At 69.1% G+C, this 56568-nt stretch carries 57 protein-coding genes, 2 tRNA genes and 1 riboswitch (2 of these 60 running past the window's edge); of the genes, 32 read left to right on the forward strand and 27 right to left on the reverse strand.

Annotated features, from left to right (window positions below; translation table 11 throughout):
* From F8178_RS13875 to F8178_RS13900, 6 genes are all read left to right on the forward strand, one after another.
* On the forward strand, positions 1-934 hold the 3' portion of the coding sequence (locus F8178_RS13875; protein ID WP_317495190.1) for a formate--tetrahydrofolate ligase. The gene continues 764 nt to the left of window position 1, outside the view; only the last 934 of its 1698 coding nucleotides appear in the window; its start codon lies beyond the left edge, outside the window; it ends in the stop codon at positions 932-934.
* A gap of 183 nt (positions 935-1117) precedes the next feature.
* Entirely contained in the window at positions 1118-1828 is a 711-nt protein-coding gene (locus F8178_RS13880) for a GntR family transcriptional regulator (protein WP_317495191.1), read from the forward strand.
* An 89-nt stretch (positions 1829-1917) separates the two neighbouring features.
* Positions 1918-4461, forward strand: a complete 2544-nt coding sequence (locus F8178_RS13885) for an FAD-dependent oxidoreductase (RefSeq protein ID WP_317495192.1) — start codon at positions 1918-1920, stop codon at positions 4459-4461.
* 13 nt (positions 4462-4474) lie between these two features.
* Positions 4475-5245, forward strand: a complete 771-nt coding sequence (locus tag F8178_RS13890) for an electron transfer flavoprotein subunit beta/FixA family protein (protein WP_317495193.1) — start codon at positions 4475-4477, stop codon at positions 5243-5245.
* A gap of 3 nt (positions 5246-5248) precedes the next feature.
* Positions 5249-6238 carry an electron transfer flavoprotein subunit alpha/FixB family protein gene (locus F8178_RS13895; protein ID WP_317495194.1) on the forward strand — a complete coding sequence of 330 codons (990 nt, stop codon included), beginning with the start codon at positions 5249-5251 and terminating at the stop codon, positions 6236-6238.
* A 96-nt stretch (positions 6239-6334) separates the two neighbouring features.
* Positions 6335-7165, forward strand: a complete 831-nt coding sequence (locus F8178_RS13900; protein ID WP_317495195.1) for an IclR family transcriptional regulator — start codon at positions 6335-6337, stop codon at positions 7163-7165.
* A gap of 70 nt (positions 7166-7235) precedes the next feature.
* On the opposite strand, the gene F8178_RS13905 is transcribed toward F8178_RS13900, so the two are convergent.
* A complete protein-coding gene (locus tag F8178_RS13905; RefSeq protein WP_317495196.1) occupies positions 7236-8225 on the reverse strand; it encodes a tetratricopeptide repeat protein in 990 nt (329 codons plus the stop codon).
* Between the two features lie 112 nt (positions 8226-8337).
* Between F8178_RS13905 and F8178_RS13910 the strand changes: the two genes are divergently transcribed.
* Positions 8338-8841: a MarR family transcriptional regulator gene (locus F8178_RS13910; RefSeq protein WP_317495197.1), complete on the forward strand. Its 504-nt coding sequence runs from the start codon at positions 8338-8340 to the stop codon at positions 8839-8841.
* Between the two features lie 70 nt (positions 8842-8911).
* On the opposite strand, the gene F8178_RS13915 is transcribed toward F8178_RS13910, so the two are convergent.
* A complete protein-coding gene (locus F8178_RS13915; protein ID WP_317495198.1) occupies positions 8912-10360 on the reverse strand; it encodes a wax ester/triacylglycerol synthase family O-acyltransferase in 1449 nt (482 codons plus the stop codon).
* 373 nt (positions 10361-10733) lie between these two features.
* Positions 10734-11096 (reverse strand): DUF3817 domain-containing protein, encoded by a 363-nt coding sequence (locus F8178_RS13920; protein WP_317495199.1) that lies wholly within the window; start codon positions 11094-11096, stop codon positions 10734-10736.
* Between the two features lie 204 nt (positions 11097-11300).
* Positions 11301-11481: riboswitch (cobalamin riboswitch) on the forward strand.
* Between the two features lie 22 nt (positions 11482-11503).
* On the opposite strand from F8178_RS13920, the gene F8178_RS13925 reads away from it, so the two are divergent.
* From F8178_RS13925 to F8178_RS13945, 5 genes are read left to right on the forward strand one after another with little or no spacing between them, the layout of a single operon-like run.
* Complete coding sequence (locus tag F8178_RS13925; RefSeq protein WP_317495200.1) at positions 11504-12583, forward strand: ABC transporter substrate-binding protein; 1080 nt, start codon at positions 11504-11506, stop codon at positions 12581-12583.
* A gap of 11 nt (positions 12584-12594) precedes the next feature.
* A complete protein-coding gene (locus F8178_RS13930) occupies positions 12595-13626 on the forward strand; it encodes an ABC transporter substrate-binding protein (protein WP_317495201.1) in 1032 nt (343 codons plus the stop codon).
* 7 nt (positions 13627-13633) lie between these two features.
* A complete protein-coding gene (locus tag F8178_RS13935; RefSeq protein WP_317495202.1) occupies positions 13634-14749 on the forward strand; it encodes an iron ABC transporter permease in 1116 nt (371 codons plus the stop codon).
* The gene (locus F8178_RS13940) at positions 14746-15864 is read left to right on the forward strand and encodes an iron chelate uptake ABC transporter family permease subunit (protein WP_317495203.1); all 1119 of its coding nucleotides are present in this window, start codon (positions 14746-14748) and stop codon (positions 15862-15864) included. The genes F8178_RS13935 and F8178_RS13940 overlap by 4 nt, the downstream gene beginning before the upstream one ends.
* Positions 15861-16679 carry an ABC transporter ATP-binding protein gene (locus F8178_RS13945; protein ID WP_317495204.1) on the forward strand — a complete coding sequence of 273 codons (819 nt, stop codon included), beginning with the start codon at positions 15861-15863 and terminating at the stop codon, positions 16677-16679. The genes F8178_RS13940 and F8178_RS13945 overlap by 4 nt, the downstream gene beginning before the upstream one ends.
* A gap of 564 nt (positions 16680-17243) precedes the next feature.
* Here F8178_RS13945 and F8178_RS13950 read toward each other — a convergent pair.
* From F8178_RS13950 to F8178_RS13960, 3 genes are all read right to left on the reverse strand, one after another.
* Positions 17244-18272 carry a methyltransferase gene (locus tag F8178_RS13950; protein ID WP_317495205.1) on the reverse strand — a complete coding sequence of 343 codons (1029 nt, stop codon included), beginning with the start codon at positions 18270-18272 and terminating at the stop codon, positions 17244-17246.
* 119 nt (positions 18273-18391) lie between these two features.
* On the reverse strand, positions 18392-19357 hold the full coding sequence (meaB, locus tag F8178_RS13955; RefSeq protein ID WP_317495206.1) for a methylmalonyl Co-A mutase-associated GTPase MeaB: 966 nt from the start codon (positions 19355-19357) through the stop codon (positions 18392-18394).
* A 10-nt stretch (positions 19358-19367) separates the two neighbouring features.
* A complete protein-coding gene (locus F8178_RS13960) occupies positions 19368-20555 on the reverse strand; it encodes an acetyl-CoA C-acetyltransferase (RefSeq protein WP_317495207.1) in 1188 nt (395 codons plus the stop codon).
* A gap of 265 nt (positions 20556-20820) precedes the next feature.
* Here F8178_RS13960 and mce point away from each other — a divergent pair, with 265 nt between their 5' ends.
* Positions 20821-21261, forward strand: a complete 441-nt coding sequence (mce, locus tag F8178_RS13965) for a methylmalonyl-CoA epimerase (RefSeq protein WP_317495208.1) — start codon at positions 20821-20823, stop codon at positions 21259-21261.
* Positions 21262-21289: 28 nt separating this feature from the next.
* On the opposite strand, the gene F8178_RS13970 is transcribed toward mce, so the two are convergent.
* Positions 21290-22147 (reverse strand): class I SAM-dependent methyltransferase, encoded by an 858-nt coding sequence (locus tag F8178_RS13970; protein WP_317495209.1) that lies wholly within the window; start codon positions 22145-22147, stop codon positions 21290-21292.
* Between the two features lie 178 nt (positions 22148-22325).
* Here F8178_RS13970 and F8178_RS13975 point away from each other — a divergent pair, with 178 nt between their 5' ends.
* Genes F8178_RS13975 through F8178_RS13985 form a run of 3 tightly spaced genes read left to right on the forward strand, consistent with a single transcriptional unit; the run spans position 22326 to position 25936 of the window.
* On the forward strand, positions 22326-23342 hold the full coding sequence (locus F8178_RS13975) for an NAD-dependent epimerase/dehydratase family protein (protein ID WP_317495210.1): 1017 nt from the start codon (positions 22326-22328) through the stop codon (positions 23340-23342).
* A 49-nt stretch (positions 23343-23391) separates the two neighbouring features.
* The gene (locus F8178_RS13980) at positions 23392-24480 is read left to right on the forward strand and encodes a glycosyltransferase (RefSeq protein WP_317495211.1); all 1089 of its coding nucleotides are present in this window, start codon (positions 23392-23394) and stop codon (positions 24478-24480) included.
* Positions 24464-25936 (forward strand): oligosaccharide flippase family protein, encoded by a 1473-nt coding sequence (locus tag F8178_RS13985; protein ID WP_317495212.1) that lies wholly within the window; start codon positions 24464-24466, stop codon positions 25934-25936. The genes F8178_RS13980 and F8178_RS13985 overlap by 17 nt, the downstream gene beginning before the upstream one ends.
* On the opposite strand, the gene F8178_RS13990 is transcribed toward F8178_RS13985, so the two are convergent.
* From F8178_RS13990 to F8178_RS14015, 6 genes are all read right to left on the reverse strand, one after another.
* On the reverse strand, positions 25933-27759 hold the full coding sequence (locus F8178_RS13990) for a PKD domain-containing protein (protein WP_317495213.1): 1827 nt from the start codon (positions 27757-27759) through the stop codon (positions 25933-25935). The two genes, F8178_RS13985 and F8178_RS13990, sit on opposite strands and share 4 nt — an antisense overlap.
* 23 nt (positions 27760-27782) lie before the next feature.
* Positions 27783-28946, reverse strand: coding sequence for a glycosyltransferase (locus F8178_RS13995; protein WP_317495214.1), 1164 nt, complete (start codon positions 28944-28946; stop codon positions 27783-27785).
* Positions 28947-28949: 3 nt separating this feature from the next.
* Positions 28950-30263 (reverse strand): O-antigen ligase family protein, encoded by a 1314-nt coding sequence (locus F8178_RS14000; RefSeq protein WP_317495215.1) that lies wholly within the window; start codon positions 30261-30263, stop codon positions 28950-28952.
* A gap of 83 nt (positions 30264-30346) precedes the next feature.
* On the reverse strand, positions 30347-31744 hold the full coding sequence (locus tag F8178_RS14005) for a Wzz/FepE/Etk N-terminal domain-containing protein (RefSeq protein ID WP_317495216.1): 1398 nt from the start codon (positions 31742-31744) through the stop codon (positions 30347-30349).
* Positions 31741-33495 (reverse strand): WecB/TagA/CpsF family glycosyltransferase, encoded by a 1755-nt coding sequence (locus F8178_RS14010; RefSeq protein ID WP_317495217.1) that lies wholly within the window; start codon positions 33493-33495, stop codon positions 31741-31743. The genes F8178_RS14005 and F8178_RS14010 overlap by 4 nt, the downstream gene beginning before the upstream one ends.
* Positions 33492-34277, reverse strand: coding sequence for a sugar transferase (locus F8178_RS14015; RefSeq protein ID WP_317495218.1), 786 nt, complete (start codon positions 34275-34277; stop codon positions 33492-33494). The genes F8178_RS14010 and F8178_RS14015 overlap by 4 nt, the downstream gene beginning before the upstream one ends.
* Positions 34278-34592: 315 nt before the next feature.
* Between F8178_RS14015 and F8178_RS14020 the strand changes: the two genes are divergently transcribed.
* From F8178_RS14020 to F8178_RS14030, 3 genes are all read left to right on the forward strand, one after another.
* Positions 34593-35831 (forward strand): chromosome segregation protein, encoded by a 1239-nt coding sequence (locus F8178_RS14020; protein WP_317495219.1) that lies wholly within the window; start codon positions 34593-34595, stop codon positions 35829-35831.
* Between the two features lie 142 nt (positions 35832-35973).
* Positions 35974-36423, forward strand: a complete 450-nt coding sequence (locus F8178_RS14025; RefSeq protein WP_317495220.1) for a universal stress protein — start codon at positions 35974-35976, stop codon at positions 36421-36423.
* A 15-nt stretch (positions 36424-36438) separates the two neighbouring features.
* Positions 36439-37452 (forward strand): adenylate/guanylate cyclase domain-containing protein, encoded by a 1014-nt coding sequence (locus F8178_RS14030; protein ID WP_317495221.1) that lies wholly within the window; start codon positions 36439-36441, stop codon positions 37450-37452.
* 79 nt (positions 37453-37531) lie between these two features.
* Here F8178_RS14030 and F8178_RS14035 read toward each other — a convergent pair whose 3' ends face one another.
* From F8178_RS14035 to F8178_RS14045, 3 genes are all read right to left on the reverse strand, one after another.
* Positions 37532-38977 carry an alkaline phosphatase PhoX gene (locus F8178_RS14035; RefSeq protein WP_396345516.1) on the reverse strand — a complete coding sequence of 482 codons (1446 nt, stop codon included), beginning with the start codon at positions 38975-38977 and terminating at the stop codon, positions 37532-37534.
* 206 nt (positions 38978-39183) lie between these two features.
* Positions 39184-40425 (reverse strand): aldehyde dehydrogenase family protein, encoded by a 1242-nt coding sequence (locus tag F8178_RS14040; protein WP_317495223.1) that lies wholly within the window; start codon positions 40423-40425, stop codon positions 39184-39186.
* 22 nt (positions 40426-40447) lie between these two features.
* Positions 40448-41188: a M50 family metallopeptidase gene (locus F8178_RS14045; protein ID WP_396345518.1), complete on the reverse strand. Its 741-nt coding sequence runs from the start codon at positions 41186-41188 to the stop codon at positions 40448-40450.
* A gap of 306 nt (positions 41189-41494) precedes the next feature.
* On the opposite strand from F8178_RS14045, the gene F8178_RS14050 reads away from it, so the two are divergent.
* The gene (locus tag F8178_RS14050) at positions 41495-42373 is read left to right on the forward strand and encodes an rRNA adenine N-6-methyltransferase family protein (protein ID WP_317495224.1); all 879 of its coding nucleotides are present in this window, start codon (positions 41495-41497) and stop codon (positions 42371-42373) included.
* Between the two features lie 67 nt (positions 42374-42440).
* Entirely contained in the window at positions 42441-43241 is an 801-nt protein-coding gene (locus F8178_RS14055) for a methyltransferase domain-containing protein (protein WP_317495225.1), read from the forward strand.
* Here F8178_RS14055 and F8178_RS14060 read toward each other — a convergent pair.
* Positions 43238-43447 (reverse strand): hypothetical protein, encoded by a 210-nt coding sequence (locus F8178_RS14060; RefSeq protein WP_317495226.1) that lies wholly within the window; start codon positions 43445-43447, stop codon positions 43238-43240. The two genes, F8178_RS14055 and F8178_RS14060, sit on opposite strands and share 4 nt — an antisense overlap.
* Positions 43448-43518: 71 nt before the next feature.
* Here F8178_RS14060 and F8178_RS14065 point away from each other — a divergent pair, with 71 nt between their 5' ends.
* The 3 genes from F8178_RS14065 (at position 43519) to F8178_RS14075 (ending at position 45374) form a co-directional block, all read left to right on the forward strand.
* Positions 43519-44592, forward strand: coding sequence for a helix-turn-helix domain-containing protein (locus tag F8178_RS14065; RefSeq protein ID WP_317495227.1), 1074 nt, complete (start codon positions 43519-43521; stop codon positions 44590-44592).
* On the forward strand, positions 44589-45209 hold the full coding sequence (orn, locus tag F8178_RS14070; protein WP_317495228.1) for an oligoribonuclease: 621 nt from the start codon (positions 44589-44591) through the stop codon (positions 45207-45209). Before F8178_RS14065 ends, orn begins: the two co-directional genes overlap by 4 nt.
* A gap of 89 nt (positions 45210-45298) precedes the next feature.
* Positions 45299-45374, forward strand: a tRNA-His gene (locus F8178_RS14075).
* 71 nt (positions 45375-45445) lie between these two features.
* Here F8178_RS14075 and F8178_RS14080 read toward each other — a convergent pair.
* Positions 45446-46630, reverse strand: a complete 1185-nt coding sequence (locus tag F8178_RS14080) for an Ig-like domain-containing protein (RefSeq protein ID WP_317495229.1) — start codon at positions 46628-46630, stop codon at positions 45446-45448.
* A gap of 280 nt (positions 46631-46910) precedes the next feature.
* On the opposite strand from F8178_RS14080, the gene F8178_RS14085 reads away from it, so the two are divergent.
* Positions 46911-46983: transfer RNA gene (locus F8178_RS14085), tRNA-Lys, on the forward strand.
* A gap of 210 nt (positions 46984-47193) precedes the next feature.
* Here the strand turns inward: F8178_RS14085 and F8178_RS14090 are convergent.
* The gene (locus F8178_RS14090; RefSeq protein WP_317495230.1) at positions 47194-47373 is read right to left on the reverse strand and encodes a DUF397 domain-containing protein; all 180 of its coding nucleotides are present in this window, start codon (positions 47371-47373) and stop codon (positions 47194-47196) included.
* The gene (locus F8178_RS14095) at positions 47361-48131 is read right to left on the reverse strand and encodes a helix-turn-helix transcriptional regulator (RefSeq protein ID WP_317495231.1); all 771 of its coding nucleotides are present in this window, start codon (positions 48129-48131) and stop codon (positions 47361-47363) included. The genes F8178_RS14090 and F8178_RS14095 overlap by 13 nt, the downstream gene beginning before the upstream one ends.
* A 42-nt stretch (positions 48132-48173) precedes the next feature.
* Here F8178_RS14095 and F8178_RS14100 point away from each other — a divergent pair, with 42 nt between their 5' ends.
* Positions 48174-48404: a hypothetical protein gene (locus F8178_RS14100; RefSeq protein WP_317495232.1), complete on the forward strand. Its 231-nt coding sequence runs from the start codon at positions 48174-48176 to the stop codon at positions 48402-48404.
* Between the two features lie 53 nt (positions 48405-48457).
* A complete protein-coding gene (locus F8178_RS14105; protein ID WP_317495233.1) occupies positions 48458-48595 on the forward strand; it encodes a hypothetical protein in 138 nt (45 codons plus the stop codon).
* Positions 48596-48728: 133 nt separating this feature from the next.
* On the opposite strand, the gene F8178_RS14110 is transcribed toward F8178_RS14105, so the two are convergent.
* Positions 48729-49289: a small multi-drug export protein gene (locus tag F8178_RS14110; protein ID WP_317495234.1), complete on the reverse strand. Its 561-nt coding sequence runs from the start codon at positions 49287-49289 to the stop codon at positions 48729-48731.
* Positions 49290-49440: 151 nt separating this feature from the next.
* On the opposite strand from F8178_RS14110, the gene F8178_RS14115 reads away from it, so the two are divergent.
* The 3 genes from F8178_RS14115 to F8178_RS14125 all read left to right on the forward strand — a co-directional run bounded on the left by F8178_RS14115 (position 49441) and on the right by F8178_RS14125 (position 51480).
* Positions 49441-49833, forward strand: coding sequence for a DUF2784 domain-containing protein (locus tag F8178_RS14115; RefSeq protein ID WP_317495235.1), 393 nt, complete (start codon positions 49441-49443; stop codon positions 49831-49833).
* Between the two features lie 138 nt (positions 49834-49971).
* Entirely contained in the window at positions 49972-50313 is a 342-nt protein-coding gene (locus F8178_RS14120) for a hypothetical protein (protein WP_317495236.1), read from the forward strand.
* Between the two features lie 159 nt (positions 50314-50472).
* A complete protein-coding gene (locus tag F8178_RS14125) occupies positions 50473-51480 on the forward strand; it encodes a phosphatase PAP2 family protein (RefSeq protein ID WP_317495237.1) in 1008 nt (335 codons plus the stop codon).
* On the opposite strand, the gene F8178_RS14130 is transcribed toward F8178_RS14125, so the two are convergent.
* Genes F8178_RS14130 through F8178_RS14140 form a run of 3 tightly spaced genes read right to left on the reverse strand, consistent with a single transcriptional unit; the run spans position 51453 to position 52919 of the window.
* Positions 51453-52199 carry a Crp/Fnr family transcriptional regulator gene (locus tag F8178_RS14130; RefSeq protein ID WP_317495238.1) on the reverse strand — a complete coding sequence of 249 codons (747 nt, stop codon included), beginning with the start codon at positions 52197-52199 and terminating at the stop codon, positions 51453-51455. The two genes, F8178_RS14125 and F8178_RS14130, sit on opposite strands and share 28 nt — an antisense overlap.
* Positions 52192-52458 carry a thioredoxin family protein gene (locus tag F8178_RS14135; protein ID WP_317495239.1) on the reverse strand — a complete coding sequence of 89 codons (267 nt, stop codon included), beginning with the start codon at positions 52456-52458 and terminating at the stop codon, positions 52192-52194. Before F8178_RS14135 ends, F8178_RS14130 begins: the two co-directional genes overlap by 8 nt.
* Positions 52455-52919, reverse strand: a complete 465-nt coding sequence (locus F8178_RS14140) for a hypothetical protein (RefSeq protein WP_317495240.1) — start codon at positions 52917-52919, stop codon at positions 52455-52457. Before F8178_RS14140 ends, F8178_RS14135 begins: the two co-directional genes overlap by 4 nt.
* A gap of 287 nt (positions 52920-53206) precedes the next feature.
* On the opposite strand from F8178_RS14140, the gene F8178_RS14145 reads away from it, so the two are divergent.
* Together F8178_RS14145 and F8178_RS14150 are read left to right on the forward strand one after the other, a co-directional pair.
* Positions 53207-53770 carry a redoxin domain-containing protein gene (locus tag F8178_RS14145; RefSeq protein WP_317495241.1) on the forward strand — a complete coding sequence of 188 codons (564 nt, stop codon included), beginning with the start codon at positions 53207-53209 and terminating at the stop codon, positions 53768-53770.
* An 18-nt stretch (positions 53771-53788) separates the two neighbouring features.
* Positions 53789-54658, forward strand: a complete 870-nt coding sequence (locus tag F8178_RS14150; RefSeq protein ID WP_317495242.1) for a cytochrome c biogenesis CcdA family protein — start codon at positions 53789-53791, stop codon at positions 54656-54658.
* On the opposite strand, the gene F8178_RS14155 is transcribed toward F8178_RS14150, so the two are convergent.
* The 3 genes from F8178_RS14155 to F8178_RS14165 form a co-directional block, all read right to left on the reverse strand.
* On the reverse strand, positions 54632-55282 hold the full coding sequence (locus tag F8178_RS14155) for a hypothetical protein (RefSeq protein WP_317495243.1): 651 nt from the start codon (positions 55280-55282) through the stop codon (positions 54632-54634). The two genes, F8178_RS14150 and F8178_RS14155, sit on opposite strands and share 27 nt — an antisense overlap.
* Complete coding sequence (locus F8178_RS14160; protein WP_317495244.1) at positions 55279-56286, reverse strand: DUF3179 domain-containing protein; 1008 nt, start codon at positions 56284-56286, stop codon at positions 55279-55281. Before F8178_RS14160 ends, F8178_RS14155 begins: the two co-directional genes overlap by 4 nt.
* Before the next feature lie 146 nt (positions 56287-56432).
* Positions 56433-56568, reverse strand: partial view of a patatin-like phospholipase family protein gene (locus tag F8178_RS14165; protein WP_317495245.1) — the 3' end only. The gene runs 776 nt beyond the window's last position; the window shows 136 of its 912 coding nt (coding positions 777-912); its start codon lies off the right edge, out of view; the stop codon is at positions 56433-56435.

Below are 56568 nucleotides of genomic sequence, written 5' to 3' on the forward strand. Positions count from 1 at the left end.
ACCGAACCTGATGCAGACGATCGAGCACACCCCCGTGCTGGTGCACTGTGGCCCGTTCGGCAACATCGCGCACGGCAACTCCTCGATCGTCGCGGACCGGATCGGCATCCGCGACACCGACTACCTGATCACCGAGGCAGGCTTCGGCGCCGACATGGGTGCCGAGCGGTTCTTCAACATCAAGTGCCGCACCTCCGGCATGGCCCCGGACGCCGCGGTGATCGTGGCGACCGTCCGGGCGTTGAAGGCACACTCGGGCAACTACCGGATCTCCGCGGGTCGCCCGCTGCCCGACGAGTTGCTCGCCGAGAATCCGGACGATGTCCGCGTGGGTGCTGCGAACCTGCGCAAGCAGATCGCCAACATCCGCGCGCACGGAGTGACGCCGGTGGTCGCGATCAACGCTTTCCCCACCGACCACCCCAGCGAGCGGCAGGCCATCATGGACGTCGCAGCCGAGGAGGGGGTCCGGGCGGCCACCAGCACGCACTTCACCGAGGGCGGTAAGGGGGCCGTGGAGCTCGCCGACGCGGTGGCCGAGGCCTGCAACGAGCCCGCGGACTTCCGGCTGCTCTACGAGGACGACCTCCCTCTTGTGGACAAGATCGACCGCATCGCCAGGGACGTGTACGGCGCGGACGGGGTGGACATTTCCCCCGCGGCGCAGCGGCAGCTGGCCACCTACGAGCGGTGTGGCTACGGCATGTTGCCGGTGTGCATCGCCAAGACCCACCTGTCGCTGTCGGCCGATCCTGCGCTGAAGGGGGCACCGACCGGCTGGCGCCTGCCGGTGCGCGAGGTGCGGGCCTCCGTGGGCGCCGGGTTCATCTACGCGATCTGCGGCGAGATGCGGACCATGCCGGGTCTGTCCTCCGCGCCCGCAGCGGAGCAGATCGACATCGACGACGCGGGCCAGATCGTGGGGTTGTCGTAGCGAAGGCCGATCGTCGTGCGTGGACACGATCAGATCGGCACGAGCGTGGTCGCCGGGAATGAGCGGGCCGTCCCCGTGCCAGTGGCCGGTCGCCTCCGGAGCGCGCTCGCCGTGAAGAGATCATGGTAGTTTCTTTATATGCAACCGTTGCGTATTATGCTCTGATATATCTATGATGTATGTATGCGCCCCGTCACACCACAGCAGCCGTCAGGCAGGTACCACCTGCCTGACCTGGTGACCCTTGAACCGGGGGCACGGAGTGTCAGCAGTCTCAGCGAGAAGGCCTACTACCTCCTCCGCGACAAGCTGATCACACTCGACCTGCCGCCAGGGGCCACGATCGACGAGCGTGCACTGCAAGCCGAACTGGGCGTCGGCAGGACCCCTATCAGGGAGGCCTTACGCAGGTTGGCCGATGACCGGTTGGTCCACGTGGCACCGCGCCGCGGCATGTTCGTCAGCCACGTCCACCTCGGGGACCTCAGCGCCATCAGCGAGGTCCGCATCGAGCTCGAATCCTATGCCGGGTACCTGGCCGCTACCCGCATCACCGCTGCCGATCGGGACGCGATGCACAGCATGCTCACGGAGCTCGACGATGATCACGCGGCGAGCGATCATCGGGAGTTGATCCAACTCGACCTGCGCACCCACCGCCTGGTGCACCGGGCTACACAGAACGCCTACCTGGCGGCCACGCTCGAGGAATACTACGTCCACAGTCTACGGATTTGGTTCCTCGCGCTCGACCGACTCCCCCGGCTCGACCGTGCCGTGCACGAGCACCGCGAGCTACTGGAAACCGTGCTGGACGGCAATCCGCGAGCCGCCGAGCAATGCCTTCGCAAACACGTCGCCGGATTCGAAGGCGAGATACGGGCAGTGCTCTAGCCGGCTGGTGCACTGTCACCGACCAGCACCCGACAGCTCCATACCGCTCCGAACCCTTCGCCGTCCCGCGATCGTCGATAGGAGACGCCATGACCACCGCGAAAACGCTGCCCGACCGAGCCGACGTCGTCGTGATCGGCGCGGGGATCGTCGGGAACTCGCTCGTCCACCACCTGGCTCAGCTCGGCTGGCGCAGCATCGTGCTGCTCGACAAGGGGCCGCTGCCCGATCCCGGTGGCTCCACGGGCCACGCCTCCAACTTCTGCTTCCCGGTTGACCACTCCAAGGAGATCACCGCCTTGACGGTGGACTCCATGCACCAGTACGAGAAGCTCGGCACGCTGACCGCCTGCGGGGGGATCGAACTCGCGCGTAACGCCAGCCGGGTGGACGAGCTCCACCGGCGCATGGCCTCGGCCAACGCCTGGGGTGTGCACGCCGAGCTGATCACCCCGGCGAAGGTGGCCGAGCTCGTGCCGTTCATCGACCCGAGCGTGATCCAGCTCGGTTTCTGGGAACCCTCGGCGGCCGTGGTCGACCCGTTACAGTCCGGCGCACTGATGCGGGAACAGGCCAACGCGCTCGGTGCGCTGACCATCTCGGCCAACACCGAAGTGCTCGACATCAGCGTCACCCGGGGGCGGTTCGACCAGGTACGAGCGGTGCACACCGATCGTGGCGACATCGAGACCGACACCGTGGTCGTCGCATGTGGAGTGTGGAGCGCGCGTATCGCCGCCATGGCGGGTGCGCGGCTGCCGCTGACCCCGGCGGTGCACCAGATGATCGACGTCGGGCCGATCCCGGAGTTCGCCGAAACCCACACCGAGGTCGCCTACCCGCTCATCCGTGACATGGACCCGCTGATGTACGAGCGGCAGAGCGGCGCCGACCTCGAGATCGGTTCCTACGCGCACCGCCCGATCCTGCACGACGCCGACGACATCCCGTCGCTCGAAGCCGCACAGCTGTCCCCTACCCAGCTACCGTTCACCAGCGACGACTTCGACCAGCAGATGGAGGACGCGCTGGAGCTGTTCCCCGGCATCCTCAACGCTCCCGGAGCGGGCATCCGGCACGCCATCAACGGCCTGCTGTCGGTCACCCCGGACGGTAGCCCGCTGCTCGGCGAGACGCCCGAGGTGAAAGGGCTGTGGTCGGCGGCAGCTGTGTGGATCAAGGAAGGGCCCGCGGTGGGCAGGATGCTGGCACAGTGGATGACCGACGGTACCACCGAGATCGACCTGCACGGCGCCGACGTCGCCCGCTTCTACCCGAACCAGCGGACCGCCACGCACGTGCGTGCCCGCGCGGAGGAAGGCTACAACAAGATCTACGGGATCGTGCACCCGAACGAGCAGTGGGCCTCCAACCGCGGGCAGCGCCGCTCCCCCTTCTACCCGCGCGAGGTCGAACGCGGGGCGGAGTTCTTCGAGGTCGGCGGTTGGGAACGTCCACACTGGTACGAGTCCAACGCCCCGCTGCTCGACGAGTTCGCCGACCGGATCGCCGAGCGTCCGCACGAGTGGGACTCGCGGTGGTGGTCGCCGATCATCGACGCCGAACACCTCGCCATGCGCGAGCGGGTCGCCGCGATCGACCTGAGTGCTTTCGCCCATTTCGACGTCTCCGGCCCCGGCGCGCTCGCCTACCTGGAGCGGATGGCGATGGCCCAGGTCGACAAGCCCGTCGGCAAGGTCATCTACACGCCGATCCTGGACTACCGGGGCGGCTTCCGCAGCGATCTGACGATCGTGCGGCTCGGCGAGGAATCCTTCCGCGTCATCACCGGCGGCGCCGACGGGGCGCGCGACAGGAAGTGGTTCACCGACCACCTGCCCGCCGACGGTTCGGTCGCCTTCGCCGAGCTGACCTCGGCTGTGTGCACGCTGGGTCTCTGGGGCCCACGTGCGCGCGAGGTGCTGTCCGCGGTCACTGAGGAGGACGTCTCCGCAGAGGCGTTCGGGTTCGGCACCGCGCGGCACATCACGGTGGACGGGGTGCCGGTGCTCGCGCTGAAGATCTCCTACGTCGGCGACCTCGGCTGGGAGCTCCACGCTCCGTTCGATCAGGGCCTGCGGCTGTGGGACGCGATCTTCACGGCAGGTGCCGAGCACGGCATCGTGCCTGCGGGCATCGGCGTGTACGGCACCACCGGCAGGCTCGAGAAAGGCTATCGGCTGATGGGGGCCGAGCTGGAGGCCGAGTACGACCCGGTCGAGGCGGACCTGGCGCTGCCGAAGGTGAAGTCGGCCGACTTCAATGGCAAGGAGGCCTACGTCGCCGCCCGTTCCCACCAACCGGCTGCCCTGCTGTGCACACTGACCGTCGACGACCACACCGGCACCTCGGGCAACGTCGGCACTACCCGCTACCCGCAGCCCCACTCGCCGGTGCTGACCAGCTCGGGTGAGCGGATCGTGGACAGCAAGGGCAGGGGAGCCTACGTCACCAGCGCGGGCTCGGCTCCCTCGCTCGGTACGTACCTGCTGATGAGCTACCTGCCCCCGTTCCACGCCGTTGAGGGAACCAAGCTGCTCGTCGAGTACTTCGGCGAGCACTACCCGGTCACCGTGGCGCGTGTCGGTAGGACGCCGCTGTTCGATCCAGAAGACCGGCGCATGAAGGCATGAAAGGGGCCAGGCCATGGATGTACTGGTATGTGTCAAGCGGGTGCCCGCGCCGGGCGGGAAGCTCCTGCTGACCGAGGACGGCCTGAGCGTGGACACCCGTCACCTCGGGTTCACCATCGGCCCGCACGAGGAATGCGCCGTTGAGGAGGCGATCCGCATCGCGGCCGAGCACGGCGGCAGCGTCACGGTGCTCAGCGCGGGCCCGCCCGAGACCGAGGAGCAGTTGCGCTACGCGCTGTCCATGGGCGCCGATCACGGGGTACTGGCCGAGGTCGGTGCGACGGAACTCGACCCGGAGGCCACCGCCGCGGCACTGGTGGAGACCATCCGCACGCTCGAGTCCGAGAGCAAGCCCTTCGACCTGGTGCTGTTCGGCAACGAGACCGCCGATGCCGGGCACTATCAGGTCGGGGTCAGGGTGGCCTGCGCGCTCGGGCTGCCGATAGTCGGCGGGATCAAGGGAATCGAGCTCGTCGGTGGCCAGGCTCGAGTGCAGCTGAAGCGCGACGTCTCCGACGGGGTGGAGGTCTACGATACCCCGTTGCCTGCGGCGGCCGCTGTGAAGGAAGGCCTGAACCTGCCCCGCTACCCGAGCATCAAGGGCCGTCTCCGGGCCAAGAAGGCACCGCTGCGCACGCTGCGGCCGACCCCGGAGCCCGGCGGGTTGCGGACCGTCCGGCTGCGCCAGCCCCCCGAGAAGGAACACGCGACCGTGGTGCTCGGCCATGGTGCCGAAGCCGCCGAGGCCGTGGTCGACGTGCTGGCCGAGAAAGGATTGGTGTGAGCCATGCTGCTGGTCGTCGTCGAGGAGCAGGCCGGATCCCTCTCCGGCGGGTCGCTGGAAGCCGTCAGCTGCGCCAGGGAACTCGCCGAGGGCAGCGCCGAGGCGCTGCACGCGGTCGCGTTCGCGGAGAACACCGACCATGCCGCCGACCTGGCCGCGCCGCTGTCGAAGTACGGGGTGGCCGCGCTGCACCTGCTGACCGGTGAGGCGATGGCGGAGTACTGCCCCGAACTGTGGGGACGGGCCATTGCTGAACTGATCGAGCACACCGACGCCACCGGCCTCGTCGGTCCCGCCTCGGACCGGGGCAACGAGCTGCTCGCGCACGCGGCCGCGCGCACCGGGCAGCCGTTCGCCAGCAACTGTGTGGCCGTCGAGCCCGGTGAAGTGTGGACACTGACCCGGCTACGCGGCGGCGGGATCCTGCTGGAAGACGCCGAGCTGTCCGGCCAGGTGAGGATCGTCAGCCTGGCTCAGGGAGCCGTGGAGCCGGTCGAGGCCGCCACCACGCACGAGGTCGCGGTGCGGGAGTTCACCCCCACGCTGGGCGAGTCCCTGCCCCACAGCAGCCTCGCCGAACGCACCAGCAGGGGCTCGGGCATCACCCTGGCCACCGCCCCTGTGGTGGTCTCCGGCGGTCGCGGTGTCGGCAGCGCGGAGGGCTTCGCCGCGCTCGAGGAGCTGGCGGAACTGGTCGGCGGCGCGGTGGGATGTTCGCGCGTGGCCACCAACAACGGGTGGCGCCCGCACAGCGACCAGGTCGGCCTGACGGGCACCAAGATCGCTGCGGACCTCTACATCGCCTGCGGGATCAGCGGCGCCACCCAGCACTGGGTGGGGTGCATGGGCGCCAAGACTATCCTCGCGATCAATACCGACCCGGAGGCGCCGCTGGTCAGCCGCGCCGACTACGCGGTGATCGGAGATGTGCACGATGTGCTGCCAGCGGTGGTAGAGAGGGTGCGGGCCCGCCGGGAGGCCGCTGCGAGCTAGCGTGCTCACCTCCTCGGACAACGGCTCCGTAACCCTCGTGCGGCTGCGTGTGCTTGACGTCAATTCCTTGCTGCCCACGATGTAGACTTGCAAGCCGTGGATATCACCAACGACGACCGTGCACCTGGCCGCGTCCAGTCCGTCGAACGGGCGGTGACCATCCTCGAGTTTCTCGCCGCGAACGGGTGGTCCGGGGTCACAGACGTCGGGAACGCTCTCGGTGTCCACAAATCGACGGCGTTCCGGTTGTTGAACACCCTGGAAGGCCGCGGCCTCGTCGAACAACATGTCGACAGCGGCAAGTACCGCCTCGGCTTCGGGCTGCTCCAACTCGCCCACGCGGTGACCGTGGGCCCCGACATCCGCAGGCAGGCGCAGCCGGGATGTGAGTGGCTGGCACAGCACACCGATGAGACGATCACGCTGTCGGTGTGCGAGGAGCACGAATCGGTCACCATCGATCAGATCGTGTCCACCTCCACGGTGGCCAGCCGGAGCTGGCTCGGCAGGCGGATTCCGCTCCACGCCGCGGCGTCCGGCAAGATCTTCCTCGCCTCGATGCCCGAGGAGGAGTTCGAGGAGGTGATCAAGGGCCCGCACGAACGGTTCACCGAGGGCACCATCACCGACCCCCGGTCGCTACGCGAGGACATCGAACGGTCCCGCTCCAACGGCTACGCCACCACAGCCGAGGAGTTCGAGGAGGGGTTGAGCTCGATCGCCGCCCCTGTCCTGGGATTCGAAGGCGACGTGGTCGCTGCCATCAGCATCTCCGGCCCGACCTACCGCCTGGACGGCGAGCGCCTGGCCGAATTCGCCCCCCTGATCCTGGAAGCAGCAGCCCAGGCATCGGCGGGCTTCACCTACGAGTGGCACGGCCACACAGCCACCGCGACGGACATGTCCGGCGAGGGCGGGCAGGCGTAGGTGGTGAGCCGAAGGGCCCCTTCGGTACATATCCAGTACCGGAGGGTCCCTTCGGCTCACCACCTGCGCGCTAGAACAGGGCGCTTGCCAGGTCCCTGCGCGCCTTGAGAACCCGCTCGTCGTTCGGGTCGAACAGCTCGAACAGCTCGACGAGGTGGTTGCGTACCCGGTCCCGATCGTCCCCCGCAGCGCCGCGGATGGTCCTGATAAGCCGGTCGAATCCCTGCTCGACCTGCTGCTGTGCCACCGCGAGGTCTGCCGCGGCCAGCTGCGCATCGATGTCACCAGGATCGGCGTCGGCGCGGGCGACGACCTGCGGGTCGATGCCCGAGGTGCGGGCGAGGAAGCGGGTCTGCCGCAGCGCGGCCACCGCCTCCTCGTTGTTCGGCTCGGCCTCGACGATCCGCTGGTAGGCCGCCTCCGCGGCGGCGAAGTCACCGCGTGCCAGTGCGTCCTCAGCCTCGGTGAACCGGGGATCCTCCTGCTCGTCCTGCTCCGCACCCTGCTGCGCGGCCTGCTCGGCGGCCGCGATACCGGGCAGCTTGTCCCGCAGCGCGTCGAGCAGCGTATTCAGCCAATTGCGGATCTCCTGCTCGCCGAGCGCCCCGCTGAACGCGTCCACCGGCTGGCCGCCTGCGACGGCGATCACCGTGGGCAGCGACTGGGCGCCGAACAGCTGCGCGATGCGCTGGTTGGCGTCGACATCGACCTTGGCGAGTACCCAGGAGCCGCCGTACTCGGCAGCGAGCTTCTCGAGCACCGGGCTCAGTTGTTTGCAAGGCTGACACCAGTCGGCCCAGAGATCGACCACGACCAGGGTGTTCCTGGACCGGTCCACCACCTCGGCCTGGAACGTCGATTCGGTGACATCGACGACCACACCACCGGCTGGCGCGGCATCCTGCGCCCCGCCACTGCCCGGCGTACCCTGCTGACGCGCCGCGTCAGCGCGTTGCTTGAGGCCGGAGAGGTCCACCGCACCCGACAGCGCGGCCGCGGCCGCTTGCTGGTTCGCTTGCCTACCTTGTTGTCCACCTGGCTGTCCACCTGCTTGTGTCACGATCCCATCGTGACACGGATGACCACGCCGGATCCTGCGAGGTCGCGGCGACGGCGAACCGGGATCCACCGGAATCCGAGCAGCCCTCTCCTTCGCTGGTAGTTTCAGGCGTATGGACCGCAGCCCGCTCCCGTTCGACCCCATCGCTCGGGCCGCCGAGCTGTGGGAGGAGCAGATCGGCCCGTCGACGACGATGGCGGCCGTCACCGGCATCATGCGCGTGCAGCAGATCATCCAGACCGCGGTCGATACCGCGCTGAAACCGCACGGATTGACGTTCGCCCGGTACGAAGCGCTCGTGTTGCTGACCTTCGCCCGACGCTCCAGCCTGCCCATGCGAGTGATGGGTGAGCGGTTGCAGCTGCACCCCACCAGCGTCACCAACATCGTCGACCGGCTCGAGCGGGACGGACTGGTGGTGCGCAAACCGCACCCCACCGATCGCCGTACCACCCTCGTCGAGATCACCGAGGAGGGCCGCCTGCGCCGCAAGCAGGCAACCACGGCCGTCAACGAGATCGACTTCGGGCTGCACGGGCTCACCCACCGGCAGACCGAGCAGCTCATCGACCTGCTCACCCGGGTGCGCAAGGCTGCGGGCGACTTCCGTTCCTGACGCGCGACAACCCGCCACCGAGGTCCGGCGGCTCCGGCCGTGGTCACACTGCCAGGGCTGAGGGCCCGCCTTAGCTGTCACCCTCGCAGGCGTTGCGGAGGTTGGTGAACGCCTTGGCGATGGCATCGCCGAGCCCACCGACCTCACCGAGCACCTGCGGGTCCGCGAGCACCCCGATCCGCACACTGCCGCGGTAGACGGTGACCGCCACGGACAGTGCCTGACCGAGTGCCAGCGGAGCCAGTGGCCAGATCTGCCGCAGCCGGGCACCGTCCAGAGCTAACGGCACGTCTGGCAGCGGCACCGTGCTGACCATCGTGTCGAACAGCAGCGGCGATACCTGCGCGGCCAACGGGGTCGTCACCCGATGCATCCCGGCGGGAACAGCTTCGGCGAGTAGCGGGAAGGCCCCCGCGCCCCGCTCGGGCCCGCGACGCTTGTTGCGCTGCATGGCACCGGTCACCATCCGGACTCGCTCGATCGGGTCTGTGGTCCCGGCTGGCAGGTCACACAAGTATCCGGACAGGTGGTTACCACCCTCGCCCGCGGCGTCGCGCCTGCTCCGCACACTCACCGGAACGAACGCGCGCAGGTTCCATTCACTGCCTGCCGCGGCGCCGTCCCGGTTCCGGATCCAGTCGCCGAGTCCGCCCGCGATGACCGACAGCACCACATCGTTAAGTGTGCCTCCCGTCCATTTGCGTACGCGGTGCATCTCATCGGTGTCCAGCCGGACGAAGGCGGCTTCCCGCCGGGAGGATCCTGCCAGCATGCTGGTGACAGGGGAGCTGGCAGCCAGCGGCCGCACCGCGGCGAGCGTCGACAATGCCACGCCCGCCAGCCGCTCTACCCGCCTGCGCACCCCGGATGCCGCCGCGACCGCATCGGCTGCGGTGCCGGGCAAGTCCCGTAATGTGCGAGCGGCCCAGCCCGCCAACGCCGCGGGCCCCGGCAGCGTTGGCGGGGTTGATGGGTCCGAGTCGGCAGGCCGCGCCTGCCGCCCACGCCCTGGCGGCACCCCGTCCAGCAGCGGCGCGGCCACCGAGAACGAACCGGCCGCGTCGGCGAGGGCGTGGTGCATCTTGAACACCACGGCGAACCGGCCGTGCGCCACGCCGCCGAACACGTGCGCCTCCCACGGCGGCCGGCCCTCGAGTAGCGGCTGTGCCATCACGGTCGCTGCGGCGGCTTCGAGCTGTTCCGGCTGGCCGGGACGGGCGAGCATGTGGGTATGGATGTGATCGGCGGGGTCGAAGGTCGGGCACCGGCGCCAGGCCTTGCCTGCCGGTGGCCACCAGGTGTCGGTCGCGGTTCTGGCCAGCTCCGGCACGGCAGCCGCCCGTTCGGCCAGCAGCCTGCCGATGCGGGCCGGATGGACCGGGCAGTCGGGTTCGAACACCAGCGCGGCGCCCAGGTGCATAGGGCGATGGCTGCCCTCGAGGCACAGGAACGACACATCCAGTCCGCTGAGCCGCGTGGCGGCGCGATCAACCGGCCCGCCAACCGAGCGAGCAACCACTGCCCTCTCCTTACGGTGTTCCGCAGTTGCCTCTCCACCCGATCGTCCGGGGACGCGCGAGCACGAACCGGGACCACGCCATCGCGCCCGAGCAGAAAAGCATCTATTGTCCACACTGAATAGCGGCACGACTCGAAGACGTCAAAGCGCACACGTACCGGGACCGCACCGGCACGTCCCCGAACTCGATGCGCCCCGCATGAGCCGGATTCCCGTACCGCACCCCAACGTAGTCGCGAGAAGCGCGTTAAGGTAATCCGCCGATCGGGTGCCATTGCTCCGAAAAGGTGTCGGGATTCCACCACACAGCGGCACTGCCACGGCGCTCGCCGTAGTCCGCGCTCCGCTCGCATCGGGACACGCGCGGGGCAGCTCAGGCCATGGCCGGGCGCTCACCAGTCACCAGCGCCACACCACCACGGCCGGTGCAGCCGGGACCGTCGAGCCTGCCGGTCCGCAATGCCCACGCCTCGAACCACCAGGTGAACAGCGGCGGCACGCCCGCGGCCAGCGCCAGCGCCAGCGTGCGGTAGCTCCAGCCGAACACCCGGAAAGTCGCCAGCGTCACCGCGACGTAGGCGAGAAACAGCACACCGTGCACCAAGCCGGCGACGGGAACGCCGCCCTCACCGAGGCCGAGGATGTACTTGGCGAACATGGCAGCGAGCAACGCCACCCAGGAAAGCGCCTCCGCGATGGCCACGGCCCGGAACACCGTTACCGCTGTGCCGAACACGGTTACCTCCTCGAGTTGTGCCTGCCGCCACGCGATCGCGTCGCGACCGGCTCGCTGGTTCGCCGCCGCATGGCCAGACCTGCATCTTCAGCGGCACGAACCCGTTTCACTAACCCAGTGTGCAGCGTGACCACGCTCACCAGGGGTATGGGGTGCACTTGCCGTCCCCGGTGTTCGGGTGAGATGTTGAATCACCCGAACACGTGAAGATGACGTTGCCGTAGTGCACGGGAAGCCGGTTCCAATCCGGCGCGGTCCTCGCCACTGTGACCGGAGGGCCCGTCCCATGACGCCACTGGGCGCACAGCGCCTGGGAAGGCGGGACGGGCAGGGCATCAGCCCAACTCCGGGAGCCAGGAGACCGGCTACGGCGACCGACGCAAGACGAGCCACGAAGGATGGTTTGCTTGACAACATCATCATGGCGGTCATCACGACCGTCGAGCCACCGCCGATCGCCGGGTGCGTCGCGCGCCCGCGTCACCCTGTCCCTCTGCGCCGTCCTCGCCCTCGGCCTCGCCGCCTGCGGTACCGATGAAGCCCCCGGCTCCGAGGAGGAGCAAGCAGAGGTCATCCGAAACTGCGACGTCGACGTCCCCGTCGACGAGCCGCCCGAGCGGCTCTTCGCCGCTTACCAGCCCGCCATCGAGATGGCCCACGCCCTCGGTGTCAGCGACCGCCTGGTCGGCACCGCCTACCTCGACGCCGAAGTGCTACCGGAGTATGCCGAGGCGCAGCAGGGCCAGCGGTACTACGAGAACCTGCCCAGCCGCGAGGCGTTGCTCGAGACCGAGCCCGACTTCGTGCTGTCGGGATTCAACGGAGCCTTCACCGACGAGCAGTTCGGCACCAGGGCTAGCCTGCGCGAGCTCGGCATCGAGAGCTGGATCTTCAGCCCGCTGTGCCCCAGCGAGGACGGCATGGACGACGAGACCATCGACCCCTCCGCGGTCACCATCGAGGCGATCTACTCGGATCTGCGCGAGCTCGGCACGGTCTTCGGCGCGAGTGACCGCGCCGAGGAGATCGTCGCGGACATGCAGGCGACGATCGACGAGGTGCGAGACACCGTCAGCGAAGCCGGAGACGGGATCGAACGGCCCTCGGTGGCCGTGGCACGCCCGGACGGCGACGGGTTCCGCGTGGCAGCGGGCCCGGACTTCACCACCGAACTGGTGAAACACGCCGGGGGCGAGAACGCCTTCGCAGATCTCGAACAACGGCGCAACATGGACGTCAGTACCGAGGAGATGATCGCTCGCGATCCCGATCACATCTTCGTCGACGTCTGCTGTGACGCCGAGATGACCGCGGCCGACGCCGCGGACGACGTCGAGGCCATCCTGTCCGATCCGGCGCTGGCCAACATCGAAGCGGTAGCCGAGGGCAACGTACACGAGTTCACCTTCGCCAACCGCTCGGCAGGAGTGCGCAGCGCTCCGGTGATCGCCGAGATCGCCGCGACCATCCACCCCGAGCTGTTCTGAGAGGAGGCCCGATGGCTGTGACAGTAGCCACCCGCCAGGGCCTCCGGACCGCCTCGGTAGCCGCGATCACCACGCTCCTCGTAGCCGGTTGCGCAGCCACCGACGGTAACGGTGGCAGCGACGGGGGCGAGCAGGCCACCGAGACGATCACGAGTTGCGGCGTGGAGATCACTACCGACGAGGCGCCCGAGCGTGTGTTCGCCGCCTACCAGCCGGCTATCGAGATGGCCTATGCCCTCGGAATCGAGGATCGGCTGGTCGCTACCGCGTTCATCAACAACGAGATCCTCGAGGAGTACGCCGGGGCGCATGCGGGGCAACCGTTCTACGAGCGGGTACCGAGCAGGGAAACCGTGCTCTCCTACGAGCCGGACTTCATCCTCACCAGCGCCTACCGGCTGTATACCGAGGAGGGCATCGGCTCGCGAGACGGGTTGGCCGCTATCGGCGTGGACACCTGGCTGTCCGCAGTCGCCTGCCCCGACGCCGACGGCGAGCGCATGGCCGAGTTGCAGAGCATGGACAACGTCTATAGCGACCTGCGCCAGCTCGGCGAGATCTTCGATGTCCGCGAGCGCGCCGACGAGCTGATCGCCGAGTTCTCCGGAACCATCGAGCGCGTCGAGGAGGCCGTCGCACAGGCGAATCACGAGCCCACGTTGGCGATCGCCCGGCCGGATTCCGACGGCTTCCGTGTCACCGGCGGCCTGGACTTCTCCACCGAGATCTTCGAGATGGCGGGTGGGCGCAACGCTTTCGGTGATCTGGATGTCTCCGGCCCGCACACGGTCAGCACGGAGGAACTGATCAAGCGCGATCCGGACTACATCCTGGTCGACACCTGTTGTGGTCCCGAGCTCACGCCCTCCGACGCAGAGGAGGACGTCGAGGCGATCATGAACGATCCGGCTCTGGCGAACCTCACCGCGGTGAGCGAGGGCACCGTGCTCGAGTTCGGCTTCCCCGACCGGTGGGCGGGCGTGCGAGCAGCATCCACAGTAGAATCGCTCGCCGAGATGCTGCATCCCGATCTCGTCGGGTAGGGCCGCGATGACCACACACGCACCGTCCTCGGTCATCGCCACATCACCCGCGGCGACGGCGTGGTCGAGGTGGTCACGGTTCCGGCGCTGGTTCGCCGAGGCCGTGCGGGGGCAAGGGTTGCTGCACGGCACCTGGTCCCGCAGCACGGGTCTGCTCGTCGCCACCCTCGCGCTGGTCGCGATCGCGCTGGCCTCGCTGCTGATCGGCAACGAGCGGCTGTCCCTGCACGAGGTACATGCCGCCTACTTCGCCTACACGGGTTCCGACACCGATCTGATCGTGCTGCACCTGCGCGTGCCGCGTACGTTGGTGGGCCTTGCCGTCGGGATGGCGCTGGGGATCGCGGGCATGCTGGTGCAGGGGGTGACGCGCAACCCCCTCGGTGGTCCCGGCATCCTGGGTATCAACGCGGGTGCGGCGCTGGCCGCGGTCGTGGCGATCAGCATATTCGGCGCGACCGCCGTCATCGGCTACGTGTGGTTCGCGTTCCTCGGCGCGGCACTGGCAGCGGTGGTGGTTTACGCGGTCGGCTCGATCGGCGCGGGCGGCGCCTCGCCGGTGAAGCTCGCCCTGGCCGGTGCCGCCGTGACCGCGATGCTCGGCTCGGTCACCTCCGCGATCATCCTGCGCGACCGTGCGTCGCTGGACGAGTACCGGTTCTGGGTCGTCGGCTCGCTCGGCGGCGCCGACACCGCGATGCTCGGCCACGCGCTGCCGTTCATCGCGCTGGGCGTGCTGCTCGCAGTGGCGCTCACCCGGCCGCTCAACGCCCTGGCCATGGGTGACGACCTGGCGCGCTCGCTCGGCGTGCGGCTCGGTATCGTCCGCGCGCTCGGTGGTGTCGCGGTAGTGTTGCTGGCCGGTACCGCGACCGCGGCGGCGGGCCCCATCGGTTTCGTCGGCCTGGCAGTACCGCACATCGCCAGGGCTATCGCGGGCCCGGACTACCGCTGGATTCTGCCGTGGAGCGCGGTGCTCGCACCCGCGCTGCTGCTGGCCGCCGACATTCTCGGGCGGGTGATCGCCAGGCCGGAGGAGCTGCAGGTCGGTATCGTCACCGCGCTGGTCGGCGCGCCCGTATTCATCTACCTCGTCCGGCGTAAACGGTTGGCGGGTCTATGAGCACCACGAGCACCAGCGCTACCGCTGACAGCGGCTCGCGGGCGGGCGCCGCCCCCAGCGCGGCAGGACTGCTCCCGGCCGGAACGTGGGTGGTGCGCATCGAGCGTTTCGGTTTCTCGGCCCGTGTCTACCGGCAGGCGCTCGTCCTCGGCTGTGTGCTTTGCGGGCTCACGCTGGCGGCCACCGCCGTGTCGCTTACGCTCGGCGACTTCAGCATGTCCGTGACAGACGTGCTGGCGGTCGTGGCAGGCGAGGCGAGCCCGATGCTGACGCATGTGGTCGTCGATATGCGGCTACCGCGCGTGCTCACCGGGATCGGGGTGGGTGCCGCGCTGGCTGTGTCCGGCATGATCCTGCAACGGCTGGCACACAACCCGCTGGTCAGTCCGGACATCATCGGGATCAACGCGGGAGCTTCGGCGGCGGCGGTGGCCACGATCGTGCTGTTCGCGGGCACCACGTTGCAGGTCGCGGGCGGCGCGCTCACCGGAGCCGTAGTCACCGCGATGCTGCTGTACATGATGGCCTATCGGCGCGGTGTCGCCGGGTACCGGCTGGTGCTCATCGGTATCGGGCTGACCGCGATGCTGTCCTCGGTCACGTCCTACCTGCTGACCCGCACCGACATCGATTCGGCCGAACGCGCCATGATCTGGCTGACCGGGAGCTTGGCGAACCGCTCCTGGTCCCACGCCGCCACGATCTGGCTGGCACTGGCCGTGCTCGTACCGGTCACGCTGGCGCTGACCAGGCAGCTGCGGCTGTTGCAGCTCGGCGACGACACCGCAGCCGCGCTCGGCGGCCGGGTGCAGTCGGCACGGGCGGCGCTGCTGTTCACCTCCGCGGCAACGGCGGCCTTCGCGACGGCGGTCGCCGGGCCAGTGGCGTTCGTCGCGCTGGTCGCGCCGCAGATCGTGCGAAGACTGCTCCGCGAGCGGGTGGTGGGCATGCTGCCCGCGATGGCGTGCGGTGCACTTCTGGTGATCAGCTCGGATCTACTCGCCCGCACCGCTTTCGGCCCGAGTGAGCTACCCGTCGGCGTGATCACCGGCGTGCTCGGCGCGCCGTACCTGCTGTACCTGCTCACCAGGATGAACCGGATCGGACACGGATGACGACGCGAACACACCCCACCACGGGCCATCTCGCCACAACGGACCTGACGCTCGGTTACGGCGGCCGGGACATCGTCTCCGAGCTCTCGGTCGACTTCCCCGTCGCACGGATCACCGCGATCGTCGGCGCCAACGGCTGCGGCAAGTCCACCCTGCTCCGCGGCCTCGGCAGGTTGCTTCGACCCCGTGGCGGCACCGTCACGCTGGACGGCGCCGCGATCGCCACGATGCCAACCGGTAGTCTCGCGACCCGGCTCGGCCTGCTGCCGCAACAACCGCTGGCGCCCGAGGGCATCACCGTGGTCGACCTGGTCGGCCGCGGCCGCCACCCGCACCAGCGATGGTTCCGCCAGTGGTCGGCAGCAGACGAGGAGGCGGTGCGCTCGGCACTGGAGGCCACCGGGTTGACCGAGCTCGCAGGCCATGCGGTCGACGAGCTCTCCGGCGGGCAGCGGCAGCGTGTCTGGATCGCACTCGCCCTCGCGCAGGACACCGAGGTCATGTTGCTGGACGAACCGACGACCTTCCTCGACCTGGCCCACCAGGTCGAGGTGCTCAATCTGCTTGCCGACCTCAACGCCGAGCAGGGTCGCACGATCGTGCTCGTGCTGCACGACCTGAACCTGGCTTGCCGGTACGCCGATCACCTGATCGCGATGCGCGACGGTGCGGTCACGGCCGAAGGCAGTCCGGACGAGGTCGTCACCGCCGAACTCGTGTCCGAAGTCTTCGGCCTGCGCTGTCAAGTGATCGCCGATCCGTTGACGGCCACACCGCTGGTGCTGCCCGAGCCGCGGAGCTCGCGGCCTCGCTGAGCGCCCTCACACGCCTCCCGGACAGCGGGCAACGGGCCATCCTGCGTCACTCCATAGTGTGTTCTTTGCAAAGCAACCTACCGTGACAGAACCATCACACCTCCGTGTGAGCGCAGGCGCGAATGACCCAGCACGGGCCGCCCACCCGACCCTCACGTTCACTGTCGATCACCAAGGCCGGTCGTACCACGGCGGTAATCACCCCGAGGCAAAACACGAAAGCACCACACGTTTAGACTGGGTCGATTTCCCACCGCGCGGCCGTGCCACCGTGGCCCTCGAGTGCGCTCGTTGACACCTGCGATCAGGGGTGAAAACCTTCTCACGCTTCCGGAAGCACACGAGTAGGAAACAACGATCCATTAAGGAGCCCCTCACATGGAAATGCTTGCGATGTGCACCGAGTACTGCACCGACGGCGACGTCATCAGCGGCATCCTGGCGAGCATGGCCAACTTCCTCGGCTGGCTCGTCTGACACACGTGATGCCACTGTCCGGGCCGGAACGTTGGCGCGGGTCCGGCCCGGACAGTGGCCCCGGCGAATGGATACCGTGGCGCACGCTCAAGAGGCGACCAGCTCGATGATCGACTTCGATCCCGCGGGCCACACCGCGTTGACCCGCAGTCCGGCCTCGCGTGCCAGCTCGCGGTAGGCGCTCAAGCCGCGCTCCTTGCCCGCGAGGTAGGCCAGCATCCGCAGATCCATGTGCGTGTTGGGCGAGTTCCCGTCGTCACCGACGGACTCGATCACCAGAACGCGGCCCCGCTCGCCTGCGGCGTCCGCACAATGCCGCAAGATCCGCACGGCAGGCTCGTCAGCCCAGTCGTGCAGGATGGCCGACAGCACGTAGCAGTCGGCCCCTGGCGGAAGGGGATCGAAGAAACTGCTGGTGATCACCTCGGATCGCTCGTCGAGAGAGGCCAGTGCGAGCTTGCGCCTCGCGGCCGCTGCCGGAGCCTCGAGATCGACGACCGTACCGTTCAGCCAAGGGCGGTCCGTGAGCAAGCCGACCATCAGCGAGCCGTCGCCCCCACCGACGTCGACGACGTGGCCGACCGACCCCCAGTCGTACGCGCCGGAAACGGCGTCCACGAGGAAGCCGACATGCTTGCTCATCAGGCTGTCGAAGGACGCCGACAGGTCCGGATCAGCCGAGAGCTCCTCCCAGAACCCGGTTCCGTAGCGGACCGGGTACGCCGGCTCACCGGTGCGGATCGTGTGCTCGAGCTCCACAAGGCACTGATCCGCGCGGCCGAGTGCGCCGTCGAGGTCGAGCCAGGCGCGCACACTGTCGGGATGGTCGTCACGGAGCGCTTCACCGCGCGGAGCCAGCTCGTAGCCTTCGTCGGTTCGCCGGAAGACACCGGCCGTGACCAGGTGCCGCAGCATCCGATCGAGCGCATCGGCATCGCACCCCGTCGTCCGCGCCAGTTCCCGCGACGAGCGACGGCCGGCTGCGATGTGGTCGGCCACGCGCAATGTCGCTGCCACCCGGATCGCCATCGGGGTCACCAGGCTCGCCAGCTCCCAAATCCCGGCGCCCCATGCGGCACCGGTCGTATCGGCCGTCTCGGCCGCGCCGTCAGTCATGCGAAGCAGTCTGCCAGGAGTAGGGGCGCACCCGCACCTGTCCAGAGCGGGCGCCTCCTGGTGTACTGCGTCACTCAACGGGACGGTTCCTGGATGAACGCGTACACCCGCACGCGGCCTCAGTGCTTGAGTTCGTCCATCAGCGAATCCGCGGCCGTGTAGGGATCCAGCTCGCCGCGGGCGACACGCGTGCCGAGCGACCGCACCGCCTCACCGCCTGCCAACCGGCCGAACTCGGTACGCACCTGCCGCAGCGCGATCGCCTCCACTTCGGCTCGTGCCCGTTGTTGCCTGCGGTGGGCCAGCTCGCCGTGCTCATCGAGCCAGCGACGGTGATCCTCCAGCGCGGCGCGCAGGTCACCACCACCCTCGCCGCGCGAGGCCACCGTCGACACGATGGGCTGGCGCCACCGGGGTCCGGTGATCTCCCGCCTGCTGGCGGCCAGCATGTCGCGGAGCTCGCGCACCGTCGCCTCCGCTCCCTGCCGGTCGGCCTTGTTCACCACGAAAACATCCGCGATCTCCAGCACACCGGCCTTGGCAGCCTGCACACCGTCACCCATACCGGGCGCCAGCAGCACTACGGTGGTGTCGGCGTGCTTGACGATGTCGACTTCGGACTGACCGACACCCACCGTCTCGATCAACACGACGTCGAATCCCGCGGTCTCCAGCACCCGTGTTGCCTGCGGGGTCGCCCACGCGAGTCCGCCGAGATGGCCGCGTGTGGCCATCGAGCGGATGAACACCCCGGGATCGGTAGCGTGCGCCGACATCCGGATCCGGTCGCCGAGCAGCGCACCGCCGGAGAACGGCGAGGATGGGTCGATCGCCAGTACACCGACACGATGACCCGCCCGCCGCAGCTCGGACAGCAGCATCGCCGTCGTCGTGGACTTGCCTGCCCCCGGTGGCCCGGTCAGACCGATCACGGTCGCGGTTCCGGTGTGCGGCGCCAGCGCCCGCGCGATCTCGCGTAACCGGGGATGATCGTCCTCGACCAGCGACAGCAGCCTCGCGATGGCGCGTGGCTGACCGCTGGTGACCCGCTCGATCAGCTCCCCGAGGTCGACAGCGACCGCCACGGCGGGCCGCTCAGCCTCGCGGTACGGACAGCAGCAGCGCGTCCCCCTGGCCGCCACCGCCACACAGCGCGGCAGCACCGAGACCGCCACCACGGCGGCGGAGCTCGTGGGCCAGGTGGACGACGAGCCTGGCTCCCGATGCGCCGATCGGGTGGCCGAGCGCGATCGCGCCGCCGTTGACGTTGACGATGTCCGGGCTGACCCCGAGCTGTCGCGTGGACACCAGGCCGACCGCGGCGAAGGCCTCGTTGATCTCGACAAGGTCCAGGTCTGAGGCCGACGCACCTGCCTTGCCGAGCGCCGCCGTGACCGCGTTCGACGGCTGCTCGTGCAGGCTGGCATCGGGTCCGGCGACCACGCCGTGGGCACCGACCTCGGCCAGCCAGTCCACGCCGAGCTCCTCGGCCTTCGCCCGGCTCATCACCACCACCGCCGCGGCACCGTCGGAGATCTGCGAGGCCGACCCCGCGGTGATCGTGCCATCACCGGCGAACGCCGGGCGGAGCTTGGCCAGCCCCTCGGCCGTGGTGTCGGCGCGTACTCCCTCGTCGGTGTCGAACACGGTGGGTTCGCCCTTGCGCTGCGGGATGGTGACCGGGGCGATCTCCTCGGCGAACACCCCGTCGGCGATCGCCTTGGCCGCCTTCTGGTGCGAGGCCGCGGCGAACTCGTCCTGTTCCTGCCTGGTCAGCGCGTACCGTGCGTTGTACTTCTCGGTGGACGAACCCATGGCGACCTGGTCGAAGGCGCAGTGCAGCCCGTCGTAGGCCATGTGGTCGACCAGCGTGGTGTCGCCGTACTTGAAGCCGGAACGGGAGCGCGGCAGCAGGTGCGGCGCCTGGGTCATCGATTCCTGGCCGCCTGCGACCACGATGTCGAACTCGCCTGCCCTGATGAGCTGGTCGGCCAGCGCGATGGCGTCCAGACCGGACAGGCAGACCTTGTTCACCGTCAGGGCTGGCACCTCCATCGGCACGCCGGCCTCCACGGCCGCCTGGCGCGCCGGGATCTGACCCGCGCCCGCGGTGAGCACCTGCCCCATGATGGTGTACTGCACCTGCTCCGGTGCCACGCCCGCGCGTTCCAGCGCTGCCGCGATGGCGATCCCGCCCAGCTGTGCCCCGGAGTAGTCCTTCAACGAGCCGAGCAACCGGCCGATCGGGGTGCGCGCACCGGCAACGATGACGGAACGGGACACGACGAGCCTCCTACCCTGACGACGATGCCTACCTTGCCAGGCGTGCCGGGCACGTCTGGCGAAGCGACCCGAACCCGGCCGGGCGTATCCGGACGGGCCGTGCAGGCCGTCGGGCCGGGCAAGCCGGGCAGGCCGCACGGGATCGTGCACCGACGATACCGCCGCCCCCGCGCGCGAGCACAGCAGCGGGGACGGTCGCCCGGTGTGAGAATCCCGACGCCCGCGCACCTGCTCCACCGCGGCGCCGGTCGGTATCCTCACCCGCATGAACGACGCGCTGCAGCCGCATGTCACCGCCATCGACCACGTGGGCATCGCGGTACCCGACCTCGATGCCGCCATCGACTTCCACCGCGAGCACTTCGGCCTGGAAGCGACCCACATCGAGGTGAACGAGGAACAGGGGGTGCGCGAGGCCATGCTGCGCCCGCGGGGCGACCACTCCGGCGCCGCCATCCAGCTGCTCGCGCCGCTGAGCGAGGACTCGACCATCGGCAAGTTCCTCAACACCAAGGGACCCGGATTGCAGCAGCTCGCCTACCGGGTGACCGACATCGAGGCCGCCTCGTCGGCGCTGCGTGCCAGCGGGCTGCGCCTGATCTACCCGGAGGCCAAGCGCGGCACCGGCAACAGCAAGGTGAACTTCGTGCACCCCTCGGACGCCGGGGGAGTTCTCGTCGAGCTGGTCGAACCCGCCGCTTCGTGAGCCCGGCCACCCGCTGCGGCGGTACCGGTCACTCCTTACGGAACTCGGTGATGACATCGCCCTGGTTGGGCAACGCGTACTGCCCTCCAGCACCCCAACGGGTGAACTGACGCACCGGTTGCAGGCCTGCGGCGTGCAGGTACTCCAGGAACAGCTGGGCCGTCATGGCCGAACGCCAGCCCTCCGCGGAGCCGCCGTCCGCGGGATGGTGTACCAGCCCGGTTGCACCGGGACGCATCACCCTGGCCAGCTCGGCGAGGTACGCGCGCTGGTCAACCGGCGCGATGTGCAGGAAGACGTCGTAGGCCCATACGAAGTCGACCGACTCCCCAGCCACGCCCGCGAGGCTGCGCCCGTCACCGACGACGAACGAGACGTTGTCGCACTCGCCGAAGCGTTCCCGGCACAGCCCGATCGCCTGCTCGCTGATGTCGGTCAGCACCAGGCTGCGCGACCTTGGTTGCAGCTCGACGGTCCACCGTCCCGCGCCGGGACCGATCTCCAGCACGTCCGGCGATCCGGACGTGCCAGCCAGCGCGGGAAGCAGCACCTCGGAGACCAGCGCCCCGCGCCACTCCGGCGAGGGTGACCACTCCTCGCCCGCTGCGGACCAGTCGTAATCGCTCCACAGGCGCCGGTTGTACTCCCTGGTATTGACTCCCGGCAGGTCGCACGCGCGCTCCCTGGCACGGGCCCGCTCGTCGAAGAACCGGCTGGCGCTCGCGGCCGCCCTGTTCAGCACGTGGTACCCGAGCCACAGCGTGTCGTTGGCGCGCCACCGGTCGCGCAGCTTCGCCCATGCGCCGGCGGGCAGCCGCTCGTGCCCACTTTCCACCTCGTCTCCTGCGGTTTCGCGCGACTCGTAACTGGATCCGGCACGTGTCATGAGCACACTCCCGTAATTCGGTCGGCATCTCGGAGGCAATCCGACGTCTTTCTTCAATCACACGTAACGACATAACAGTGGTTCTCGTTACGCCGTGCAGTAGCGCTACCGGCAACTCGTTCCGCCACACCAGAAACGTGAATACTGTTTCGAAATCCGAGCCTTCCGAGGAGATGCTATGTACACAGTTCCCCCATCGACACTGGTCACCGGAGCTGGAGGGTTCATAGGAGGGCACCTCGTGCGCGCGCTCCTCCAGCGCGGCCACCAGGTACGCGCGGTAGATGTGAAACCCATTCAAGAATGGGATCAGTGTTTCCCCGAAGCGGAGAACCTGGTGCGCGATCTGAAATATCTTCAGAATTGCCGGGAAGCTGCCGCCGGGGTGAACGAGGTTTACAATCTCGCTGCCGACATGGGCGGCATCGGATTCATCGAGAAATACAAGGCGGCGTGCATGCTGTCGGTGCTGATCAGCACCCATATGCTGATCGCCGCATCGGAGGCCGGAGTGGAACGCTACTTCTACTCCTCGTCGGCCTGCGTCTACGCCGCGGGCAAGCAGGACCGTACCGACGAGGTCGAGCTCCGCGAAGCCGATGCCTACCCGGCCATGCCGGAGGACGGGTACGGCTGGGAGAAGCTGTTCGCCGAACGCATGGCACGCCACTTCCGGGAGGACTACGGGTTGACCACCCGCGTCGCCCGTTACCACAACGTGTACGGCCCGAACGGCGCATGGCAGGGAGGCAGGGAGAAGGCACCCGCGGCGATCTGCCGCAAGATCGCCATCGCCAAACTCACCGGACGCGACAGCATCGAGATCTGGGGCGACGGCGAGCAGACCCGCAGCTTCATGTATGTCGACGACTGCGTCGAGGGCACGATCGCGATCGCAGGGGGCCACGTCGCCGAACCGCTGAACCTGGGTAGCGCCGAGCTGGTGACCATCAACCGGCTGGTCGACATCGTCGAGGAGATCGCAGGGGTCGAGCTGCGACGCGACTACAAACTCGACGCCCCGCAGGGCGTGCGCGGTCGCAGCAGCGACAACACGCTCATCCGCGCGGAGTTCGAGTGGGAACCGTCCACCTCGCTGCGCGACGGGCTCGCGGTCACCTACCCGTGGATCGAACGGCAGGTCGCCATGCAGCTGGCGGGTAAGGCCGAAGCTTCCTACCGGCTCCCGGCGTGACCCGCGCGTACCGGCACCGTCCGACCACCGTTCGAGGGCAGGAGCATCGATGAAGTTCGCGCACTACTATCCCGGTGCCGCAGGGGAGCATTCAGGGGTCGTGGCGGCGATCGCCCAGTGGACCGAGGCCGTGCTCGCCGTAGGAGAGGAGGTGGTGATCTGCTATCACGGCGAGCCGCCCGATCCGACCCGGTACGGCTCGGCCGAGCTCCGACGCATCCGCCACGCCGGGCGCGGCCGCCCCACCCAGGTTCCGGTCGGCCTCGCGGAAGCACTGCACGATGTCGACGTACTGGTACTGCACGAGGCCTGGTTCACGGCCAACCTGGTCGCCGCGCGCGCGGCGCGGCAAGCCGGTGTGCCGTACATCGTGGTACCGCACGGGGTGTTCGAGCCAACCTGGATGGGATTCCTCAAGCAGCCGCGCAGACTGCGCCGCGCTGTGGAGGCCACGGTGCTGCGCGGCGCGGCAGCGGCCCACGTGTGGTTTCCCGCCGAGGCCGAGCACGTCCGCCGCATCGAGCCCTCGACGCGCTGCATCGTCGCCCCACCGGGATTCGAGCTACCCGAACGGCGGTGGCGACCGGGTGGGCGGTACCTCGCCTGGTACGGGCGCTACGCCGTACGCAACAAGGGTATCGACATGCTGCTCTATGCCCTTGCCGAACTACCCGCCGAGCGGCGGCCCGCACTGCGGATGCACGGGGTGGACTACGAGGGTGGCTTGGCGCACACCAGGGCGCTGGTCGAGGCGCTGGAGCTCGACCGGTGGGTGACCGTGGACGGTCCGGTGTGGGGCGAGCGCAAGCGCGACTTCGTGCTCGGCAGCGCGGGATTCGTCCACCCCTCACGGTGGGACTGCATCCCGATCGCGGTTGCCGAAACCCTCGCTCTCGGCGTGCCGTGCCTGGTTTCCGACCGGATCAACCTCGCGCCCGCGCTGGCAGCCGAACGGGCAGCGCTGGTTACCGAGCTGGACACCGCGGCACTCGGCGCCGGGTTCGGCGAGCTGGTCGAGCGCGGTCCCGAGCTGGCGCAACGGGGCAGGGACTTCGTGGCCGAGCACCTGTCGTGGCACACGATCGTCCCCGACTACCTGGACCAGATCGCGGACGTGGTCGGTGTCCGCGCAGCCTGAGCGCAGCACCGCACGCAGGCTGAGCGGGTACCTGGCCTCGCTCGGCTCCGCGGAGGTCGTGGGCCGGGGACTGTCGTTCGTCGCGCTGGTGGTGGTGGCGAGGGTCCTCGGCCCGGACACCTTCGGGCAGCTCGCGCTGGCCCAAGTGATCGTGCTCTACCTCACCGCGCTGGGGGACGGCGGGATCACCCTGTGGTCGCAACGGGAGATCGTACGCAGGCCGCACGAGCTCTCCCGCATCGTGGCGCAGACCCTGGTCGCCCAGGTGGCGTTGGCGCTGGTGGCCATGGTCGTTCTGGGCGCCATCGCGCTGCTGGCCCCGCTGCCGGAGGGGACCGAGCTCCTCATCCTCGCCGCGGCCCCCGTGGCACTGGCGCAGGCACTCAGTACCGTCTACGCGTTACAGGCGCTGGAGTGGATGCGCGCGGCCGCACTGGTCAAAGTGGTCACCCAGGCCGTGGCCGCGTTCGCCGCGGTCGCGCTGGTGTTACTGACCCACCAGCCGGTCTGGGTGATCATGACCATGTGGTTCGGCCAGCTCGTGGGCGCCGGGCTCGCACTGGCCATCCTGCTGCGTAGGGCCGAGCTGCGCGCCGAGCTACCCAGCATGGCCGGTATCCGCACCACCCTGGTGGCTGGCCTGCCGATCCTGGGCAGCCTCGCGCTGATCCACTACTCGCAGATGATGGACACGGTCGTGCTCGGGTTGCTGCGCAGCAGCTACGAGGTCGGCATCTACGCCGCAGCGGCACGGTTGATGATGGTCGCCGCCGTGGCCGCCCTGGTGATCACCAACGCGCTGTATCCGGAAATGGTGCGCAGACACGCCGACAGCGAGCGCGCGCTCGGCGAGTTCAGCGGCACGGCACTCGCGCTCACGCTGCGCGGCTCGCTCGCCGCCGCGCTGCTGACCGCGGCGACCGCGCCGGTGATCATCGATCTGCTCTACGACGCGAACTACGCCGACAGTGTCACGATCCTGCGCATCCTGGCGCTGCTGTTCCCCGCGCTGTGCTTTTCCAGCCTGGCTGGACAGGTACTGATGGCCGCGGGCCGTCGCAGGCACCTGCTGTGGGGGGTGGCCACCGGCTCGCTGGTGGCCACGCTGACCGTCCCCGCCGCCACGCTGACCTTCGGCGGTCTCGGCACGGCGGTGGGACTGGTCGCCTCGATGGCGGTGCAGTGCCTGGCGTTCGCCTGCCTCGCCAGGGGCCCGCTCACCACCGGGTGGGGAGCCCGGCTGCACCGGGAACTGGCCATCGGGCTGCTGCTCGGCGCCGTGGTGCTGCTCGCCCACCTCACCGTCGCCTCCGGCAATGCCCTGCTGCTCGCCTCGATCACCGCGCTGACGCTCGGCCTCGTCGAGCTCACCCGCAGGGCGAGCCGAAGGACTCCTCGGATACCGAATATGTACCGAAGGAGTCCTTCGGCTCACACCCGGCGCGGGCGCACCTAGCTCACCGTGATGACGTGCTCAGCGGTTCCCGCCTGGCCCTCGGCGTTCCAGGTGGTCAGCGAGACCCGGTAGGTGCCTGACTCGTCGTAGGTCACGGTGCCTGCCTCCTCGCGCGGCAGGCCGATACCCAGATCCCACTGCTCATCGACGACGGCGGCGCCGTCACCGGAGCTACCGGTCCGGTAGCCCACCGGCTCACCCACCGCCGCGGTGGTGGGCATGGTGATCGACACCTCGGGCGGGTTCCAGCTGTCGGTGGCCCACTCCCCTGAGGTCGGGTCCGGGCAGCCGCCCTCGCAGTCGTTGTCGCTCCACCGGACGTTGGCAGGCCAGTCCCCGACCGACCACGAGGCCGTCTCCCGGTTGTCCGTGAAGGAGTTGCCCAGCACCGCGAGGTAGTCGGCCTGCAGCCCAGCCCCGCTGACCCCAGAGCCGGCGTTGCCGGTCACCGCCAGGTCCTCGAGCGTGACGTAGCGGGTGTCGTGCCACAGCAACACCCCGTGACCGTCTCCCCGCGTTCCGGTTCCCTCGGTACCGGACACACCACAGTGAACGGTGTCCTCGCTGCCCGGAGGCCGACACTTCCCTCCCCTGGCGTAGACGTACTCGATGCTGCTCTGCCCGTCGTTGTCTGCCATCAGCCACAGGCCGGTTTCGGCCGCGTCGCGGAAGTCGTTGCGTACCGCAGTGACGTGGCTGGTCCGGTGGCCGTTCCAGGCGAGTACCGCGCCGCCGTAGTGCACCCCGGAGTCCACCACGTTGTCGGCCAGCACGAGGTTGCGCCCGTTACCCGCCTCAATGCCGATGAACCCGTCCGCCTCGGGTGAGCTGTCGACCACCTGGTTACGCCGTATGCCGACGCTGTCCGACAGCACCACGCTGATGCCGTTGTCCAGCCGATTGTCCTCGATCACCGCGTCGTGACACTGGTTGAACAACTCGACCGCCAGGCTCTGGTCCTCGTCCACACCGGTCACCGTGTTGCCGCGGATGCTCAGCTGCCGCGCCTGGCCACCCGCGTCCAGCGGGCCGGTACCGTTGGCGCACACGATGCCCCTGCCGCCGACGCCGGTCACCTGGTTGTCGTGGATCCGGACCTGCTCCGAACGCCCGGTGCCGCCTGCCGCGTCAAAGGTGGTGATCCCGATTCCCTCACCGCTGCGGTCCGGGTCGATATCGCGGACGCGGTTGCGTTCGATGAGCACGTCGCAGATGTTGCCCATCCTGATGCCGTGCGACCATTCCCGGGTCAAGCCTCGGATCTCGGTGTCGTGCACGTGGATCGTGGGGCGCTCCCCCGGCGTGCACCGGTCCGATTCCCAGCCGTTGTTCCACGACCGGATGCCGAACTGCACCCACTCGGCGCCGGGGGCCTGCAGCGAGAGGTCGGCGACCGTGACATCGTCGACCGGTCCGGTCTCGCAGGCGTCCAACCCATTGGGGCGATCGTTGATGTCGATCATCGGCTCGCCTTCCAGCCCGCAGATCGCACCGAACAGGCTGCCGAGCGGGGTCGCCCGGATGACGGTCTCGTCGCGACCCGCACCGACCAGAGTGGTGCCGGACTCGGTGAGGTGAATGCTGTCGTTGATGTAGAAGACCCCGGGGCACAGGCGTATGGTGGCGTCCTCGACGCTGTGGATATTCGCCCGGTCCACGGTGCCACTGGTGTCACCACTGGGGGCGATACAGTCGCCTACCGGTTCACCGTCGCCGCCATCGGCCCATGCGGTGCCGTTGCCACCGAGTAGCCCTGCGGCGAGGGCTGCCGCCGCCAGCACGGCCACGTACCGGCGAGTCGCGTTACCGTTGAACGTCCTCACTTCCCTTCTCCGAATCACTCCGGTCACGTGCCGGAGACCACGTCCCGATAGGCCGCGAGCAGCAGACGAAGCACCTCGCCTGGCGCGTAACCACGCTCGAAGTGTTCCCTGGCACGGGCCCCGGCCGAATCCACCGCGCTGTCGTCGGCCAGCACGGGCAACGCGGCGGCCAACGCCGCCGGGTCAGCAGGGGGAACCAGCCACCGACTGCCGAGCGCCCCCACCACCTCGGCAGGTCCGGCGATGTCGGCGCCGAGCACCGGAAGGCCCGCGGCCATCGCCTCGACAGCCGCCAGCCCGAAGGTCTCGTAGCACTCGCTGGGCACCACGACAGCGCGCGCCGTGCGCAGCGTCCGGTACAGCTCGGCCTTGTCGACCCAGCCGGTGATGTCGACGCCTTCCGGTGCGGCGCGCCGCAGGACGGCCCGTTGCGGGCCATCGCCGATGACACGTAGCCGCAGCCCACCCAGCGACTCACCTGCCGCGCGCCAGGCCTCGAGCAGGCCCGCGACGCCCTTCTCCTCGGAGAGCCTGCTCACGCACAGCACCGACCGCGAGGCCGAGGGGCGAGCCTGCCGGGGTCCGGGATCGGTGACCACATTGGGCTTGACGCTGATGCGGTCCGGCACGAACCCCGCCCGGACGTAGGTGTCCTTGACGAACCGCGACGGTACGAGGAACCGGTCCACCGAGTCCCACGTGGACCGCGCACGACCGAGCGCGATCGTGGTCGCGGCCACGGCCGACTGCGCGGCGGAGCCCCGGTAACACCCGTGCCGAACCGCGTGCCAGGGATGGCTGCCTAGGCAGTCGGTACACGCCTCGCCGTCGCGGAACAGCAGCCCGTTGGCGCACAGCAGCCGGTAGTTGTGCAGCGTCATCACCACCGGAACTCCCTCAGCGCGCAGCGCGTCCACAACGGAGGGCGACAGGCTGAACCAGGTGTTGTGCAGGTGCGCCACATCGGGCCGGAAGGTCCGTATCGCCCGCCTGGCGTCCCGGTAGCGCACCGGGTTCCACGGCGCGCCTGCCAGCGCGAGTGCGGCGACCGGGCCGCTCGCCCGGTTACGCACCCGCATCCGCAGCACGCGATGTCCGGCTCCGGCCAGCAGTTCCGCCTCCGCCGCCACCGCGGCGTCCTCCCCGCCCGGCAGCGCGTACTCGTTGTGGATCTGCAGCACCCGCATGCCTCACCCGCTTCCTGCGGGTCGGCCACGCAGCGTCAGCGGCGCGGCGATACCGCGCGCGCAGGCCACCGCGCTGAGATGCCCCAGCGCCCAGAAGTAGGGCACCGCCCCGAACGGGGCTTCCATCACGACCCCGACGATGCCGACCCACGGCATGCCGACCGCGAGCATGATCGCGACCACGTCGAGATCGCTCACCCGGCCCGGTGATCGCCACCCCACCAGGTAGGCCAGCCGCCAGCCAGCCAGCGTCAGCGCGGCGACCGTGGCCATGCCGAGCAGGCCGAGCCGCGCCCAGGCGCTCAGCAGGTAGTTGTGCGGGGAGCGGACGGATTCGATGTCACCGCCGAACATCTCGACGTCGGCCCTGGAGTCGACCAGGAAGTGGGGCCCGAACCCGACCCCGAACACGTTGCGGCTGCCGTCCTCCTGGAGGTAGTCCACCAACCGCTGCCAGGACTGGTAACGCGCCGTGGCCGTGCCCAGTGCACCGTCGACTTCCTCGGTGGGCTGCCACAGATTGGTCAGGCTGGCCACCATGCGTTGCCCCCCGTCGGCCTGCATACCAAGCGCGAACGCGCCGGGAAGGAGCAGCAGAACCAGCGCGAGCGCCCACTGGCGCGCACGGGCACGGGACTGCCCTTCGCGTCGCCGCAGCAGTGCCACGGCGATGAGCGCCGCGGTCACCCCGAGCAGCGCACCGCGCGAACCGAGGGCGAGCATGAGCGCCAGCCCGACGCCTGCCAGCGCCAGGTTCGTCACCACCGCCCGACCACTGAACGCCTTGTGCAGCGCCAGCCCGGCGAGCAGGCCGCAGATCATGCCGTCCATGTCGCGCCGTGCGAGCAGCAGCTGCACACCGTCGCCGACCGGGGGGATCGCCTCGACAACTCCGGGCAGGAGCACGTACACCGCCACCCATGCGGCGTGGAAGACCAGCACCGCCATCAGGACCGACTCGATCCGCGAACGCCCGCCCGAGCCACCGAGTCTCGGCGCGAGCACGAGCAGCGTCACCACGGCGTAGACGTACGGCGCGGCGTCCCGCAGCGCGTCCACGCTCCAGTCGCCGAGCGGGAGCCACGCCGCGGTCAGCACCAGCAGCGCCACGGTGGCCAGCGCCAGCCAGGTCTCTACCGGATTGTGCCGCTTGCGGTGCGCGGCCACCGCGAGCAACCGGTCGGCGATGAGCACCGCGAGCACGATGTCCACCACGAACGGCGGGTTACCGGTTGGCAAGTAGCTTCCCCATCGGGCGGTGGCCAGCAGGTACAGCGCCAGCGCGAACGGCCCGTAACGTTGCAGCCCGTCGTGCACCGCTGACCGCCGGAACGTTGTCCCAACCGGACCGCCCGCCTGCAGGGGGCCCGTCGCGGGCACCGGCCGGTGTTCCGGCTCCATCAACCGCCCCCGTTGCCGCGAACCATCGCCCGTGCCTGTCCCCGTGCCGTACGCGCGGGCAGTTCGGCCAGCACCACACCCGCGGTACCGGCGCCCACCGCGGCCAGCTGCGCGAGCGCCTGGTCGACCTCGTCGCGCCGGGTGCGCCCCGCCTCGACGACGAGCACCGTAGCCTCAGCCCGACCGGCGAGCACCACGGAGTCGGAGCTCGGCAGCACGGCAGGACCGTCCACGATCACCGTGTCGTAGACCGCCGCGACCTCGTCGAGGAACCCGGCGAAGGCACCCGAGCCGAGCAGGTCGACGGGCGTCCCGTCGTTCGATCCCGCGGTGACCACGCCGAGCCTGGTTGTTCCCCGCCGGTACACCGGGGAGGGGCACCTCCCGTTCGGCGTGGTCACCTGTGGCGAGGCGTCGATGACGACGCTCTCGATCCCGGTGGTGCCGCGCAGGTAGTCCGCCAGCCCCGGCTGTTGGGGACAGCCCAGCCTGCCTGCCAGTCGCGGTGCCCGCAGGTCGCCCTCCACCAACAGCACCTTCTCGCCCGCGGTGGCGGCCAGCTGCGCCAGCGACACCGCGATCGTGCTACTGGCCTCCTGCCCGGACACGCCGGTGATCAGTACCGATCGCGGGGTCCTGCCACCGCTGCGCAACGCGGCATGCAGCCTGCGTATCGGTTCGGACACGGCACCGTCCGCGGAATCCGCGGGCAGCGGTGCTGTACGGCCGGGCGTCGCGCTCACGGTGACCCGTGCCAATGGCTCGACGCCGAAGGTCCTGTGGACGTCGGCGCTATCGCGCACGCGCTGGTCGAGGATCTCGCGGATGACGGCCAGGCCGAGCCCGCCGAGCAGGCCGACTACCGCACCGACCGGAAGGTGTCGCCACCAGCTCGGCACCGTGGCGGTGGCCGGGTCGGCCTCGGCGGCCACGGTGGCCGACAGCCCGGAGCCGCGTTCCCCGAACAGCGAGTCGATCAGCGCCGATGCCTGGGCAGCAGCCGTGTTGCCGAGGAGCGCTGCCGTCTCGGCGTCGACCGCGGTGACGGTGAGGTCGATGACGTAGGTGTCGGTCGGCACTCGCGCGACGATCCGTTCAGCGAGCTCGTCGGCCGGTTCGTCGAGGTCGAGTTCGGCGATCACGGCGGCCGCGACGCGTTCCGATCCAGCCAGCTCCGCGTAGGTCTGCATGCCGCTGGACGACAGCAACGACGGCGCCAGCGAGGCGTTGGCCATCGGGGTTTCCCCGCTTGGTGCGACGACGAGCTGCGCCGTAGCGGTGTGTTGGGAGCTGGTGGCCAGGCCAGCGACCAGCCCGGCGAGCGCGCAGCCGAGCACCACCGCCAGCAGTATGCGCCACCGGCGTCGCAGCATCCGCAGGAACTCGTCCAGCGTCATACCCGTTCCCCCGGCCGGTGCTCCACCTCGCTGGCGGTGCTGGCAGCGTCAGCGGGGCGGGTGCGCAGCCAGATGCTGGAAGGGAAGTGATCGCGGGGATTGCCTTCGTCCAGCCCTCGATCCATGTCGCGTGGACGGTAGTCGGGCAGCACCCGCCGCAGTTCGGACTGCCTGCCGTGGTGCAGCGCGGACTGGCAGGCCAGTACCTCGAACCGGGGGTTGCCGGTCAGCAGCGCGGCCAACAGCGCGGTTTCCTGCCAGTCCCAGAGATCGTCGAGTATCCAGGGTGAGTACAGGTACGGCAGGTAGATGTCGTGCACGTGCACGTACACCCCTGGGGCCAACGCGGGCAGCAGCTCGAGGTAGATCCGATGCAGTTCCGAACCTGTCTTCACCACGTGGGTGGAGTCGATGAACAGCAGGTCCCCGCTGGTGAGCTGGCCGATCGTGGCGGCCGCGATCCGCTGGGCGGGCGTGGCGACCGCGTCCACGTGAGGCAACCGCCGCACGGCCTGGGACAGGTACGGGTCGATGGTGGTGATCCTGCCTACGGGTTTGCCGTCGGCGAGATTGCGGTCGACTGCGTCCGACATCAGTGCGGTCGACGCCCCACTGCCGATCTCCACGATGCGGCGAGGCGCGAGCGTACGTACGGCGCAGTGCAGCACCTGCGCCTCGATCGGCCCGTAGCGAAAGTCGATCCCGCGCCGCCGGAGCTCGGGAAAGAAAGGGAAGCCGCGCACCTCGTCGCGGTGCCCCGCACACACTTTCTCCAGCCAGCCGAGCTGATCGTCGAGATCCCAGCGAGTGCCGTGCGGCGCGACGGGCCTGCGCCACAGCTCCTCGTTGCGCCGGAGCCAGTTCCGTTCCGGAACAGGCGAGTAGAAGTGCACCGGCAGCGCGTGAACCCGTGCCCGCTCCAGCGCGCCGACCAATGCTACGGCCAGGCGTTTGGTTCGGCGCCGCCGCGATGCCCGCAGGCGCGGCGGGCGTCGCAGGATCGAGGCCACGAACCGCGGGTTGTTCCGCAGGTAACGCCGCCCGAGCCTGCGCGGGTCCCTGGCCATGCGGTAGAGCCACTCGAACCCGGTGGGTCGCACCCACCGGGGTGCCTCGACCCCGATGCCCGCGTGGATGTCGAATGCGGCGCCGAACCCGAACATCACCGGCGCCCCGATTCGCCCGGTGGCCCAAGCCATCCAGCGTTCCTGTTTGGGGGTGGACAGTCCCACCATGACGATGTCGGCTTCCGAGGCGTTGATCCGCGCGGCCACGTCGTGTTCCTCCTCCGGGGTCAGCGCGCGGAACGGCGGCGAGTAGGTTCCCGCGATCCGCAGCCCGGGGCAGCGGGCGCGGAGGTTGGCGGCCAACAGTTCCGGCGTTCCCTCGGCTCCGCCGTAGAGGAAGACCCGCCAGCCGCGGTGCGCGGCGCGCTCGGCGACGGCTGGCAGCAGGTCCGGGCCGCGCACGCGCGACATGGCCGCCGCTCCGGCGTACCGTCCGGCCCACAGCAGCGGCACTCCGTCGGGCACTGTCAGGCCCGACCGGTTGTGCACCCGCTTCAGTTCGGGGTCCCGTTGCGACTCCATCACGCCGTGGACCCCGGTCACGCACACGTAGTGCTGTTCGCGACTCTCGATCCAGCGATCCATCGTGTCCAGCGTGTGCGGGATCGTGGTGACGCTGATCCCGACACCCAGCACGTCGACGCGCCCGGCGAGGACCTCGGTCGTCTCCTCGCGCGTGGTCATCGGCCGTTCCTTTCCACCGCGAGCCTGCCGCGCCGCACGAGGAACGGTGTCGCGCCGACGACGCGCACCTGATCCTCGCTGACCCAGCCCCGCCCGAGAGTCCATGTGGGAACCTCCTCCAGCGCGATCGTGCGGCCGCCGAACATCATCAGCAGCGTGCGCCACAGGATCCACAGATCCATCCGGATGGAGCCGAATTGCAGGTAGCAGAAGTCGTAGTCGGGTCGTTCGTGGACGAGGCGGTGGCGCTCGTTGCCGATCTGCCACAGGCCGGTGCAGCCTTGGCGCACCAGGCATCGGGCGTCGCGGTAGCCGGGATGGGCGGGTTCCCACCGGTCCGGCATCTTCGGTCGTGGCCCGACGAGACTCATTCGCAGCAGCGGGACGAGCCACAACTGCGGCAACTCGTCGAGGTGGCGGCGGCGGAGAAAGGCGCACAACCGGTCGACGGGAACAACGGTACCGCCGTTCTTGAGCGCGTACGGTGCCGTGCGTCGCGGCAAGGTGCGCAGCTTGGGAAACGTCATCATCCGGCCCCGGTGCCCGATCCTGTGGTGCATGAAAAACGGCCACTGTCGCAATCGCACACCGAGCACCGCGGCGAGCACGATGATGACCGGCGTGGCCAGCACCGCGAGCACGGTGCCTGCCATCACGTCCATGGCAGTCTTGACCAGCTGCTGTGCCCGGGTCGCGGAAACCCGCCCCGTCCCGGGGGCGTACCACCGCCGCCCCGTCGCCGGAATCGCTTCAGGTACGGCCTGCCGTAACGGCTCGCTCACACTCGCTCCTCGCGCCGTACACCCCTCGTAGCTGATCTCCGGGCCCTCGTGAGGCCGCCTCCCCTCAGCCCCCTTCAACGGCAGACGCGTAACAGAAGTTACGGACTATCGAAGAATAATTTCATGAAAGTATTTTATGAAATGATTTTACGAATTTTCTTGCATAATCGTTTTCATTGCCGAGTCGCGCGTGTTCCCGGGAACCGCTCCGCCGACGATGACACGACGGCGGAGCGATACGGTGCGAGCCACCGGGCAGCCACCGGTGGGGAGTCCGAACCACCAGACCCTGGCACAGCGAGGTAACGTATCCCCATGAGTCTTGGCGAGGAACGAGAGCTTGTCCCGCTGGGAGCCGGCTTCGACGTCGTGAAGCGCGGCTACGACCGCGGCCAGGTGGACGAACACCTGGAACGCCTCGACGCCGACCTCAAGATGCTCACCTCCGACCGCGACGCCGCCGTCGCTCAAGCGAGTGATCTGGCGCAACAGCTCGAGGAGGCGCGCAGCGAGATCGAGGACCTGCGTGGCCAGGTCGAGCGCCTCTCGGTGCCGCCGACCACCATGGAAGGCCTATCGGAGCGGCTGCAACGCATGCTCCGGCTCGCCCAGGACGAGGCTTCGGAGACCAAGGCACGCGCCGAGGCCGAGGCAGGGCACATCCGGGCGAAGGCCGAAGCCGATGCCAGTGCCATGCGGACCCGCTACGACGAGTTGCTCGCCGAGCTGGACGCGCGCCGCCAGGAGCTGGAGACCGAGCACCGGGAGCTGATGGAGCGCGCCCGCGAGGAGGCCGACTCCATCATCAACCAAGCCAAGGAAGAGCGACTGCAGCTCGATCTGGAGGCCGAGGAGCGGCGCGCGAAGGTCGAGGAGGACTTCGAGGTCGCCATGGCCACCCGACGCGCCGAGGCCATGCGGGAGCTGGCCGAGCAGGAGGCCGCCAGCAAGGAGGAAGCCGAGCGGCGGGTGCGGGAGGCCAAAGCCGAGGCCGAGGCGATTCGCCAGCAGATCGCCAGGGAGAAAGAGGAGTGCAAGGCCGATACGCAACGCCGCTACCAGGAGTCGGTCGAGGAGGCCAACCGCCGCAAGCAGGATGCCAGGACCGAGGCCGAGGCGTTGCTGAACAACGCGGCTTCCGAGGCCGAGCGCCGGATCACCGAGGCCACCGAACTCGCCAACCAGCGGATCAACCGCGCAGCCGAGCGGGTGGAGTCGCTGCGGCAGCTGCGCAACCGAATCGCCGAGCAGGTGCGCTCGGCGCGCTCGGCCATCTCCGAGGCCGACACCCTGCTGGCCGAATCCGTGAGCGTGACCGGCAACCGCAACGGCCAGCACGCGGCCGGGGACACCTCCGCAGGCGAGGAGGGCTCCGGCGGAGGTGACGGTGAGCACGACGTGGACGCCGACGCCCCCACCCTGCAGGCCCCGGTACCCGGCGACGCGCACCGCGAGTACCCGGATGAGCAAGGCCACGACCAGCGAGGGTCCGACCAAGGTGACGCTGCCGAGCACGGCGAACGCTCCGTGGGCGACAGCGAACGTCCCGAGTAGTACGCACCGGGGTTACAAGACTCACGACAACCGGCGACGGAGGCTCGTCGTTACCCTGCACAACCGGTTGCCGACCGGCTAAGGTGATCAGCGCGGTCAGCCGACCGGACGAAACGTCGCCGACACGGAGTGAGGAGCTGCCATGGTCGCATATCAGACCGTCGTGGTCGGAACCGATGGCTCGAAGTCGTCGTTCGGGGCCGTCGACCGTGCTGCTGCGGTGGCGAGTGCCACGAACGCGCTGCTCGTCATCGCTTGTGCCTACTACCCCACCAGCAAGGACGACGTCGAGCGCGCCCAGGATGTGCTGGGTGACGAGGCGTATCAGGTCGTCGGTTCCGCCCCGGCGGAGGACACGCTGCAGACCGCGCGGGATCGTGCGGTGCAGCAGGGCGCGACCCGTATCGAAACCGTGCCGGTCCGCGGCGAACCGGTGAAGTCGCTCCTCGACGTCGTCCAGCAGCATTCGGCGGACCTACTCGTCGTCGGTAACCGCGGGTTGAACACGCTCGCGGGCCGCATCCTCGGATCCGTTCCCTCGGAGGTGGCACGCAAGTCCAGCGTCGACGTGCTCATCGCGCACACGACGTAACCGGATCCGGACACGATGCACGGCGAGTCCCCTGCCGATCGCACCGCGCCCACCTCGGACCCCGGTCAGGAATCGATCCGGCGACGTGTCGAGCGGGTGCTGCTCGGTGGCGAGCGGAAGTACACGCGCCTCCAGGTGGCCGAGGCGGCCGGTGTGTCACAGGACCAGTCGCGCAAGCTCTGGAACGCGCTCGGCTTCGCCACAGCGGGTGACGACGAGGTCGTCTTCACCGATGGCGACATCGAGGCGCTGCGCCTCGGCGAAGGGCTCACCGAGATCGGCGTGATCAGCCGCGAAGCCCAATCCTCGGTGACCCGCGCGCTGGGCCACCACCTCTCGCGGCTGGCGGAATGGCAGGTCGCGCTGTTCTGGACCTGGTTCAACGAGCGGCCGGAACTATTCGCCGACGAGGAAACCGTCGCCGAGACCATCGAGGGCATCCTACCGGTGCTGGAGCAGCTTCAGATCCACGTCTGGCGGCGGCACCTGGCCGCCTACACAGGCAGGGCGCTGGCCTCGGAAGAGGACAGCGTGCGGTCCAGCAGGGAGGTCGTCGGGTTCGTCGACATGGTCGGCTACACCCGGCTGTCCCGCCGCGTCGACGAGTACGAGCTCAGCGAAGTGCTGGATCGCTTCGAGAGCCTGGCCAGCGACGTGATCGCCCAGCACGGCGGGCGCGTGGTAAAGATGATCGGCGACGAGGTGCTGTTCGTCGCCGACAACCCTGCCGACGGCGCGGAGATCGCGCTGCGATTGGGCGAGCTCACCGAACAGGAACCCGCGATTCCGGAGCTGCGCACCGGCCTGGCGTACGGCCGGGTACTCGGCCGGTTCGGTGACGTCTACGGGGCGGTTGTCAACCTCGCCGCACGTCTGACCTCGGTGGCCCGGCCGGGCAGCGTCCTGGCCGACAGTGCCTTCGCCGAGGCGCTGTCGCACCTTCCCGACTACAAGCTCCGCACCCGCAAGACGGTCTCGGTACGCGGCTACAACAGGCTGAAGCTGATCACCCTCGAGCGCGCTCGCTGAGGAGGTGCGAGCCGAAGGGCCCCTTCGATACATATCCGGTACCCAAGGAGTCCTTCGGCTCGCACCCACCGGCGATCGTTCAGAGCGCGCCCCGCTGCCATGGGCCCCAGATGGCGACCGTGCGGCCTGGGGTTTCCGGAGCGAGCGGGCTACCGCTGGTCGAGCCTTGCAGGTTGGCGAACAGCACCCTGCCGTCGTGGCTGAACGTCGCGCCGCACCACTCGTCGTCGGTGGGATCCACGCAGAACGGGAACGTACTCCCCTCACCGGTCACGCCGATCAGCTGCGGGTCCGATCGGGAGGTGTCCTCGCACACCAGCAGGGTGCCTCGCGGCGAGACGGTGATGTTGTCGGGGAACGACATCACGGCCCGGTCGAATGATTCGTATACCAGGCTCAGCGTCCCGCCGTCCCGGCCTCCGGGGTGTGGCCGGTATTCCCAGATCTGCCCCTCCCCGACGTCTCCGCCGTTGGTGGAGACCAGGTACACGGCCTGCCCGCCCCACCAGCAGCCTTCCAACCGCGCGAAGGTCGCCCCGCCGCGCGCGTGCCCTTGCCGGTACACCGCCAGTGGATCCGTCTCGGCATCCCGTGGGTCCGGGTCATCGATGTCCACCCACTCGATCGGCAGTTCCGCGCCCTGCGATTGCCCGGTCCGCGTGTCGTATCCAGCCGCGTCGGCCACGGCCAACATCTGCAGCTTCCCTAAGGTCAGGTCGCCGCGGCGGGCCGGGACGAACCGGTAGAAGCCGGCGGTACCGCGATCCTCGGTGAGGTACACGATGCCGGTGCGGTGATCCACCGCGACTGCCTCGTGCACGAACCGGCCGAGCGCCGGAAGCGGCTTCGGCTCCACGGGACGGTCGGCTCGGGAGTCGACCTCGAACACGTACCCGTGATCACGTTCCCAGCCCGCATGCCGCGTGCCCGCGGTCGTTTCCTCGCAGCTCAACCAGCTTCCCCACGGCGTGGGCCCACCCGCGCAGTTGACGATCGTGCCTGCAAGGGAGGTCCAGACCCGCTCGACCTCGACCTGCCCGGAGCGGACGGACACCTGCAGTGTGCTGGTTCCGCCACCGCCCGATCCGTCGTACCGATCGGCAGCATCGCCCGACGGGCTCACCTGGCCCGATCCGGTGCGTTCTTCATGGTTGCGAACGAGCCGGTAGCTGCCGTGCGGTCCACGGTACGCTGCCATGCCGTCATGACCCAGCGGGGTGACATGCCCGTCGTCCATCGTGGTTCCCGCCAGCCCGAACAGCGCAAAATCGAAACCGTGCGGCAGCAGCAGCTCCTGCCGGTAGCCGGTAACCGGATCGGTACGGATGACCGGCCGCAGCTCACCGTAACCACCGTCGCCCAGCCCGACCGTGGTGGACACTCGGTCCGTGGCGTGCGCAGCCCGCACCAGGCCGTCCAACGCGCCGAAGCCGAGGGCGAGCGTTCCCCCCGCGACAGCTCTTTTCAGGAGCGTCCTGCGTGAATGCTGTTCCGGCGCCGAATCCTGATAGGTCACGTTGTTCATCTCCCCGCCGAGTGGACTGGGCGGAGCGGATTCGCCCCGCCGCCACTCACGCTAGGAATAGCCACCCACCGCAGCGTGAACGTAACGTGACGTGCGCGAGCCTCCTCTTCGACCGTTCGGTTTCGCAGCCGGGTGCGAGCCGAAGGACTCCTCGGGTACCGGATATGTATCGAAGGGGCCCTTCGGCTCACCCGGACCCGCGCAGCTTAGTCCCGGTCGGGCAGCACGGCGTACTGCCGGATGCAGAGGTCGGTGTAGGTCACCGGGCCGCGTGGGCCGGGAACCCGGTCGAGGTTGATGCCGGTCTCCGGGACGCCGAGCAGCTTGAAGCCGTCCAGTAGCCGGGTTGTGGCGTTCCAGAACACGCCGGTGCCGGTGTAGCCGTCGATGAACGCCTCCGCAGCGGCCTCGTCCTCGGTGGCGATGCCCGCCGCCAGACCGGAGGTCTGCTCGTTGGCGATGGTCACGGCCTCGTCCAGCCCGCTCACCTGCGCGATCGTCACGGTCGCCTCGCGCTCGGAGTCCAGCGCCCACTCGTAGCCGATCGGGTGGTGGTGCGGCTCCATCGAGGCGCTGATACCCAGCTCGGCCAGTTCCGAGGAGATGACCGGCCACGCGTCCGCATAGGCGCGCTCGTCGATCAGCAGCAGATTCAGCCGGTTGCACACGCCGAGACGGTCGAGGCTGTTGCGCACCAGTGAACGCACCGTCTCCGGGTTCGCCGCAGGGTGCACGTACAGCACGGCTCCACCGTCGGCGTGCGCGAGGGTGCGGACGTCGTGTGCCGCGGCCGTGCGCGCCAGCGCGCGGGTGGTTTCGCCGCTGCCACGCAGGATGACCAGCGGAACCAGGTTGGGGAAGCTGACCAGCGCCTCCGCTGCCTCGCGTTCCGGGCGGGGCACCAGCTGCACCGCCCGCCCGTCGATGCCCGCCTCGGTAAGCGACGGCGCGATCACGCTGTCGAGCAGTCGCTGCGCGGAACCGAGCGCCGCCGAGCCGGTACGCAGCACACCCGCGTTGCGGGACTTGATCAGCTGTGAGGCGATGTCCACGGTGACGTTCGGCCGGGCCTCATAGTTCGCGCCGATCACACCGACCGGCCTGCGGCGCTCCACCAGCCGCAGGCCACCGTCGAGCGTCGCCACCGGGACCGACCGTTGCGGGTGCGGGGTGCCGGACAGCAGGCGCAGCTGCTCGGCCATGCCGGACAGTCGCTCGTCGGTGATGGTGAGCCGGTCGAGCAGGCCGGAGCTCATCCCCTCCTCGCGGGCCTTGGCCACATCGGCCTGGTTCGCCTCGAGGACCTCGGCGCGGTTGGCGAGCAGCCGCTCGGCCATCGCGGTCAGCACGCCGTCGATCGTGCTGTCGGCCACCGCGGCCAACGACGGTGCCGCCTGCTTGGCAGCCGCGGCGCATTCCTCGACGGTCTTGGCTACTTCGTCGGTCATAGCCCACAGTGTGCCGTACCGGTCACCCGGCGGCCGCACCGATCTCGGTCACCACGGGATCGAGCATCCGGAAACCGCCAACCCCCAGGCAGGCCAGCGCCACCGCAGCAAGCACAAGCACCCACAGCAGCGCGGGCACCCTGGTCAGGCGCGCGAGCTGATCGGCGTCGGAGTCGCGGGCGGCTCCCCGCGCCCGCTTGGTCTGCATCTCCAGCACCGGCCGCACCGACCCGAGGAGCAGGAACCATGTGATCAGGTACACGAATACGGCCTGCACCACCGCGCTGCCGTAGAAGGCCACCCCGCCGAGCACGGCGGCGGCCGCGACGATCGTGAAGATCCCGTACGCGTTGCGCACCAGCAGCAGCACGCCGAGCACGAGCAGCGCCGACAGCGCCAGCACCAGCACGATCAACTCGGCGACCACCAGCACGCTGAAGATCAGACCGAGTATCGCCGGGGCGGGGTATCCCGCAAGCGTGGTCAGCACCATCCCGGGGCCGGTGGGTCTACCTCGGGAAACCGTGACGCCCGAGGTGTCCGAATGCAGCCGGATCCCTTGCAGCCGCCTGCCCACCAGCAACGCCATCAACGCGTGCCCCGCCTCGTGGACGATCGTGAGCACCTGCCGGAACAGCCGCCACAGCCCGCCGGAGACCACGAGGATCGCGGCCACGGCAAGCGTCGTCAACGGGATCACGATGTGCGGCTCGGGGGCGACGCCGAAGAGGCGCTCCCACCACTGCTCAGCTTCTGTCGGCACGCTCCAAGGTCATCACATCGGCTGACGGGGCTCGCACTCCGGTCCGTCTACCCGCGTCGGGTCCGCTATCGTGATAGGTATGCACTTCATGCACCAGGACCTGCCCCTCACGGGCTTGGTCATCCGGCCGCGCACGCTGCGTTCCTGAACGCAGCGGCCCGCCCCGCATCCATCGCCGCCCGAGGCGGCGCTTCCCACCAGCCGTGAGCGTCGACGCGCGGCGTCGACCACCGCTTCCGGCCGCAGGTGTGGTCGCTGCGACGCGATCCGAATCGATCCGTCCTCTCGCGTTGGAGCACCACACCCATGTCTCGTTCACGTTCCCGCGCGCGTACCCGGACGCGCGCGACCAGCAATCCCGGCGTGCATTTCCTCGCCGACCCCGCACTGGCCCGCGAGCTGGTGCACACCTGCGCCCCTTGCGAGGCCGATACCGTCGTCGAGCTAGGCGCCGGAACCGGCGCGGTGACCGCCCCGCTGGCCGCCACCGGCGCGCGGGTGCTCGCCGTGGAGCGCGACCCCGCCTTCCTGGCCCGGCTGCGCACCCGATTCCGCGACAACGACAGGGTCACCGTCGACGATGTCGATATCCGGGACCTGACACTGCCGCGCACCAGGTTCCATATCGTGGCCTCACTCCCGTACGGACTGTCCACCACTGCCTGTCGCATGCTGTTCGGGCCAGAGCCCACCGGCTTGCGATGCGCTTCCCTGCTGGTCGAGTGGGGTTTCGCCAAGCGGCTCACCGCCGCTGTGCCGCGCTCGTCCGAACTCGCGTGGTGGAACGCACGGTTCACCATCGAGCTGCGGCGTCCCGTGGCGCCCACGGCGTTCCGCCCACCACCGGCTGTGCGATCCGCGCATCTCGTCGCGCGCCGCGACCCGGCGGTGCGCGGCAGCACCGCCCGAGCGTTACGGACGCTGCTGGCACTGGCGTATCGCATGCCGGGCGAGTCGGTGCGAACGGTCACACGTGCCGCGATGGGTCGGACCCCGCCACCGCGCGTGGTGCGCGCGGTGGGGATCGACCCGGCGGCGGCCGCCGCCTGCACCACCCCGGCGGCCTGGGCCCGGCTTGCCACCCAACTCGCCGACCATCCCCGGGTGCACTGGCCACCGCTGCCCCGCGCACTGGCCCGTCACGGGGTATGGCACGGCGTGTCCGGTCGTCACGCGCGGGCCTGAGAGGTGATACTGGACGAGTCGCACCGCCGCCGACGAGCGATTCCCGCTACCGGGAGGATGGTCCGCCGTGCCTGGACAGCCACCCGACGACACCGTGGCCCGGCTACTCGAACTGCTCGCCGAACCGCCCGAACGCCCGGACTTCTCGCGCGGCTACCTCGATCTGCTCGGCGACACCGACCAGGCGGGCCCCTCGACCGGAGTCACGCAGCGGCTCATGCGCGCCGAGCTCGTCACCGCCATCTACGAAGATTACTGGCGTCCCGGTCTCGGTCGCGTGCTCAAAGGGCCGCGCGGGCCCAGCATGGCGGGTGAGGTGGAGCTGGCCGTCGAGCGGCTCCGGCTCGCACCGGGGCACACCGTGCTGGACGTCGCGTGCGGCACCGGTCGCTTCACCCGCGCCTTCGGCACCGCCGTCGGCACTCCGGCAGGCGGCGGCAGCGAGGGGGCGGGGTTGGCGGTCGGGCTCGACGGTTCGCACCCCATGCTGGCGCGGGCCGTCGAGCGCACCGCCCGGCAGTCCGCTGTGGCCTACCTGCGTGGTGACGCCGTCGCCCTCCCGCTGGCCGCGGACACCGTGGACGCGCTGTGCTGCTTCGCGGCGCTGCACATGTTCGCCGACCCGGAGGCCGCGCTGGACTCGTTCGCGCGCACGCTCAAACCGGGTGGGCGGATCGTGCTGCTGGCCAGTGGGCTCCGCAAGCGCCAACCGGCCCGCACGTTCGACCTCGCGGGCGGCAGGCTGGCAGGTCTGCGCATGTTCGAACGCGGCGAGGTGGCCGAGCTGCTCTCGCAGCGCGGCTTCACCGAGATCACCCAGGACTTCCACGGCGTCGCGCAGATCGTCGCCGCAACGTTCACGCGCTAGCGCTTCCCCGGCGCGCGTTCTACCCCGGGCTGCCCAGGCTTCGTCCGGCAGCGCTCGGCTGGTTGCAGGCCGTGCGTGACGGAGCTCCACGTATCGATCCCGTACAGGAACTCCCGCGCTGCCCACACCATCCGCGGCCCCAGGTAACGTCCCCACGCCACGAACCACTCGTGCCACGTGGCGGCTTGTTCTCGTTTGACTGTCACGCCTGTCATGCTGCTCGCGCCACAGTCGCGGGAACAGTGGCGTGATCGCCACACTTCGCTAAGATTGCGCCATGCCACCGCCGTCGCAGGCACACCCGCCCGCACACTCGCCGCCTCCTGCTTCCGGGCACAAGGTGGCTGTGCTGGCTCACGAGGGTATGGGTGCGTTCGAGCTGGGCACCGTCACCGAGATCTTCGGGCGGCACCGTCCCGACGTGTGCGAGGACTGGTACCGGCTGAGCGTGTGCGTCGAGGACGCTGCCCCGGTCGCAGTGCTGGGTGGTGCCGAGCTGCGGGCGCACGGAAGGCTGGACGACCTCGCGGCAGCCGACACGGTGGTATTGCCTGGGGTGGCCGATCGACACGGGAACCCAGGCCCGGACGTGGTCGACGCGCTCCGCGCGGCCCACGCCCGCGGCGCCCGGATGGTATCCATCTGCAGCGGAACGTTCGCGCTCGCCGCCGCAGGCCTGCTCGACCGGCGACGCGCGACCACCCACTGGCGGTACGCTGATCTGCTGCGCGAGCGTTTCCCGGAGGTGGAGGTCGACCCGCGCCCGCTCTACATCGACCACGGTGACGTGATCACCGGCGCGGGCGGCGCCGCAGCGCTCGATGTGGGGCTGCACCTGGTCCGGCAGGATTTCGGCGCGGGGACCGCCAATAGCCTGGCCCGCAGGCTGGTTGTGCATCCGCAGCGGGACGGCGGCCAGGCGCAGTTCATTGAATCGCCGGTACCGGTCGAGCCCGACGACGACTGGATCGGCGAGAGCATGGCCTGGGCGCTGGCGAATCTCGGGCAACCGATCACGGTAGCGGTGCTGGCGGAGAAGGCCATGATGGCGCCCCGCACGTATCTGAGGAACTTCGCGCGGTGCACCGGCACCAGCCCGATCCGCTGGCTCAACACGCAACGGGTGCAGGCCAGCCTGCCACTGTTGGAAACCTCGACGACCCCGGTGGAGCAGGTGGCCCGCGCCGTCGGGTTCGAGTCGTCAGCCACCTTCCGCCATCACTTCACCGAGCTGATGCGCACCTCACCGGCCGCCTACCGCGCGATGTTCCGGCGCGAGCAGGAGCCCGAACGCCACAGCGACGACCACCGGTCCCGCCGGGATCGTCCCGCCGATAGGCTCAAGGCGTGACAGATCGTCTTGTATGGATCGACTGCGAGATGACCGGGCTGGATCCCGGCAAGGACGCGTTGATCGAGATCGCAGCCCTGGTCACCGACGGGGAGCTGGCCGTGCTCGGCGAGGGCGTTGACCTGGTCATCCACGCCGATGACGATACGCTTGCCGGGATGCCCGAAGTGGTACGCACCATGCACGAGGCCTCAGGGCTGACCGAGCAGTGCAGGCGCTCCACGGTGACGCTCGCCGACGCAGAGCGACAGGTACTCGACTACGTCCGCAGCTACGTACCAGAAGCGGGCACCGCCCCCCTCGCAGGGAACTCTGTGGCCACCGACCGCGCGTTCCTCGCGCGCGACATGCCTGAGTTGGACGCGCACCTGCACTACCGCATGGTCGATGTCTCCTCGGTGAAGGAGTTGGTGCGTCGCTGGTACCCGCGCGTGTTTCACGCCAAGCCGGACAAAGGGCTCGCCCATCGCGCGCTGGCAGACATCCGCGAATCCATCAGCGAGCTCGCCTACTATCGCCGCACCGCGTTCGTCGCTCCGCCGGGCCCGACGAGCGAGGACGCGCGGGCGGCGGCGGCCGAGCTCTTGGGACGCTCTGGCGACGGCAACGGCGAGTAAGATGGGAACCGAGGCCCGATGACGGGCGCTGTCGGGGCGCACGCTACGATATGGCAGCCGGTGTCGCCACGGCGCGAGCGCGGGCCATGGTGGGTGTAGCTCAGCTGGCAGAGCACCTGGTTGTGGTCCAGGAGGTCGCGGGTTCAAGCCCCGTCACTCACCCCAGGACAGCGGCCCCCGCGAAGATTCGCGGGGGCCGCTGTCGTTTTCGTGTCGCGTGACCGTGCCGACTCGCCTCAAGCACCTTCCCCGTCCGAGGTCCATTCCTCCCAGGACATCTGCCATACGCTCCAGCCGTCACTGGCGGCCAGTTCCTGGTCACCGGCGTTGACCACCTCGATGAGGTCACCGGGCTTGGAGATGTTCATCATCCAATCGGCGTCCTCGGTGGAGAGGTTGATGCAACCGTTGCTGACGTTGCGATTGCCCTGGTCACCGACCGACCACGGCGCGGAGTGGTAGAAAATGCCGCTGTGCGACATGCGGACGGCGTGGCTGACCGTGATCTCGTAGCCCTCGGGGGCGTCCGACGGCACGCCGAACGTGCTGGAGTCCATGGTGTAGTCGTAGTGCTCGCTCATCACGGTGTAGACGCCGTTCGGTGTCGGCGTATCCGGCTTGCCCAGTGAAACCGGCAGTGTGCGTGCGTGCTCACCGCCGATGGTGACCTCCATCTCATGGGTCGCCCCGTCGGCACGGGCGATGACCTCCTCGCCGATCGTCATGCTCGCCGAGCGGTCTTTGGCGCCGAACACACCGTCACCGAAGTCCCTGCCGTAGAGCCGGGCATCCACCTCGACCTCGGTGCCCGGCTCCCAGTGCTCGCGCGGCCGCCAGACCAGCCAGGAGTCGTTGAACCAGCGGAACGCGCCTTCCATCTCGGGCTCGCTGGTGATCTCGATCGCGTCCTCGACCGCTTCCCTGTCGGTGATCGGGGTATCGAACTCGAACGACACCGGCATGCCGACACCGACGGTGGCGCCGTCGATCACGTTCGGGTAAGCATCGGCCCGCTGTGCCGGGAGGACGGTGGTGAACTCCGCGGTCTCGGTGACCGTCTCGCCGTCCTCACCGACCCCGCTCGCCTCCAGCACGTACGTCCTGTCGAAGCCGAGCGGCTCGGCCGAGCTCCACGCCGTGCCCTCGTCGTTCATCTCCCCGTCGACCACCGAGCCGTGCGTGCCGACCAGGCTCACGTCGGTGAGCGTGCCGCCCTCGGCCACCACGGTGACCGGGTCGGCGGGGATCACCCCGGTCGCGGCATCCTCCGGCGTCAGCGTGAGCACGGCCGTCTCGGCAGGCGTGTCGACCTCTCCGCCCTGAGGTGAGATATCGGAGGCCTGCGAACCACAGCCGGCAGCGAGCAAGCCGGTGGCCAGCGTCAGCGCCACCCACCGCATCGCCCTGCCCGTCACGCGCACGCGCGACCCCCTTTCACCCTGCTGCCCTGACTCCGCGCGCGGAGTGGGGTCCCCCGACTCACGCCCCAGTGTGCCTGAAGGTTCGCCCGATCGGAGTGATCCATGTCAAGCGCCATCCGTATGGAGCAGCGCCACGAACGCACACTGTTCACCCTTCCAGGTGACCATGGAGGGCTCCCGCGCTGGCCAGCGCCGGAACCGGACCCGCCGTGTCGGACGATCATCACGCCGTGCTACGGTTTTCACGTCACTGCGGCAGGGGGATCGCGGGGATAAGCTCGCGCCATTAGCTCAACCGGCAGAGCAGCTGGCTCTTAACCAGCGGGTTCAGGGTTCGAGTCCCTGGTGGCGCACACTTGTGATGTCTCAGGACATCGACCACGGCCGGACCCTGATTGATCAGGGTCCGGCCGTTTTGTTGTGCGCCTTGCGCGGCAGCCGACGGGACATCCGGTGGGGCGGCTGATCGCGACTGGCTCGCTCACGGCCGTGACCCTCCGGTGACACGGCAGTGCCCCCGCGTCGACGAGCGCGGGGGCACTGGGATGGTTCCGCTCGACCGGTTACCGGTCGCGTAGCTGTGCGGTGAACGCCTGCCACGCCGGGAACGGCACGTCCAGCATGCCGCCCGCGCGGTCCTTGGTGTCCCGCACCATCACATGGTCACTCCGGGTCGCCACCTCGACGCACGCTCCCCCATTCGAGTTCGACCGTGACGACTTCCGCCACCTCACGTCGTCCATTGCTCAGCCACTTCCCGTATCAGCTCGGTCGACTGCCGCCGTGGCAGGGCCTCAGCGCGAATCAGATCCCATCGACGCTTCATACTCGAGAGTACATCCGGGCTATCCAGCACGAAACCACGGGCGGGAGTGTCGACGTAGACGTACTCGCGGCCGTCGACTACGCCGATGCCGAAGGATCCGTCGAGGTGGAGGTGGGTACCGCAGGCGATCGGCACGACCTGTACTACGTAACGCTCGGCCACGGTCATGATGTGCTCCAGTTGCGCCCGCATCGCCTGCGGCCCGGCCATCGGGTAGCGTAGCGCGCGCTCGTCCACCAGCATCACCAGTTCCGGGGGCGGCGGGGATTCCCGGGTCAGGATCTCCTGGCGCTCCAGGCGCGCGGAGACCTTGCTCTCGTCTCCGCCGAGCAGTGCATGAGCATAATCCTCGCTCTGGAGCAGCCCGGGGATGAGCAACAACTCGTACCACCAGATGGCCGCGGCTTCCTGCTCGATCTCGTACCAGGACCGGAACCATTCGGGCAGCCCTTCCTGCGTGAGCAGGTGCTCCCGGATGCGGCCGAGCAAGCCCTCGGTGCCCAGCACGCGATCGGCCTCCCGCGTGAACGCCACGCTCGGCGGTTTGGTCCCCGTCTCGACCTTCTCCACCAGCGAAGCCGAAAAGTTGATTTCCTCGGCGAGCTTGTCCCGGGACCACCCGAGCTCCTCACGCGCGCGACGCAGCTCGCTGCCGAACAGGCTCACTGGCCTCACACCCCCATCTCACTGCTCCATACGAGGGATACACGGGAAGCCGTGTCTGTCATCAGTCCGTTCCAGAGCGTAGCCGACCGGCGTGACGATGACCACATGTCCTGGTTCTGGCTGTACATGCTCGGCATCTTCGCCCTGCCACTCCTGACGCTGGTGCCCTGGGAACGCCTGGCCGACCGGCTGCGCGCGCGCAGGCAAGCTCGGCACGCCAACGACCCCCGGCCCCGCATGGTCCGCTTCGGCAACGGCTACTACCTCGACCGGGGACTGTGACGCGCCCACCCACCCTGTCCACTCACGCCCCCAGAAGCACGGAGGAACGACCCATGAGCACCTGGTACCGCGCCGACGGCACCATCATCATCCACGACCACCACTACGACGAAGTCCACATCATCACCCCCGACGACCCCGACCACCCCAACAACACCACACCACGCGGCGACGACAGCGACGACGCGTGACACTGTTCGATCCGCAATGGACAGTAGAACGCGGCTCGGATGACGGCCAGCGAACAGCAACGGCGAGCCGAATGTGGCAGCCGTTCCGTCTAGGGCACTGAACGTCACGTTCAGCCCCACACTTCCTGGCGGGTTACCCGATTCCTGCGATGGACATCCCGGTCACCGCGGCTATCGCGGCGAGGATGCTCCAGACGATCGTGGCGATGCCGATCCAGGCGAACGCGACCCGCGGGCGAACGCCGAGCCCCACGGCGACCAGTGCCGAGAGCTGCGTACCCAGCCCGATAGGCCCCAGCACCGCGAGCGCGGGCAGGCCCCACCTGTTCATCACCCGCTCCACACGAGCCCAGCTGGCCGGGCGTTCCTGCTCGTCGGCGCCACCGGCCCCCGCGCCCACGGTCACCCGCTGCCTGCGGCGAGCGAACCACCACAACCGAATGCGCTCGCCGAACCACGCCGCCAGCGCCACTGTCAGCAGGTTGCCGACGAGCCCGACGATCACCGTCGGCGCCGGGTGCAGACCCGCCACGATCCCCGCGGGAATCACCACGATCGCTTCCAGCCAGGGCGCCGCCCCGCCGAGGAACACCCCGATCAGCATCAACACGCTCGACACGCTCACCGGCACCCCCCGTACCGCCGCGTCCCGCTCGCCCGCGAGGGGCAAGCCGCCGGAACCATCCCCTGCCACGTCGCTTCCACAACGCCAATATATACCGTCTGGACGGTATATATAGCAAGGTATACGGGACCGATATCACCACCGCCCCGCGCTGGGCGCAGCGACAGCAAGGGCCCGCACCTATAATCGCCGGTAACGAGTCATGCGGGAGGTGTCCTCGGTGTACGCCGTGTTGGCGCAGATCACCGCTGCCGTTCACTTCCTCGGCCTGGCCTACATCGTGTTCGGCGGCTTTCTGGGGTGGCGTTGGCCGCGCGCGCTCCTGCCCCATCTCCCGTTCGCGCTCTGGGGGCTGCTCGTCGTACTCGGCATCAACCCGCAGCACCCGCTGACGTGGTTGGAGGACCAGTTCCGCATGGCCCAAGGGCTCGATCCGATGCCGGGTGGTTTCAACGAGTACTACATCTACGGCACGCTCTTCCCCCACGAGCTGCTCCCGCACGTCGCCGTGCTGGTGATCAGCCTCGTCATCCTGTCCTATGTCGGGACCCTCGTCCTCTGGTACCGGCGGCGGCAACGGGAGCGCGCGCCCTCCGAGGCGCATGAGGGCTGACACGGCAGCACGCTCTGATGCCCGGGTGTTCGCCTACCGGGCATGCGGTGGCCGCTCAGGATCCGGCTTCTGGCAACATGATCGCGTCGATAATGCTGTGTCCGCATGCCGAGCACGTCATCATTTGGGAGCCTTTCGATGCGTAAGATTGGTCTGCTACCCGCCCTCGCTCTCGCCGCCACCGTGGCCGCCTGCGGCGGATCGTCCCCGCAGGATCAGTGGGCCGAGGAGGTCGAGAACGCCGGAATCCAGCCCGGCGAGGAGCTCAGCTACGAGCAGCTGTACGACCGGGCCGAGATGTACTGCGACTTCGGTTCCGAGGACGAGATCGCCATGATGGTCGAGCAGATGTTGGACGACGAGAACGAGACCAGCCTGCTTGCCCCGGACGCCGACCACGAGGCAGCCGCTCAAGCCCACGCCTCGGCGACCTGGACACACGCCTGCGGCGAGGGCGAGGACGGCGACGAGGACGAGTAGGGCTAATCCACAGCCCTACTGTTCCGGTAAGCGGAACAGTAGGGCTTCCTGTGATCCACCCCACTGCCTACGATCTGCGCACCGGTCGTCGACAGGCCGGTATCGGGCGGCGGACCGGACAGGCCGGGCGCGCCGGTACACACAGAGTGGGGTGGACTCATGGATACCTTGTGGGAAGCCGAGATCGCACCGGTCGTCTGGGTCCAGGGCTGGGGTGATTGGCTGGAGCTGCCGATGGCAGGACTGTCAGCGCTCGGTTCGCAGTTCCTCTACCTCGCACTGGCCCCGCTGGTGTTCTGGAGCATCAGCGCGAGTCTCGGCGCACGCCTGTACGTGCTGCTAATGGCTAGTGCCGCCGTCAACATGCTGCTCAAATCCCTGGTGTACGGGCCGCGGCCCTACTGGCTCAGCCCTCAGGTCACCCAGCTGGCCACCGAATCCAGCTTCGGCGTGCCCTCCGGGCACGCGCAGATGTCAGCGACCATGTGGGGCTATCTCGCGGCGATGCTGCGGCGACGCTGGTTCTGGGTCGTCGCCGTGTTCCTGATCGCTGGCATCACACTGTCCCGGCTCTATCTCGGCGTGCACTTCATCAGCGACCTGCTCGTCGGGCTGGTGCTCGGGGTGGGGATCGTCTGGCTGGCGCTGCGCTACCAGGACCGGGTCATCCGCTGGTGGCAAGGCTGGTCACTGCGGGGGCAGCTGGTCATGGCGCTGGGCATCTCACTGGTCGCCCCGCTGATCGCGGTGAGCTGGCAGGCGATCGTCCGGACAGATTGGACAGCCCCGGCGAGCTGGACCGGCGCCGTTCCCGACGACGTGGTCACCGGTGGGATCAGCGTGCTGTTCCAGGTCTCCGGTGTGCTGCTCGGCCTGCTGGTGGCACTGTCGCTGCTGTGGGCGCGGGGCTGGTACAGCGCCGCCGGGTCGATCCGGGTCAGGGTGCTGCGTGGCGTGCTCGGCCTGGCGGGGATGGCAGCCATGGTAGCGCTGCTTCGAGTGACGATCCCCGACCTAGCCGGGGAGTTCGGGTACGCGCGGGACTACCTCAGCGGCATGCTGACCATGCTGTGGGGATTCTTCGTGTTGCCGGAGCTGTTCATCCGGCTGAAGCTGGCCACGCGTGGGGAACCGGACGTTCACCGTGCCTCGGCAGAGGCACGGTAGGCGCCGTCGGCATAGGCCGCCAGACCACGTTCGTCCTGCACCACGACCTTGCCCCGGCGCAGCCGTACCAGATTCAGCTCGGCCAACTCGCCCAACGCCTTGGTCGCCCGCTCTCGTGTGGTGCCGACCAGCTGCGCGAGCTGCTCGTGGGTGAGTTTGATCGGCTGCGGCTTGCGGTCCTGATCGGTGGCGAGCAGCGAGCGCAGCGAGCTGGCGACCCGCTCGTTGACGTTCTTCGACACCACGTCGGTCAGCCGCTCCTCCAGATCGGCCACCCTGGCACCGAGTTGCTCGGTGATACGGGTGGCGATCCGGTGGTCCGACAGCAGCAACCGCCGCACGTCGTTCCTGCTCATCAGGCAGAGCAGGCTCGCCTCGATCGCCTCGGCCCAGGTGCCGCCCATGCGCAGGCCGAGCAGGTCCATCTCACCGAAAACCGTGCCCGGTCCCGCGACACCCGTGGTGACCGTACGACCGTCGGTGGTCACCCGGTAGAAGCGCAGCCGCCCGGTTTTGACGATGTAGAGCACCTGGGCCGTGCCGGTGGGGGCGTGCACGACCTGACCCGCGGCGACCGTGCGCGCGGGCGCCTGCGACCCGATCGTAGCCATCTCCTTGTCGGTGAGATCCCGGAAGATCTCGACCTCGGAGATGCACCAGTGTTCGCGCACCGACAACCCTCCGGACACCGAACCGTCGGCACTGATGGACTCAAGCATCGTAGCCGACGGCAAGCTTGTCCAGTTCGGCGAGGAGTTCATCGAGGTCGGGGTTGCCGAGCGAGTACACCGCCCCTTCGAGGACATAGGCGGGTGTCCCGATCACCGCATCCGGCACGGTCGCCTGCGGATCCGAGACGTCGACGATCTCCACCCGGTGAGCCGGGCGGAGCCGGCGCACCCGGTGCGCGAGCAGCGACGCCGTGTCACAGCCCGCGCAGCCGGGTGCGATGTACACCTGGAGGTGCGCCCGTCTCATCCGCGTGCCGTGCGGCGGCACAGTCCGTAGAACACCGCCGCGGCGACGAGTCCGAAGATGACGTGCCCCATCAGGCTCAGCCACTGGTCGGCCTCGATCACGAACACCATGTCGCTCATTCCCGGGTCCGCGGTCACGCTCAACCACAACGGCATGAGGATCAGCGCACCCAGCACCCACCAGATGATGCCGTAGATCATGCCGCCTGCGAGGATCGGTGCGATCCGGTCGGCGAAGCTCCCTGCTATCACGCCGAAGATCGCACCGATGACCGCCGAGTTGGCCAGGTGGACGATGAACCCGACGGCGGCGTTCTCCACTCCGATGAGCATGCCCACCATGGGCAACATTCCCATCATCGCCATGAGCATGCCGAAGACCACACCACCGATGAGACCGGCGACCACGCCGTAGCCCACCCTGGCGCCGATTCCTGGAGTGGCGTGCACCTGTGTCGACATGAGATCAACCTCCTTGCTGATTCGCTGTCCGGCCGGTGTCCGGCCGGCTGACTGGCCGCGGGAGCGCGGAACTGGTCATACACGGTGGCACGGCGAACACGACACATTCGGTACCCGCGGTCACATAACGTTCGCCAACCGGACATCGCAGTGTCAGCGCCCTGACAATCCCCTGCGAGATACCGTCGGGCACGGTTGAATGGAGGGCGCTGGGGGCGCAGGCGTGCGCCTCCGCGCCTCGCGGTGACTAGCATCGTGACAAGCATCCGGAAGACTGGAGGTTCAGCGTGCCTATTCGTACCCGTACCGTTGGGCTACTCGCAGCCACCGCGCTCACCCTCGCCGCTTGCGGCTCCGCAGCCGACGACGCGGACGCGGATTCCACAGGCGACGACACCGCTGGCTCCACCGCCGAAGGCGACGCGGAACAGGCGATGGAAGTTCCCGACGAGCTGACGTTCACCGCGGAGTCCCTCGACGGCACCGAGATACACGGGGAGGCCTACGCGGAAGGGCCCGCGGTGTTCTGGTTCTGGACACCGTGGTGCACCGTGTGCCAGTCCGAGGCTCCCTCTCTCGCCGAAGCGCACGCCGACCACGGCGGGGAGGTCGAGTTCGTCGGTGTCGCCGCCGACGACGAGCTGGCGGCCATGCAGGATTTCGTGTCCACCTATGAACTGGGTGGTTTCGAGCACATCAACGATGCCGAGCGGGACGTGTGGACCCGTTTCGGTGTCACCAGCCAGCCCGCTTACGCGTTCCTCGATGGCGACGGGGACGTCGACCTAGTTCGCGGCTCGGTGTCCGAGGACGAGCTCGGTGACCGCCTCGACGCGCTGACATCCTCCTAACACCGCGAACTGCCCGATATGGACCCTTCGATCCTCGCGTTCGCCCTCGCTGCGGGGCTGGTGGCGGCGTTCAATCCCTGCGGGTTCGCGATGCTGCCCGCCTACCTGGCGCTGGTGGTACTCGGCGACGGCGAGCACTATAGCCGGGCGAGGGCGGTGTCCCGGGCGCTGCTGGCGTCCGCGACGATGGCCGCCGGTTTCCTGCTGGTCTTCGGCGCGTTCGGGCTCGTCGTCTCGCCGCTCGCCAGCCAGGTTCAGCAGTACCTACCGGTGATCACCGTGGTGATCGGTGTGGCATTGGTGGCGCTTGGCGCGTGGCTGCTGTCGGGGCGCGAACTGTCACTGATGCTGCCGAAGCCCCAGGGTGGTGCGCCGACGAGCCAGCTGCACTCGATGTTCACCTACGGGCTCGCCTACGCGATCGCGTCGCTCTCGTGCACCATCGGCCCGTTCCTCGCGGTGACCAGCCAGACGTTCCGCGCCGGTTCCGTCGGCCAGGGTGTGCTGGCGTTCCTCGCCTACGGCGCGGGCATGGCGCTGGTGGTGGGCGTGCTCGCGATGGCCGTCGCGGTGGCTGGCTCCTCCGTGGTCGCGCGGGTTCGAGGCGTGCTCAGGCACATCAACCGGATCGCGGGATCGCTGCTGGTACTCGCCGGTGCGTACGTCACCTACTACGGCGTATACGAGATCCGGCTGTTCCATTTCGGCAGCGGCGCCGACGACCCCATCATCGGCGCCGCGACATCGCTACAGGAGGCGCTGGTTTCCGTTGTGGACGCCATCGGCGTGGTACCGCTGCTGGTGGCCCTGGCCGTGGCGGTGCTCGGGCTGGTGCTCGCCGGGCTGCGCAAGCGCCGCGCCTCAGCCGGCACCGGTCAGCGCACGTAACCGCCGCGTCGACCACACCAGCGTGCCGCCGACCAGCACCAGCGCCAGCGGGTAGAACACCGGCTGCAACGGCACCAGGACCGGCATCAGGCTCGCCGCCACCCCGGTGCCCAGCACCAGCAGGAACGTCGGCACGCAGCACGCGAACCCGAGCAGGAAAGCGGGCGCGGCGGCCAGTACCCCGCTGTAGCCCGGCCTGCGGCAGGCCACCGCGTGACGGGCCGTGTAGGCGGCCACGGCGAGGGAACAGCCGACAAGCAACGCCAGGACCGCGCCAAGCGCGATATTGACAGGGCTGACGAAAACGGCGAGGTGCGCGCCGGGATACAGCGCGAGCAGCGGCTCGAACAGGTAGGGCGCCCTCGCGTCGAACACACCCCTGTCGACGAACTGGACCGTGGGCGATCCGGCCCACCTGCCGGACAACGAAGCGGCGAGATCACCGATCGCGACGAGGTAGAGCAACAGCACCACCGAGCCCGCGATCAGGACCACCCCGCGGTAGGGTCGCCTGGCCAGCACCGTCCGCAGCGTCTGCGGTACACGCGCCACGGCGCGCACCAGCGCGTCGCCGACGTCGCCGACACCGGCGAGCCAGCGGGCCAGGGAGCCAGGGTCGCTCACCGCATCACCTCGGTGTCCGGGTAGAAGGCGAACCAGGCGAACCACATCGCGTCCATGAAATCCGCGGTTTCGAGGCCGTTGCCGAGCTCCCACACTCGCGCGGTCGCCAGCCCCTCGTCCCACTCCGCACGGATGGCCACGCCACCGACGTCGGCCTCGACCGAGCGGTCCTGACGGACGAGCTCCTTGGGAATCGCCAGCTGCTCCCCTCCGGCGCGCACACCCAGCACGACCTCCTTGTCGCCGAACCGATCGTCGGTGTGCAGTACCGGGAAGAGGGTGCCCTCGTCGACGTAGTAGCCGCTCCGGTTCGGGTAGGAACCGTAGGGATCCCGGGTGTAGTCCCTAGCCGCGCCGGTGTCCAGAGACAGCACCGCGCTGTCCGGATGCGCCTCGCGCCAGGCTCGCCAGGTGGTCCATACCAGCGGCACGGTACGCAGGACCTCTCCCATCAACGGCCCGGTGATCGCGGTACCGAGCACCTGGGGCCATTCCGAGTCGGTCTCCCTGTCGTACATCAGCAGGTTCGAGTTGACCAGCTTGCCGGTGGTACCGAACGTCATGTCGTCGCGATCGCCGGTTCCGGTGAACCCGATGGTGGTGCCGGTCAGGGGGCAGTAGGTGACCACGAGGCGATCCCCGCCCACGCGGTCGTTGACGATCTCGTGCCACACCAGCACCGGCTGCGGGTAGGCGCGGACCTCGCCGCCGTACCGCAGGCCGAAGACCACGTCGTCGTCGTCCAGGTAGTCCACCTCGTCGACGGTGACGAACCGCGGATCGTCGATCGAGGGAATACCGTCCTTGCCCGGACCACCTGAAGTGGTCGCCTCCACGAGGTCATCGAACTCACCGTTCGCCGATGCGCTCGCGCTTCCCGCCGTGTCCTGCCGCGCCCGCCACACCAGGCCGCCCGTGCCGCCCAGCACGGCGAGCCCGCCGAGCACACCGGCGCCCTTGAGTACCTGCCGCCTGCCGGGTGCCGAACGTGCTGACCCTTCCACGGCTCTCACCACCTCTGCGTCCCACTGTTCCCTCGCCTGCTCGGAGGGCGCGTGCCTCCAGCCAACCCGTACGGCGGGCGGGAAGTTCGCCGACTGTCAGCTCGCGGACAGTCGGTCACCGGCGTGACGCGGTAGGCAGCGCCCGCTCAGCCCGCGGCCGTGTCGTGATGCGGGTGGGTGAAGCAGCGCATGAGGTCCGGGACCGCGTGCCGCTGTCCCGGAGCGAGCGAGTCCAGGAACTCCCGACTCCGGGACCGGCTCTCGGCGATCAGCTCGGCTGCC

This window comes from Haloechinothrix sp. LS1_15 (assembly GCF_033042135.1).
Taxonomy (GTDB): domain Bacteria; phylum Actinomycetota; class Actinomycetes; order Mycobacteriales; family Pseudonocardiaceae; genus Haloechinothrix.

Excerpts from the sequence above, each read along its gene's own strand:
- F8178_RS14025 (WP_317495220.1), top strand. The coding sequence starts at position 35,974 with ATGGTCGCATATCAGACCGTCGTGGTCGGAACCGATGGCTCGAAGTCG.
- F8178_RS13880 (WP_317495191.1), top strand. The coding sequence starts at position 1,118 with ATGCGCCCCGTCACACCACAGCAGCCGTCAGGCAGGTACCACCTGCCT.
- F8178_RS13980 (WP_317495211.1), top strand. The coding sequence starts at position 23,392 with ATGAAGTTCGCGCACTACTATCCCGGTGCCGCAGGGGAGCATTCAGGG.
- F8178_RS13930 (WP_317495201.1), top strand. The coding sequence starts at position 12,595 with ATGGCTGTGACAGTAGCCACCCGCCAGGGCCTCCGGACCGCCTCGGTA.
- mce (WP_317495208.1), top strand. The coding sequence starts at position 20,821 with ATGAACGACGCGCTGCAGCCGCATGTCACCGCCATCGACCACGTGGGC.
- F8178_RS13885 (WP_317495192.1), top strand. The coding sequence starts at position 1,918 with ATGACCACCGCGAAAACGCTGCCCGACCGAGCCGACGTCGTCGTGATC.
- F8178_RS13890 (WP_317495193.1), top strand. The coding sequence starts at position 4,475 with ATGGATGTACTGGTATGTGTCAAGCGGGTGCCCGCGCCGGGCGGGAAG.
- F8178_RS14125 (WP_317495237.1), top strand. The coding sequence starts at position 50,473 with ATGGATACCTTGTGGGAAGCCGAGATCGCACCGGTCGTCTGGGTCCAG.
- F8178_RS14005 (WP_317495216.1), bottom strand. The coding sequence starts at position 31,744 with ATGACGCTGGACGAGTTCCTGCGGATGCTGCGACGCCGGTGGCGCATA.
- F8178_RS13995 (WP_317495214.1), bottom strand. The coding sequence starts at position 28,946 with ATGCGGGTGCTGCAGATCCACAACGAGTACGCGCTGCCGGGCGGGGAG.
- F8178_RS13945 (WP_317495204.1), top strand. The coding sequence starts at position 15,861 with ATGACGACGCGAACACACCCCACCACGGGCCATCTCGCCACAACGGAC.
- F8178_RS13940 (WP_317495203.1), top strand. The coding sequence starts at position 14,746 with ATGAGCACCACGAGCACCAGCGCTACCGCTGACAGCGGCTCGCGGGCG.
- F8178_RS14030 (WP_317495221.1), top strand. The coding sequence starts at position 36,439 with ATGCACGGCGAGTCCCCTGCCGATCGCACCGCGCCCACCTCGGACCCC.
- F8178_RS14120 (WP_317495236.1), top strand. The coding sequence starts at position 49,972 with ATGCGTAAGATTGGTCTGCTACCCGCCCTCGCTCTCGCCGCCACCGTG.
- F8178_RS13970 (WP_317495209.1), bottom strand. The coding sequence starts at position 22,147 with ATGACACGTGCCGGATCCAGTTACGAGTCGCGCGAAACCGCAGGAGAC.
- F8178_RS14135 (WP_317495239.1), bottom strand. The coding sequence starts at position 52,458 with ATGAGACGGGCGCACCTCCAGGTGTACATCGCACCCGGCTGCGCGGGC.
- F8178_RS14130 (WP_317495238.1), bottom strand. The coding sequence starts at position 52,199 with ATGCTTGAGTCCATCAGTGCCGACGGTTCGGTGTCCGGAGGGTTGTCG.
- F8178_RS14150 (WP_317495242.1), top strand. The coding sequence starts at position 53,789 with ATGGACCCTTCGATCCTCGCGTTCGCCCTCGCTGCGGGGCTGGTGGCG.
- F8178_RS13950 (WP_317495205.1), bottom strand. The coding sequence starts at position 18,272 with ATGACTGACGGCGCGGCCGAGACGGCCGATACGACCGGTGCCGCATGG.
- F8178_RS13895 (WP_317495194.1), top strand. The coding sequence starts at position 5,249 with ATGCTGCTGGTCGTCGTCGAGGAGCAGGCCGGATCCCTCTCCGGCGGG.
- F8178_RS14010 (WP_317495217.1), bottom strand. The coding sequence starts at position 33,495 with ATGACCACGCGCGAGGAGACGACCGAGGTCCTCGCCGGGCGCGTCGAC.
- F8178_RS14020 (WP_317495219.1), top strand. The coding sequence starts at position 34,593 with ATGAGTCTTGGCGAGGAACGAGAGCTTGTCCCGCTGGGAGCCGGCTTC.
- F8178_RS14040 (WP_317495223.1), bottom strand. The coding sequence starts at position 40,425 with ATGACCGACGAAGTAGCCAAGACCGTCGAGGAATGCGCCGCGGCTGCC.
- F8178_RS14035 (WP_396345516.1), bottom strand. The coding sequence starts at position 38,977 with ATGAACAACGTGACCTATCAGGATTCGGCGCCGGAACAGCATTCACGC.
- F8178_RS14050 (WP_317495224.1), top strand. The coding sequence starts at position 41,495 with ATGTCTCGTTCACGTTCCCGCGCGCGTACCCGGACGCGCGCGACCAGC.
- F8178_RS14140 (WP_317495240.1), bottom strand. The coding sequence starts at position 52,919 with ATGTCGACACAGGTGCACGCCACTCCAGGAATCGGCGCCAGGGTGGGC.
- F8178_RS13975 (WP_317495210.1), top strand. The coding sequence starts at position 22,326 with ATGTACACAGTTCCCCCATCGACACTGGTCACCGGAGCTGGAGGGTTC.
- F8178_RS14090 (WP_317495230.1), bottom strand. The coding sequence starts at position 47,373 with ATGGACGACGTGAGGTGGCGGAAGTCGTCACGGTCGAACTCGAATGGG.
- F8178_RS14105 (WP_317495233.1), top strand. The coding sequence starts at position 48,458 with ATGAGCACCTGGTACCGCGCCGACGGCACCATCATCATCCACGACCAC.
- F8178_RS13910 (WP_317495197.1), top strand. The coding sequence starts at position 8,338 with ATGGACCGCAGCCCGCTCCCGTTCGACCCCATCGCTCGGGCCGCCGAG.
- F8178_RS13935 (WP_317495202.1), top strand. The coding sequence starts at position 13,634 with ATGACCACACACGCACCGTCCTCGGTCATCGCCACATCACCCGCGGCG.
- F8178_RS14065 (WP_317495227.1), top strand. The coding sequence starts at position 43,519 with ATGCCACCGCCGTCGCAGGCACACCCGCCCGCACACTCGCCGCCTCCT.